Below are 57,261 nucleotides of genomic sequence, written 5' to 3' on the forward strand. Positions count from 1 at the left end.
TGCGCAGTGTTCGCCTTTTACCGGCACGTTGCCGACTTGATAAGGCGTACAGGTATTCAAGGGTTGTACCCCCAGACCGCTGCTGTAAGCCTGACCTGTTTCATAGATGCGGACCACGTCTGGCGAGATGCCTTGGCGTACAGCGTGCCGGGGGTCGATGCCTTGCTGCAGGTGGCTGCTCGGGACCTTGACCCGAGGAATCTTGACCAATTCGGCGCTGTCGAGGTTGAACTCGCTGAACACCGCATCCATGCCTCCATTTTGGTCTGCGTACTGACGCAGAAAGGGCGTGGTGGCTCCGATGGTACCGGCGACATTGCGCGTATCCACCAGACATTGCGCATCCAGGGCTTCTCCATAGCGCACCAGCAACTCCATGGCTTTTTGCACCGCCGGACCTTGATCGCCAGCGAGCATGGCTTTTTCGTCGTCGCGCAACTTCATTGCGGTTGCTCCCCGGGATGGGTGATATCCAGTGGCTTTATCAACACTGCACCGTGTTCCATGGAGGACACATTGTGGCGGTATATATCCAGCCAACCACCACCGAACTGGGGGGCCGCAGGTATCCAGCGGGCGCGTCGGGCTTGCATTTGTGTTTCGCTGATATTGGCGTCAAGGGTGTTGAGATCCAGGTCGATGTCGATGATGTCCCCGTCTTCCACCAGTGCGAGGGGGCCACCGACGGCTGCTTCAGGAGCCACCTCCGCCACGACCAGGCCTTTGCACACCAGCCCCGAGAGGTGACCGTCAGTCAGCATTGCCACGTGGTCACCCAGCCCGGCCCCGTCAATGGCGAACACTACCTTCGAGGCGCCACCGCCCATGGCGGGCCCGCCCTGTACACCTGCGCCCCGCATGACCACGACATGGCCGGGCTGAATGCGTCCATCCTGCAACGCTTGGATGGCATCGGCGGAGCGCTCGAAACAGATCGCGGGGCCCTTGAACTGGCGTGGCTTGCGCGGGTCGATGCCGTATTTGACGATGCCGGCCTGCGGGGCAATGTTGCCGCGCAGCATCACGATGGCCGGTTGCGTGGCAAAGGGAGCGTGCAACGGGCGGATCACCTCGTCGTCACTGACGGTCACCCCCTGCAGGTTTTGCGTCAGGGTTTTGCCGGTGACGGTCAGCACGTCACCGTGCAACAAAGGTTCAAGGCGCTTGAGCAGCCCACGGCCACCCCCCGCTGCTTCCATTTGCTCAATGCTGTGTTCGCCCACTGGTCGTACGCCGACCAGCACCGGTATCTTTTTTCCCAGTTCCCTGAAGAGTTGGTACACGTCCACGTCAATGCCACCTTCAGCCGCCACCGCCTGCATATGTTTGATGGTGTTGACCGAGCCTCCCGCGGCGAGAATTGTCGCAACGGCGTTGGCAAAGGCAGCAGGCGTCAGGATGTCGCGAGGTTTGAGATCTTCCTCGATCATTTCCACAATGCGCTTGCCTGCCTGATGGACGAACTCGAACATCTGCGGGCTATTTGCTGCAATAGGGGAGCTACCGGGCAAGGCCATGCCCAAGGCTTCACATACCAGATGCATGGAGTTGGCGGTGCCCATGCCCGAACAGACCCCAGGCCCTCTGATGGCGTTGCGTGCCATGCCGGCCAGTTCCTCGACGGGCAGTTTGCCGGTGACCACGTGCATGGAGCTGATGAATACATCTTCGATATCGACGTGCTGGCCATTGTATTCGCCGCTTGGCTGATACCCGCACACTACGATCAACGTCGGGATGTTCAGCCGGGCGGCGGCCATCAACTGACCGGGCACTGTTTTGTCGCAAGAGGCCAGGCAGATCATGCCGTCGAGCTGAGCGCCTTCGACCGCGACTTCGATGTCATTGGTGATGAGGTCTCGGGCGGCGAGCATATAGGCGCCTCCCGCACCGGCACCGGTGATGAAGTCACTGGGCGCGGCCGTACGAATTTCGAAGGGCAGCGCACCGGCATCGCGTATCGATTGCTTGAGGCTGGCAGCGATACCATCCAGATGACTGAAGCAAATCGCCAGGTTCGAGGACGAGTTCACGATGGCGATTTTCGGTTTTTCCAGCTCGCTCTCCTCAATGCCCAAGGCGCGCCACTGGGCGGCGCGCACAGCCCACAAGTAGGATCCGTAGGGGAAATTACTGCGTAGCTTCTTGGGCATGATTCGCTCCGTTGTTTTTATTAGATGTCGATTCGGTTAATTACCTTAACGATCTTGTACCGAGTCTAGGCTTCGACCTAGAATCCGAAAACCTTATTTTACTTATAGATAAAATCCAAAATATGGATATCAAGGACGTCGATCTCAACCTGCTGAAAGTCTTCGATGCGCTGCGCAAAAAGCAAAGCGTGACCCTGGCCGGTGATCTCATGGGGCTTAGCCAGCCAGCCATGAGCTTCGCGTTGGCCAAGTTGCGCACGCTGTTCGATGACCCATTGTTCATTCGCACTTCACGTGGCATGCAACCTACGGCCAGGGCCCTGCAGATCGCTGAGCCGGTGCAACGGATTCTGGAGATGGTCAGCAGCGAGGTGTTGCCATCCACCGGTTTCGTTGCCGAACACTCCGAGCGACAACTGGTGCTGTGCATGTCGGATATCGGCGAAATGGTGTTCCTGCCCAGGTTGATGCGAATGCTCGACAGTAAGGCGCCCCAGTTAAGAATCCGTACCCTGGCGTTGTCCTCGGAGCAGTTGGAGGAGGGGCTGGATGCCGGCGAGGTGGACGCGGCAATCGGCTATTTTCCGCGCTTGCTCAATACCTCGATCCGGCATCGTGCGTTGTATCGCCATTCGTTTGTCTGCATCGTTCGTCGTGATCATCCCACCATCGGTGACAGCATGAGCGCCGAGCAATACCAGAGCGCAATGCATGTCGCGGTCCAGCCTGACGGGCGTGGAATGAGTGGACTGGATCGTGAGCTGGCGAGCCACGGCATCACCCGTCGAGTGCGTTTCAGCCTGCCACGGTTTATGGGCGTGCCATTTCTGGTGGCCGAGTCCGACATGATCGCCACTGTACCCTTGGCAGTCGGACGCAGGTTTGCCGACATCACGGATGTGCGCCTGGTACCGCTGCCTTGGGATATTTGCGGATACGACATTCACCTTTACTGGCATACGCGGTTCCATCATGACCCGGCGAACCGCTGGTTGCGACAATCCTTCATTGAATTGCTCGATGACTTTTCTCCCGCAGACCAGATACAGATTTAATAGGTATCGGAAATAGTTAATTGACATAACTAATATGGCCGGTTAGTTTTTTGCTCACCTTCAAGTGCGCAACAAGAGAGCAGAAGCCATGGAACTCAGGGCGTGAGCAGTGCAGGGCAATATTCAGCCTTTGTCGATGTAGCGATTTTCGATGCGGTGCGCACCCCCTGGGTTGATCTTGGTGGTGCCCTGGCCCAGGTTTCGCCTATCGATCTTGGGATCAAGGTTGCTCGTGAGGTGCTGGCCCGGGCCGGCATCGATCCTATGGCCGTAGACAGCGTGCTGGCCGGCTCCATGGCCCAAGCCAGCTTTGACGCCTATTTGTTGCCGCGGCACATCGGGTTGTACAGCGGCGTGGCGCAAACGGTTCCTGCGCTGGGGGTACAGCGCATCTGCGCCACCGGCTTTGAGCTGCTGCGCCAGTCTGCTGAACAGTTGCGCGATGACGTTCAGTTAGCCTTGTGCGTGGCCAGTGAATCGATGTCACGCAATCCGATCGCCGCCTACACCCACCGGAACGGGTTTCGTCTCGGTAGCGAGGTGCAATTCAAGGATTTTCTCTGGGAAGCCCTGTACGACCCGGCCCCCGGGGTGGATATGATCGCCACCGCCGACAACCTGGCGCGACGCTATGATCTGTGTCGCGAGGCGGTGGACCGTTATGCGTGCGACAGTCATCAGCGAGCCTTGCAGGCCCAGCGCGCAGGTGCCTGGTGTGAGGAAATCGTCCCCATCGATAACCAGGTGTTCGAACTGGAAGGCTATCAGCCAAGGGGCATCAGCCTGCCGCGCGGCACCGGTATCGTCACCCAGGACAGCCATCCACGACCTACTGACTTGTCGGCTCTATCGCGCCTGCGGGCGTTACATGTGGGGGGTGTACAAACCGCCGGTAATAGCTGCGCAGTCGTCGATGGTGCGGCGGCGGCCCTGGTAGGACGAGGCTCGGCCTGCACGCGTGTGCCCCTGGCTCGCTTGCTGGCCAGCGCGGTGGTCGGTGTGGCCCCGGAGTTCATGGGCATCGGCCCGGCACCAGCGATCCGTCTGTTGCTGCAACGCAGCGGATTGAGCCTTGATGACATTGCCCGTTTTGAGATCAACGAAGCCCAGGCGGCCCAGGTACTGGCTGTCGCGCAGGAGTTGGAGCTGGATCATACGAAGCTCAACGTCCAGGGGGGCTCTTTGGCCGTCGGGCATCCACTGGCTGCTACCGGCCTGCGGTTGGTCATGACCCTGGCCAGGCAGTTGCGCCAGCACAATCTGCGCTACGGGATAGCCGCAGCATGTGTCGGTGGTGGCCAGGGCATGGCGTTGTTGATCGAGAATCCGACCTGCCACACCTGAGTTTATGCCCGCCCGCAGTGGTGGGGCGGTCTGTTTTATATCCTGACGAGGTGACTTATGTGGAGCTACCAGGCGCCTCTGCGCGATATGCAATTTGTGTTTGAGCATTGGTTGCAGGCGCCCGCCACATGGCGTCGCTGTCAGGCGTTCGATGCGCTTGATCTGCCGTTGGCGATGCAGGTGCTGGAGGAGGCGGGGCGCTTCACTCAGAACGTGCTGGCCCCGTTGAACAGCAGTGGCGATCGTCAGGGTTGCCGTTGGAGGGCAGGCCATGTCAGTACCCCGGACGGCTTTGCCAGTGCCTATCAGGCCTACGTTGACGGTGGCTGGCCAGCGCTGGCTTGTGGCGAGGCGTTGGGTGGACAGGGGTTGCCGCAATTGCTCGATGCCGCGCTGCAAGAGATGCTCTATGCCAGCAACCATGCCTGGGCCATGTACACCGGCATCGTCTACGGTGCGTACCTGTGCCTCAAGAGCCATGGTGCTCCTTGGCTGCAAGAGCGCTATCTGCCCGAGATCGTCAGTGGCCTAACCCTGCCTACCATGTGTTTGACCGAGCCCCAGGCAGGCAGCGATGTCGGCCTGCTGCGCTGTCGCGCCGAGCCTGGCGTAGATGGCAGCTATCGCCTGCATGGTAACAAGCTGTTTATCTCCGGCGGCGAGCACGACCTTACGGAAAATATCCTGCACTTGGTCTTGGCACGCTTGCCCGATGCGCCGTCGGGCAGTCGCGGCATCTCTCTGTTTCTGGTGCCCAAGCGACTGGACGATGGCCAGGCCAACGGTGTGCGCTGCGACGGTCTTGAACACAAGATGGGTATCAAGGGAAGTGCCACTTGCTCCCTGGTGTTCGATGGCGCTCAAGGCTGGTTGATCGGCGAAGCCAATCAGGGCCTGGCGGCGATGTTCGTGATGATGAATTCGGCGCGCTTGCATGTCGGCCTGCAAGGCTTGGGGCATACCGAAGTGGCGTGGCAGAACGCGAGGAAATATGCCGCCGAGCGCTTGCAGATGCGCGCACCGCTGAGACCCGAAGGGGTGCAAGCGCAGGCTGCCGACCCGCTTCACTATCATCCGGCCATGCGCCGGGTGTTGCTGGAGTTGCGCGCTGCCAGTGAAGGCATGCGAGCCATCGGCTATTGGGCCGCCCATTTGCTGGATCAGGCCGAACATGCCGTGGATCCACAGACCCGACAGCATGCCAGTCAACTGGCGCAGCTGTTGACGCCGATCATCAAGGCGTTCTTTACCGAACAGGGTTTCCGCCAAGCCAGCAGCTCCTTGCAAGTGTTCGGCGGTTACGGCTATGTCACCGAGTTCGCCATTGAGCAGACCTTACGTGACAGCCGCATTGCCATGATCTATGAGGGCAGCAACGAAATTCAGGCCAATGACCTGCTGCTGCGCAAGGTGCTGGGAGACCATGGCCAGGCGTTCGGCTTGCTGCTGGCGCAGCTGCGCGAAGAGGCGCGGCTGGGTGGCGACTGGGTTGAGTGCCAAGGGTTCGCCGCGGCCCTGGATAATCTCTGCAACTCGCTGGCGGCTGTGGTCGAGGACGTGGTCGAACGGACACGAGAAGACCGCGAATACCCCTATCGAATCGCAGGGGATTTCCTCCAGTTGTGTGGCGTAACGCTGCTGGCCTTGTCCTGGGCGCGGGCAGCACGGGTCTCCAGGGCATTGCCTGAAACGGATCCGCTACGTGCCGGCAAGTTGCAAAGCGCGGGGTTCTTTTTTGACTACCTGCCGTCCAGGCTGGCACAGCATCTGGCTGCTATCGTTGATGCTCGGGCTACCCTGGCGTTTATCTGAGGGGCGAGGGCGGGGTGTTCGCCCGAGCGCGAGTACTCAAACCCGGATAGGGTCAACCAACCGCTGCGGCCAAGACAACTCAAACAGCAGGCCCGGCTCCGCGCGCTTTGCAGACAGCATCCAGCCATGGGCCCGGGCAATTTCCTGGCAGATCGTCAGGCCAAGCCCCGCGCCATGATCACGGCGATGTGGCCCACGCCAGAAGCGCGTGAACAGGTGCGGCAATTGCTCGCGATCAACGCCGGGGCCCCAATCGCGCACCCTGAGTGCGCCCGCGCTGACGTGCATCCTGACCTCAGTACCGCGGGGGGCGTGTTGAATGGCATTTTCCAGCAGATTCTTGAGCAACGTGAAGAGCGCGCTTCGATCGGCCTGCCATTGGTCGCCTTCAGGCGTTTCGTCAACCAGAACAAGACGTACGTCGACGGCCTCGGCCATACGCTGCAGATAGCCGCAGGCTTCCCTGGCGACATCGGCTATTTCCACTGTGGCAAAACTGTAATTCTGAACCTCACTGGCTTCGGTCAGGAGCAGCAGTTGCTGGACTTGCCGTGTCATATGCGCCACATCATCGAGCAGGGCATTGTGCGCGTGACTGTCTTGCATCAGTTCGATTTGCGCGCGAATCAGCGCCAGCGGTGTTTTCAACTCGTGCGCGGCGGTTGCAAGAAACTCCTGCTGGACACGATAACCTCGCTCCAGGCGCGCAAGCGCCTGGTTGAAGCTGGTGACCAGCGGCTCGACCTCGGACGGCACGGTTTTTACCTGCAACCGCGAGTGCAGGGAGCGAGGGGAGATGGCCGCCGCTGACTCCGACACTTCACGCAAGGGTTTGAGGGTGTAGCCCAACGTGAAATAAGCGCAGGCGCCGAAGACGAACAGCAGCACCAGGCTGAACAGCGCGATCCCGGCCCCCATGAATGGCAAGGCAAATCCCCCATGGAGCAAATCCATTAGCCTTTCGCTGGCGGCAAATTGCAGATACCAGGTCTTGCCTTGGTGCTCGACAGCCGCGGTGGCGGCGTACATGACGATGCCTTCACGTTCGAACTTGAATCTCGGTTGTTGCGATGGAGGATTCGATGCGACTGAAGACCAGAACGTCGCGTCGGTGGAGGTCAGGACCACATTGCCCGTTGAATCCAGCACGCGGTGGCCGATTTCCCGCCCCAGGCTATCGAAGGTCCAGACTCGGTCACCCTCGCTGCTGTCGAAGCCGTTGGGCCGGCCAGTGGCATCGAACTGGAGCTTGCCGGCCAGTTCATGGGTGCGCTCGGCGACGTCGGTGGTCAATAAAATATCGCTCTTTGAGGTGACGAGCGCGAGCACCCCTAATGCAATCAGCAGAATACTCAACCCTACGCCGACCACGTAGGCGAGCAGCACCTTGAAGCTGATGCTATTGCGCCACGTCCTCTTGACGAAGGGCATAACCGAGACCTCTGAGGTTGATGATTCGTTGGCGGGAGCCGATGGTAAGCAGCTTGCGGCGGATCCGGTGAAGGGCCACATCCAGTGCGTTAGGCGTCACGGCTTCGCTCAAGCCCCAGCCTGCCGCTTCTATCGCGGCGCGACGCACGATTTCTCCTGGCTTTCGCAATAGCAACAGCATGATCTGCATTTCCGCCGGCGCGAGAGGAATGCTTTGGCCGGCACAACACATGATGCCGGTATCGGGTTGCAGGCTCAGGTCACCATGACTCGGCGCGAGTGGACGACAGTCCACGGGACGCCTTAGCAACGCCCGCACACGCGCGACCATCTCATCCATGGCGAATGGCTTGGGCAGATAATCATCTGCTCCAGCATCCAGGCCTGCGACACGGTCGTGCAGCGCGTCGCGCGCCGTGAGAACAAGGCAGGGCAAGCCAAGCCCGGCGTTGCGCAAGCGCTGCAACAAGACGAGCCCGTCGCCGTCCGGCAAGCCGCGATCAAGAATCAGCGCCTGGTAAGGGACCCGCCCGATAGCCGCCCAAGCGCCATCGATGCGGTTGACCACATCGACGGCGATGCCGGCGCTCGCCAGGCCTTTGCACACCAGATGCGCCAATCGCTCGTGGTCTTCGACCAGCAGAATACGACTCATCAGAAGCGGTACAGGTAGCCGAAGAGCACGCTGTTTTCAGTAGAACGGTCTACCAGCGGGCTGTCCTTGATCTCATCGGCGAGGCGGGTGGCCTTGACGTCAAGGAACACGGAATGATGGTCATCGAACATATAGTTTCCACGAACGCCAAGTTCGGTATTGAGGCCGGATTTTCCATCATAGGCCGCTCGATCAATGCGAGCTTCACTTTCGCGAACACCAAAATAATAATCAACGTACTTTTGGTCCTGCCATATCGCCGCCACTCGTGGCGTGAGGGTGAGGTGTTCACCCCATTGCCAGGATCTCTCAAGACCCAGGGTGAAGCGCTGGCCCTTGCTGTTGCCCGATACGTCCGCCAGCCACTGGGCGCTGACATCGGCCAGAGGGTTGCGCCACTGCACCTTGGCGCCCGCCCAGAAGCCCCCTTTACGATCACTCATGCCATCCAGGAAGCGGGCATCGTCGTCGTCATAACCACTGAAGTCGTATTCACCGACGATGCTCAGATCCAGTTGCTGGGAGTCGTTGAGAGTGAAACCCGGCAGCTTGATCTCGGCGGTAGGGCCGAATACTCGTACGTAGTCATTTTCAAAGTAGATCAATGGTATGGCCTGAGTTTCACGGTCGACGCCCTTGTACGGCTGCTGGCTGCTGACCGCCCCGATGCCAAGGCCCCAGGATGACGTCGACTCGGCGTTTGCCGACTCAGCGGCGAGCGCGACCATGGATGAGCACAGACCGAGCACCAAGGCTTGGGTGGTGGCAGTCAACCGGATCGCACTTGAAACGGTAGACAGGGGCGTGCAATGCATGGGGTTCTCCAGATCGATAGGATGAAAGCGACCCTATCGTCGAAAAGTTCTTCTTACTGGACACTTACCCATCAACCGACATCGATCCCTTCCTGGTAAGAGTCGCCAAGGATTCCCTATCCGATAGTGGGCACCGGTGCCCTGCAGCCCTTTGAATATGCTTGTCAGTCGATTCTGACAAGAATGTCAGCAAGCGGTCAGTTTGCGGACACCTTGATTGTCTAGACTGGTGGAGGGTAGCTACAGGCTACTTTGCAGGTCGTGTGCAAAAATTACCCAAACCTGGATCCCTGATTGCCCGGTTGTCCCGCTTCCCGAGAGGAGTTACCTGATGCGCTTGCTCATCGTCGAGGACGAAGAAAAGACGTCCTCCTATGTGCATCGTGGCCTGAGTGAGCTCGGCTACATTGTCGATGTGGCGAGTAACGGCATCGATGGGCTGCACTATGCGCTGGAAATGGACTATGACGTCGTGATACTGGATGTCATGTTGCCGGGCAAGGACGGTTACAGCGTGCTGGAGGGTTTGCGCCAGCAGAAGAAAACCCCGGTCATCATGTTGTCGGCCAGGGGGACGGTGGATGATCGCGTTCGCGGGTTGCGCGAGGGCGCTGATGACTACCTTGGCAAACCTTTTTCCTTTGCCGAACTGGTCGCCCGCGTTCAGGCATTGATCCGTCGTCGCACCGCAGACACGGCTGACCTGACCCATCTGCGCATCGACGATCTGGAGGTCGACCTGCAAGCGCGCAAGGTGACCAGGGCCGGGCTGCGGCTGGATCTGACGGCCAAGGAGTTTTGTCTGTTGAGCCTTCTGGCGCGGCACCAGGGAGAGATTCTTTCCAAGCTGATGATTGCCGAGCAGGTCTGGGACATGAATTTCGACAGTGACGCCAACGTGGTCGAGGTTGCGATCAAGCGCGTCCGGGCCAAGGTCGATGTGCCTTATTCGCGCAAACTGCTGCATACGGTCCGGGGCATGGGCTATGTACTGGAAAGTCGTGAAGCCGATGCCAGTCAAGGCAGTACCCGGTGATGAAGGGGTCGATAGCCAAGCGGCTGGCATTGATGTTTGCGCTGGCGGTCTTGCTGATCATCTCTATCAGCGCGACGCTGCTGCGCTGCTCATTGAAGACATCGCTCGAAGATCAGATGCAAAACGAGTTGATCCTGCGCCATTCCGTACTTGATCCCGTGCTCACAAAATACGATTCACCGGCATTCTGGGTCGGTTTGCGTGAAAAGCTCGATGGCCTGACGCCCACGGATCAGCGGGTGCGTTATTGGGTCCTGGTTGACGACCCTGCCTACAGCTATGGCGGAGCGATGCCGGACGGCCAGGATTGGTCGAAGCGCCCGGATGGATTTTTCAGCATGGCGATACCTGAACGGGATCGTCCCATGGTGCTGCAAGTCAAGACCATCTCTGCCATGGGTAACCGCCCGGAGTTGCGCTTTATCGTGGGGCTCGATTCAACGCCGTTCATGAAGACCCTGGACCATTTCACCAAGACGCTGATCCTGACTTCGGCGCTGGGCATCGTACTGGTCGCACTGCTGGGTTACTGGATCGCGCGTTTCGGCCTGGGGCCGGTCAGGCGCCTGAGCCGTCAGGCCAACAGCCTGCCGCCGGGTGATTCAAAGCAGCGACTGGACACCGAGGCACTGCCCGACGAGTTACAGGAACTGGCGGTGTCGTTCAACGGGGCCCTGGCTCGCCAGGAGGCCGCCTGGTGCCAGCTCGAAGGGTTCAATGCCAATGTCGCCCATGAGCTGCGAACGCCGCTGACCAACCTGATCGGGCAGACCCAGGTCGCGTTGGCCCACGGGCGTGATGTGGCTGAGCTTCAGGATCTGCTGCAATCGAATCTGGAAGAGCTTGAGCGCATGGGCACCATCGTCAATGACATGCTGTTCCTGGCGGGTGCCGAAAGCGGGCAGCGTGCGACCGAGCTCAGTGATGTCTCGCTCTACGAGGAGGCGTCCAAGACGGTGGAATACCTGGAGCCTGTCTTGCACGACAAACAGTTGGACGTGGTGATCAAAGGCGACATGCGCGTATGCATCGACCGACGCCTTTTTCACCGCTCTTTGGCCAATCTGCTGCAAAACGCGGCGCGATACGCGGTGCCGCAGAGTACCATTACTGTAAGCCTGGAACGTCTTGGCGCGCAGGCCAAGGTAAGTGTTTCCAATGCGGGTGAGCCCATTGACGAGGTGCACCTGCAGCGCTTGTTCGAGCGTTTCTATCGCGCCGATGTCGCCCGGGCGCGAAGCGACGCACACCATGGCCTGGGGCTCTCCATTGTGCGAGCTGTGGCGTCCATGCACGGTGGCCGTGTGTTCGCCCACAGCAAGGATGGCTTCAATACCTTCGGATTCTCCCTGACCAGCCAGGCAGCCCGTTAGTCGCCGTCAACCGATGGCCGGCGTGGCTCGCCGGCGTTTGACATCTTCCTGTCAGTCAGCAGTCACCTTGACGTCAGTCACCTCCCCCTAGAGTGCTACGACCATCCCGGTAAAGGACAGTCGTGGAGTCCACTATGAACATTCAAAACGTGTCGATCGCCAGTCTTCTGGCATTCATCACTCTGAGCGGTTTGCCTCTGTTCGCCGAAGAGAAGGCGGATGTGCCTGCCTACGAATATGGCATGCCGCTGGATATCGCCAGGGTCATCCGCATTGAAGAACCGGAGTCGCGGGTGTGCGAGGTCGTGCGCGCAAAGATGACCTACGTGAATACACAAGGGGTCACAGAGCGCGTCAGCTTTCTGAAGCAGTCTGAGGTGTGCGTGCTCCAGTGACCGTTCGGCAGTGCTGGTTCTTCATCCAAATAGAGAGCTCAACCATGTGCATCAGAACAGCAGCAACCGAAACGGGCCTTTCAAATAACCTGAGCCGACTGGTGAAGCTGGCTCGAACACTGACCGTTGGCGCCGTGCTGCTAAGCGCGGTCAGTATCGATGCGTCCAGTCGCGTCGCGCCGAAACCGGACTGGTCGACCCGCGACATGCCTTCCCAGGAAGGTCGAATCGTCCTGATCACCGGCGGCACGAGCGGCATGGGGTACGAGGACGCACTGGCACTGGCCCGGGCCGGCGCCGACGTCATCATTGCTGCGCGCAACCCGGAGCGTGGCGCGCAGGCCATCGCGCAAATCAAAACGTCCGTACCCGACGCCAAGGTGCAGTTCGAGGCCGTGGACCTGGCCAATCTTTCATCGGTGCGCAGCCTGGCCCAGCGTCTCAATCAGAGACTGCCGCGCCTGGATGTGTTGATCAATAATGCCGCCGTCATGGCGCCTCCTGAGCGGGGTACCTCCGCGGATGGCTTCGAGCTCCAGTTGGCGACCAACTACCTGGGGCACTTCGCACTGACCGGCCTGCTGGTGCCGTTGTTACGGCAAAGCCAGGACGCTCGCGTGGTGAGCCTTTCGAGCATCGCCGCGGCTCGCGGAACAATGAACTTCAACGACCTGCAGGCTGAGCAGCAGTACCAACCTTTGGCCGCCTACGCGCAGTCCAAGCTGGCCATCCTGCACTGGACTTTTGCCTTGCAGCAGCGCAGCGAGGCCGCAGGTTGGAACATTCGCAGCATCGCTGCGCATCCAGGCGTCGCCGTCACCGAGTTGGTCGCGCGTGGTCCGGGTCTGAACAGCGAGTTCGGCCAGCGATGGGCCAAGGATCGCGACGTATACCATTCAGCTGCCCAGGGGGCGCTGCCCACGCTGTATGCCGCCACCGCGCCTGAGGCGGTTGGCGGTGCCTACTACGGCCCCACCGGCGACGAGGAAAAACGCGGCCCATTGGGCTTCGCCAGGATGCCGCCGGCCGCCACCCATGAGGCGGATGCCGAACGGCTCTGGACCGTCTCCGAGCGACTGACCGGCGTCACCTACCGCTGATCATGCCTTGGGCACGGCAATCCGTTGCGTGCCCACTCTCTTGCCTGTTGTCGCCTTCCAGGAGTCTCCATGAGTGCGCCTTCCTACTTGCATCGACTGAGCCTTGCCGTGAACGCCCGTGACGATGAGCTGCGTCCGGCGCTGTGCGGGTTCTTGTTGTTCCTCTGCCTCTTTACCGGCTACTTCATGCTGCGCCCGATACGTGAATCGATGGGCATCGCGGCGGGCGTGGAGAATCTGCAATGGCTGTTCACTGCCACGTTCCTGGTGATGCTGGCGGCCGTTCCGTTGTTTGCCTGGGTCAGTTCCCGGGTCCCGCGCCTGCGCCTCGTTGATTGGGTGTACGGCTTCTTCGGGATCAACTTGCTGATGTTCGTTGAATTGTTCGAGTTTCAATCGGACAGCGTCTGGCTCGCCCGTACTTTCTACGTATGGATATCGGTTTATAACCTCTTCGTGGTGTCCGTGGCCTGGAGCCTGATGGCGGATGTATTCGACAGTGAACAGGCCAAGCGGCTGTTTGCCTTCATCGCTGCCGGCGCCAGCATCGGCGGTCTGCTGGGGCCGGCCCTGAGCGCGGCGCTTATTGAGGCCATTGGTGCCTCGGGCTTGATGTTTCTGGCCGCGCTGTTGCTGGGTGTCACATTTGTATTGAAGCGGGCGCTGATGGGCTGGCGCGAAAAGGGCGGGGCTGGGCGGCCTGGTGCGGCACCGACGCAAAGCCCCGGGCAGCCACTGCAGGGCAATCCGTTCAGCGGTTTGACGGCGGTGCTCAGGTCACCCTACCTGTTGGGGATCGCCGGGTTCGTCGTGCTACTGGCGACGGTCACCACCTTTCTCTACTTCGAGCAGGCGCGCCTGGTGGCCGAACATTTTCCGAGTCGTGAGGCGCAGGTCCGGGTTTTCGGCACCATTGACTTCATCGTGCAGGCTGGCGCTCTGGTGTCTCAGCTGTTCATCACCGGGCGCATTGCGCCGAAGCTGGGGGTGCGTGCGTTACTGGCGATCGTGCCGCTGCTCATGTGCATCGGGTTCGTGGGTCTTGCGCTGGCCCCCGGCTTCGCACTGCTTGCCGCCCTGATGATCGTGCGGCGAATCGGTGAATACGCGTTCGTCCGGCCGGGCAGGGAAATGCTCTTCGCACCCTTGGATGCCGAGAGCAAGTACAAGGCCAAGAACTTCATCGACACCGTGGTTTATCGCGGCGGTGATGCGCTGAGCGGTTGGGCCAAGAGCCTGCTCGACATGCTGGGGCAGGGCACTGGCCTGGCGGCTCTGATCGGCGCGGGCTGCGCGCTGCTGTGGGCCTATCTGGGATGGCAATTGGGACAGCATGCCGATAACCAGCAGCAGGCACGGGGAGTGGCCGCCAGCGCCAGCGCCGTCGAAACATAACCCGGAGTACACAAAAGGCCACGCGGCGGGAGTGCGCGGGGTGGTTCATCATCGCATGAGTCCTGCCGGTCATCGCGTTCCCGGAATGCGCTGGAGATCAAAGTTTTATTCTGAAAAGTGTGCAGGCTCAGACGAACTTTCAGCGGTGTTGAACTTAATCGATAAAAGTATATTTCGGTCAGCGAATTAATGGAGGCGAATGCTCGGAAAGAATGCCCGGCAACCCATTGGGTAACGGGCCTATATTGATAATTTTTGTCCACTTGTCAACACGATTACAGCCCTTATTATTGCCTGACTGAGTGAATCGGAAGAGGGTTTTATGGGGCAGGTATTTGAAGGTTGCGTCAAAGTGATCGTTCCTTGTGGTTCATTAGGGGCGGGCGTTCGTGAAGAAGAAATTACTTATGGACTGGTGGCCGGTGCGCAAGCAATTGCCACGGACGCCGGTTCTACCGATAGTGGAGCAGCGTATCTCGCACTTGGAAAATCGAAGAATAACCGCGGGGCGGTCAAACGCGACTTGACGATATTAATGAAGGCGCAGGCCTGGTCCGGGGTGCCGATAATTGTCGGCACGGCAGGACAGGCCGGTGGCGATCTCAACCTGGACTGGACGCGCGATATAGTCCTGGAGGTTGCAGGAGAGTTGGGCGTCACACCAAAGATTGCGCTCATATATTGTGAACAGGACAGGGATACCGTTAAGCAGCTGAACGCACAGGGGCGTATCAAACCGCTGCCGCCTCACGGTGAGCTCGATGACGCTACGGTGGACAGCTGTGAACACATTGTGGCGGCGCTGGGTGTAGAACCGTTCATTGCCGCGCTTGAAACAGGCGCCGATATCATTTTGGCGGGTCGTTCGACCGACACGGCGGTCATTGCCTGTTATCCGATCTGGAAGGGCGCGCCCTGGGGGCCGTCCTGGCATGCCGGCAAAACGGGGGAGTGCGGTGTCCAGTGCGCCGTTAACCCGACATTGGGCTCGGGAATATTGCTCAGCGTTGATGCGCAGGGTTTCGACGTTGAGCCATTAAGTAAAGACAATCAGTGCACGCCCCATAGCGTCTCTGCACACATGCTTTATGAAAATAGCGACCCGTTTCGATTGGTGGAACCCGGCGGTATCCTGAACGTCGCACAAGCGCGCTACCAGAAGCTGAACGAGCGAGCCGTTCGTGTCGTAGGGTCTGAATGGGAGACGATGCCCTACACAATGAAGCTGGAGGGCGCCGCGGCCGGTCTCTATCAGACAATCATGTTAGTGGGTATCCAGGACCCCGATGTACTCAATGATATTGATGGGTTTCATGACCGCCTGCTGGAAGCCCTGTACACCCGGACCCGTCAATCCATCCCGCCGCAGGAGTTGGGAGAGTTTCATATCTCGCTGCGAATGTATGGCTGGAACGGCGTCACCGGCGTAAAACCCCCCGTTGGAACTTTGCCTCCGCCGGAAATAGGCATGCTATTTGTCGCCACAGCAGCGACTCAAGAAATGGCAAATACGATTGCCCAAGCATGCAACCCCTACTTTTTTCACTACCCCAGCGTAATGGGCAAGGAATTGCCTTCTTACGGCTTTGCTTTCACCCCAGCTGATATACCTCGTGGTCAGATTTATGAGTTCAAGTTAAATCACGTAGTGCAATTGGAGGACCCATTTGAGTTGGTGCGTATTCAATGGATCGATCTTTCCGAGTCAACATTGGCTGTGAAGGAGTTGAGTTAATGGTTAAGTTGCGTGATGTATGCCGACATGTTCGATCCAAACAAGCCGGACCGTTCTGGATTACCTTCGATATATTTTTTGACGGGCGTGAAAACTTTGAGCGTTACTCACAAAGTGCAGCACTTTCATCGGCGCAATTCGCAAGGCTCTATGGCACCGATCCGGCACGGGTGAAACATATTCCCGTTGCTGACCTGGAAATGGTCAAGATTTCCTACCCTCGCGCTACGCCGCAAGGCGGGATGGTGGAGCGCGACATGCATGCCGGCCAGCAATACGTACGTTTACTCGACGTCATTCTGGACTGAGAACCGCACGCGTCACCTGGCAACAGGTGATGCCGTCGCCGCCATCGGCGCAGACCCAACCCTGGTGCAGAACAGAGGCAACCATGAGCAATACGACTATTGCGCTGCAACTTGCAGAGTACGCGCATAAATTCAGGCATCAGCGACTGCCCGAAGAGATCATCGCGTTGGTGCGACAGCGCTTCATTGACAGTCTGGCGTGCATATTGGGGGCCTACGGAGCGGCGCCTGTGAATGCCGCTGTGTGTTATGCGGTTGCCAATCCCGCGCAGGCGTCCAGCGTGTTCGGAACAACTGTCCAAACAACGCCAGAGATAGCGGCGTTTGCCAATGGCGTGATGGTCCGTTTCCTGGACTACAACGATGGTTATATGGGGCTGGAGCCGGGCCATCCGAGTGACAATATTCCGGCCTGCCTGGCGCTAGCAGAGGCCGAGGGGGCCACCGGGGCAGAACTCATTTCGGCCATTGTGCTGGCCTATGAGATCCAGATGCGACTGCAGGACGCGGCCAGCCTGAACAAGCGCGGCTGGGACCACGTCAATTACATAAATGTGGCGATGGCCGCGGCGGCTTCCAGTCTGATGAAGCTGGATGTGGCGCAGACCGCACAGGCAATCAATATAGCGTTGAGCGCTCATCTGGCCATGCGCCAGGTTCGCAGTGGATCCCTGTCGGACTGGAAGGGCTGCTCGGCCGCAAACGCTGCACGTAATGCGATCTTCGCTGCCCAGCTGTCGCGTCACGGCATGACCGGCCCGTCGCCGGTGTTCGAGGGGGACATGGGATTCTTTAAATTGGTCTCAGGCCCGTTCGACCTGGATACGGATCGTTTTGGTACGCCCGAGAATGGTGATTACGCTATACGGCGCTCCCTGACCAAGACCTTTCCCACCAACGGTGAGCTGCATACCGCGGTGTGGGCAGCCCTGGACATACGTGCCCGGATTGACGATCTCGATGATATCGCTTGCATCGTTATCCAAACGTCCGAGTTCAACCGTCGAGTGTTGGCTGACACCCCTGAAAAATGGTTGCCCAAAACGCGGGAGACGGCGGATCACAGCTTGCCCTACAACGTGGCCCGGGCGCTGCTCGACGGTGACATCACCATAGACTCTTATTCGCCGGAAAAAATGGCTGATCCCATGGTGGTTGCCCTGATGGGCAAGATCAGCGTGGTGGAGGATGGCGCGCTCACCGCATTGTTTCCGCGTCATCTTGCCAACCGCGTCAGCGCCACGCTGGTGTCAGGCGAAATCGTCGTAAGCGAGATGATCAGCGGGCCGGGGTCCGTCGAAACACCGATGACCGATAGCGATTTTGAACGAAAATTCAGGAGGATGGCCTCACCTCATCTTGAAGAGTCGGCGCAGGCCAAGGTGCTTGGGTATGTGGCTGAACTTCAACACCAATCCGAATTCACATCGCTGTTTGCGGCCATGGTTGCTTCTGTCTAGTCACTGGCGAGGTGGGTCGCTCTTGGCAGAGTCCCCGTGTACCGAGCGCGGGGGCGAGCGTCATGATGCTGGTTGTATTGCTCGCTGGCGTGGGCTATCCAGCCGATCAATCTTCCGACACCCGCCAGTGCGATTTCCTGCCGATGCAACCCAAGCTTTCTACCGATGAAACTCACCAGGAGAATGAATTCCGGGGGGTATGCGACGAGTTCCGAGGCGACCGAAAAAGCTTTCTGCAGCTTGGCAAATTCGGGGTCGCCCTCGAAGGCAGCGGTCAACGCTTTCATCAGATTGGTAGCACGTGGGTCACTGACTGAGTGGACATTAGGTCCGAACCCGATGATGTGCCCCTCCTGACTGTACCGTTGCAATATCGGTTGGGTGGGATCGGTAGCTGTACAGATTTCCTCGATCATCCTGCTGGCGGCTTCGTTTCTGCCATAGGCGATCTTATGACCCCTGGCGGCCGCGAGTCCCGCGATCGCTGCGTAGTAGGGGGTGGCGCCGGTCGTGGCGGCAACGCGAACGCTGTGAGTGGCGTGGTCCAGTTCATGATCGACGCTGAGGATCAGAAGACGCCTGATCAGATCGGCGTGGGCTGGCGGGGCTGCGCAGGCCTGGGTAATGAATTCGTGCAAGGGTTGTGTGCTTGGTTGGGTCGCGCCCACGACCAACGCGGCAAACCATCTCACGACATCGGCGCCGGTGCGTGCATAGCTGTCGATGGAAAGATCGAAGGCTTTGGGGTTCTCCCTTTGAACCAGCGGGAAAAGTGCAATTGCCTTCTCCGGCGCTGACATGTGCTCATAGATCTTCAGCAGTTTGACGCTATCCTTCGGCGCGCGCGGCAGCGACGGTCCGAAGGCCGATGGCACCTGCCACATCAATCCGGCGACCTCCTCGACCGTGGCGTGGTCGGCGAGCTCGACGACGTCGTGCCCCCTGTAGAAGAGGCCGTCATCGGTGATCAATGTAATGGCGCTGTCCGATGACGACGAGCGCTTTGCAGCGTGCCCCGCGGGGCTTTTCACCAAGCGCTGGATGTCTTCGGCCCAATAGCGACGCTTGGGCGTGTTGGCGATCTTGACGGACCGAATGTTCTTCCGGCTGACGTAGGCATAAAGGGTTGGAAGGCTGACCCCCAGCATTCCAGCCGCTTCTTCTGCCGAAAGGTAAAGGTCTTCTTGATCAGGCATGACGGATCCGAACAGGTTGATGGGGGTTTGTACATATTCACTAAATATACCTGCCTTGCGTCAATGTCTACCAGGATATCCATTCCGTCGTGTTTTCAAAGGGAGTCAGCAATGGACGGTCTACACAGAGGGACCGACGGATGTGGGCATTGAAAGCCGACCAGCGTCCCTGAGATATCTTTTCACGAGCACGTTTGCCCCAGTATTTGCGGGATGTTGACGAAAAAAATCAAGATTTACAGGGTTTTCTCCCCTATGTAGATTCCTCGGGAGTGGCCGGTCGTTCACATTGATTTGCTACGACATTGATAAAAAAAACAAGAAAAGGTGATAGGCATGGCTTGGTTAGGTTTCGCAATGGTCATCACGTTTATGGCGTTGATCATCAGCAAGCGACTTTCTGCTGTGACAGCGCTCATCCTCATCCCGATTGCTTTCGGGCTGGCCAGCGGCGCAGGACCGGAGTTGGGCGGCATGGTGATGGAAGGCGTCCAGCAAGTGGCGCCAACGGCATTGATGTTGATGTTTGCAATCCTGTATTTCGCAATCATGTTCGACGCGGGGCTGTTCGAGCCCGCGGTTCGCCGGATTCTGCGTTATGTGGGAAATGATCCCCTTCGTGTGGTGCTCGGCACCGCTTTGCTGTCGTCGGTCATCTCCTTCGATGGGGATGGGGCAACGACGGTGCTGATCGTGACAACGGCGTTTTTGCCGCTCTACCTTCGCCTTGGGATTAACCCGCTCATCCTTGCACTGATGCTTCTGTTGACCAATACGGTCGTTAACATCATCCCTTGGGGTGGGCCGGTAGCGCGGGCTGCCAGCGCGCTGCATCTGGATGTCAGCGAGATATTCCTGGGCCTTGTACCCGCCATGTTTGCAGGTCTGGCCTACGCGTTTATCGTGGCAGTGTGGATAGGCCGCAAAGAGCGACGCCGTTTGGGGTGGACGCCCATGGCAAAGGACACTGTGTCTGAAGAGCTGCCTCTACCCCTTATCGAATCGGCCACGCAAAACCCCAGGCTGTTCTGGGTCAACCTGGCACTCACGGCCGCGCTGATGTACGCCATGGGTACAGGACTGGCACCGTTACCCCTGGTGATGATGGTGGGGTTTTCCCTGGCGTTGCTGATCAACTATCCACGTTTGGCGGAGCAGAAAGCGAGAATCGCCGCTCATTCCGACAGTGTGTTGACGGTCATTGCCCTGATATTCGCTTCAGGGGTCTTCACTGGCATTCTATCCGGCACGGGAATGGTCGATGGGATGTCGGCGCGGATCGTGCAGATGATTCCTGATGGCGGCGGGCAGTACTTCAGCATCATTACCGCCCTTGTCGCGCTGCCGCTTAATTTCCTGCTTTCCAATGACGCGTTCTTCTTTGGGATCTTGCCGGTGCTTGGCGCGGCGGGCGCGGAATATGGCATAGACCCGATGCACATCGCCCGCGCCTCGGTGCTTGGGCAACCGGTTCACGCATTAAGTCCACTCGTTGCCGCTGTTTATCTCATCAGCGGGATTATCCAGCGGGACATGGGCGAGATGCAAAGATATTGCTTGTTGTGGGCAATCGGCAGCAGCCTCACGCTCATAGCAACCGCCATCGTTACAAGAGCAATTATTTAAAGATCCACCTGTATCCCTGCACTGCTTGTTTAAAGCAGTGCCAGCTCACGCCTGCTCATTGAAAAAATAAAAATAATAATTGAGGTGATCATGAAATCGACTAAAGCCGTCGCAATGACATATCTCGCTACGCTGTTTGCATCGGGCAGTTGTTTTTCTGCGAGTATCAGCTATCCGGATAGATTTCAGCATGAAGGCAAGTTGAATGCTTATCTTCGATCCATGTACATCAATACGCGAATATCCAACGACCTGATTGAGGACAGCTTCGGCGGGTTTTCGACCGGCTCCGAATTAGGTGGGGTAGGGGTCGGCGCGATCCTGGATTACAACTCTAACTACTGGGGCGGCGTCGTAGGCTTTGATGCATCCTTGTACGGTGTGGCAATGATCGATTCCGAGCAGGACAGCCGCGACCTGTTTGATAATGACGATGGTTCTAACGGTGGCTTTGCAAAAGTCGGGCAAAGTTACTTGAAGTTGCGCCACGTCGGCGAGGGATGGAACGCAGACTCACAAATAGGCCGAGGTCGATTTGACGCGGGCACCCTGGTCAGCAATGACACGCGACTCGTGCCGGGTTCCTATCAGGGCGCGCGTGCCCATTTCAACTTGACTGACATGGGCATCGGGCCGCTGCCCGGAACGATGGCTTTCGAAGCGGCTTATATCGATCGAAGTTCTCCGCGGGACAGGCAGGCGTTCGGAAAGCTGCTAAGCCAGTCGGGTGAGGAAATAAGCAACGTCTACACCTATGGGGTCAACTACGATCTGAAGGCCGTTGAGTTGAGCTATGCCCGTGGTGTGTCAAAGGACTTCAATGAAAATACCCGTTATGGCTTGACCCTGCAGGCACCTATCGGTGAAACGGCAGGGATCATTTTAGACACTCAGTATTATCAGTTCCAAAAAGCGGGACGACTGTGGGAGCAAGATTGGTCCGCCGGTGACGCGGCCTATGATAAAGAGGCCACGTGGTTAAACGTCAACCTTGGCTTATTGCTCGATAAGTTGCGCCTGGGTGTTTCCTTCTCCGAGACACACGCCGAGCTGAGCAATGGCAACCTGGGCTATGCCTATTTCGACCACGCGGACAACGTGGACGGGAGAATGGATGCGTGGACCCGTTCCGGCAACGATTTCAACAATCATGGTGAAAGAACCTGGCAGGTAGGGGCGGAGTACGACCTGGGCGGTATTTCGCTGCTGGGGGCGTCATTGGACGGGTTTAAAGTCATGGCGCTCTATAAGCAGGGAAACTTTGACGCCGTGAACCCGTTCAGTGGTCAGAAGACGGATGTTTGGGAAAGGCAAAACGAATACCGCGTTTATTATCGATTCGATGACAAAGAGTACGCCGGCCTTTCCGTTGGTTTGATTTATCTCGATTACAGAATCGACCAGGATTTTGTTGCGCTTGTTTCCGCCCAACCCAATAACGTTGTCAATGGCTCAGAAGCCCGGGTGTACCTGGATTATGCGTTTTGAGTGGAGTGTGCTCATGGAATACGGGTTATTTAAACTATGTCGGGAGGTGCGCGATGCCTAAAACTCGTCATCGGGTTGTCGTCACACAACGTTTTTTTGATTCGGCGACCCTTGATTTTCTCAAGCATTGCGGTTGTGAAGTCATCATCGCAGAACTTGCGCCGGGAGTTGCCGACGGAAGTTTGAGTGAGCGGCAATTGATCGACCTCCTGATTGACGCTGACGGGTGGATTTTAGGGCACGCGAATGTGACGGCCAGCCTGCTCGGTTCGCTCCCTCGGCTCAAGGTGATCTCCCGCCGTGGCGTGGGGTATGAGCGCATTGATACGGTGGCGGTGGAAGCGGCCGGAAAGGTCGCAACGATCGCCGTCGGTGGAAATGATGCAAGTGTCGCTGACCATACGATTGCGCTGATGCTCGCGGTGTGTCGCAAGCTAAAACAATGTCAGGCGGGGCTGTCTGCCAACGACTGGAGCATTCCCTTGGGCGGTGACCTGTATCGCAAAACGGTCGGAATCGTCGGATTGGGCAGAATCGGCAAAGGCGTCTTGCTGCGCCTCGCCGGGTTCGAAGTCAAACCCCTGATTTATGCCCCTCGCCCAGACAGTTCACAAAAAGCCAACGGGGGGCAGAGCTGCTTCGTAGATATGGAGACCCTGTTTCAGGAAAGTGACTTCATTACGCTTCATGCCCCCCTTAACCCGCAGACCCGGGGAATGATTGACAGCCGCGCTTTAAAGTCGATGAAAGCTGGCGCCGTGCTGATCAATACCGCCCGAGGTGGCCTGGTGCGCGACGCGGATCTGTTGAAAGCCCTGCAACAGGAAGACATCGCCGGGGCAGGACTCGATGTGTTCGAAAGCGAGTCCGACCCTTCACTGTCGGCAGTGACAGAGCAGCTCATCAAACTTCCCAACGTGGTCGTGACCCCCCATGCCGGCGCCTCTACGGTGGAAGGCTTGAATCGCACCAATTTAATTGCAGCCCAGTGTGTGGTGGCGGTCCTGGAAGGGCGGAGCCCGCCTGGGCACTGTGTCATCGCAGACGGCCGTCGACATACCGTTGCAAAGGAAAATACATGAACGTCAAGATCAAGGTGCTTACGCCAACGGGTGCAATCGGCACCGGATTCCCGAGAGATGCGTTTGAGAAGGCGCTTCTGGAATGTCCCGATGTGATTGCAATGGATGCGGGGTCCACCGACTCGGGTCCGCACTATCTCGGTACTGGCACGACGAAGTCTTCTGCTTCGATATTGCGCGCAGAGCTTCGGGTCTTCATGCAGGCCCGGGAAAAGCTGGGGATCCCGCTCATCATTGGCAGCTGCGGAACCTGTGGTTCCGACGCGGGTGTCGATTTGATGCGCGGGCTCTGTGAGGAGGTCGCGGCAGAGCTGGGGCAGACCGTACGTATCGCGGGCATCTACAGCGAGCAGCCAGCAAGTTCTGTGAAAACAGCACTTTTGGAGAAGCGGATCAAACCGCTGCAGCTTGATTTTATTGATGATGCCTTGGTGGATCGCTGTTCTCGAATAGTCGCGCTCATGGGCGTGGAACCCTTCATTCATGCGCTCCAGGAAGGCGCGGACATCATCCTGGCCGGTCGCTCCACGGACACCGCCGTCATGGCGTCGCTCCCGATCATGCGAGGGGGACATCCAGGGGTCGCCTGGCACGCCGGGAAGATTCTAGAATGTGGCGCATCCTGTACCACCACACCCGCCCAGGCCGTGGTCATGGCAACCATTGACGAAACGGGATTCACCATCGAGGCGATTGGTGAGGGTGCCCGGCTTACGCCACGATCGGTGATGGCTCACATGCTCTATGAGAACAGCAATCCCTACGTGCTCGTCGAGCCGGGTGGTGTGCTGGATGTCGAGGGGGCTGTGTACACCGCGATCGACGAGCGAACGGTGCGGGTAGAAGGCTCGATCTGGAAACCCAGTGAAGACTACACCGTCAAGCTGGAAGGTGCGGCGCCTTGCGGGTTTCAATCGGTTGTCATGAGTATTGTCCGGGACACCGAGTACCTTGAGCGCTTCGATGAATGGCTCGCCTGTCTCGATTCGGTGATGCGCCAGCGAATAGAAAAACATCTGAATATCGGATCGGGCGACTACGACCTGCAGTTTCGCGCGATTGGCAAGAACGCGGCGTTGGGGGATTTTGAATCGCGATCCGCCACCCCAGTGGAAATAGGCGTCATGGCCCTGGCGACTTCCGCAACTGCCGAACGCACGAAAGACATCGTCGCTTTGCTCAATCCTTACCTGTTGCACTTCCCGTTGCCAGGTGACAAAGACCTGCCCACCCATGCGTTTCCATTCTCTCCAGCCTCGATGGACCGGGGAGTGGTTTATGAGTTCGTGCTCAGCCATGTGATGGTCGTGGCGAATCCGTTGGCACCTTTTCGATTTGACATGAAAACCATTGAGGCGGCGTGAGATGAATACCATGGAAGCACTCGGCTACGAAATCCGCTCCAAGAACGCCGGCCCCTTTTCTTTGACCATTGATGTGTTTTGTCAGGACTCGGATGTTTTTGCCCAGCTGGCGGGCGAACCGAAACTGCAAGCGCCGGCCATTGCTCAGCTCTTTCGCCGGACCGTCGAGTCGATCAGCGTGTTTCGGATCGATGCATTGAATGTGATCAAGATCAGCCTGCCGCGTCCCGTGGTGCAGGGGGCTCTGCAGGATCGTGATATGCACGGCGCGCAATGGGCCTTCATGGTGAGGGACGCGATCCTGGAATCCGAACAATGACCAGCGCCAGCCATTCATCAAGGCAGGCTCTTAATGGCGCCGTTGTTCAACGTGGCGGCAGACAACCGATAATCAGAGGTGGCGATGTCCAGGCTCGGTGAGAAGTGCGACAACCCGAAAGTGGGCGGTGAGGGGACAGACGTGGTGCTCGTCGATCCTAACGAGGTTCATCCAGACCTGGTCAGCGTCGCGGCGACGTTACGCGAGCTGGGTCTGCTTCCTGTCGTCGAAGGAGAGATTCAGAAGGTTCGCGCGCAGTTGCAACGAATCAGCGCATGGGCGTCGCGACCCAGTGTGCCTTTGTCCTGCGAGCGCATGTTGGAGTTTTCGGTCAATTGTCGGGTTGTTCCGTGCAAGCTGTATTGGCCGGAAGACGATGAGACGCCCTTGCTGCTGTTCTATTGTCACGGCGGCGGGTTTCGACACGGAGCACTCGCCGATTGGGACGCTCCTCTGCGCCAGTTGGTGCGTGACAGCGGCTTGGCGGTGTTGTCCATCGGCTATGCCCTCTCGCCGGAATACCGTTTTCCAGTGGCGTTTAACGAGGTGGTGTCGATAGTCAGCAGGGTCATCAACCTGGGGACAATCACTCATTGTCCTGTGCGGGGGTATGCCCTGGGTGGGGACTCGGCGGGCGCCAATCTGGCCCTGGGCGCCGCCCTTGCGCTGCGCGACGCTGGAATGGATGCGGTGCGACAGCTGATGCTGTACTACGGCTCCTATTCCCGAGGCGTTTCTTCCGATTCGTGGCAGAGACTCGGTGGGTATGGCGGGCAAAACTTGTCTGCCAAAACGATGAGCGCTTATTGGGCGAGCTACCTGGCCGAGGATGAAGATGACTGGCGGGTGCAGCCGATCACCGCTGATCTGGCTGGGCTCCCGCCTGTGCGCTTGATCGTCGGAAAACTTGATCCGTTGTACGACGAAAACTGTGAGCTGGCGGATAAGTTGCACGCTGCCGGTGTGGCGACGCACCTGGAAGTCCTTGCGAACATGACCCACGGGTTCCTGCGATTCAATGAAGTTGCACCTGTCGTACGGGATGTGATTTTCACCCAAGCCACTGCGTTGCGTCAGGCACTGGCGTAGTGCGCCGTCCGGCCAGTCATCCTGATCCTGAACACTGACTCTCGTGGCCTCCAGACCATTGTGCTGGGGCCTTCTTCATCATGAGGCGAACGCTAAATGCTGATTCTTCGAACCCTTGCTTCTTCACTTGTGACGCGGATCTGTCTTGGGAGCATCATGACCCTTGCGTTCAGCGCAATGGCTGCCGGTGAACTTCCGGTCGGGCGTGCCGCAGGTGATATGGAGCTTTCTGCGTTTTATCGCTGGCAGGACCCAATGCCCACTGTTCCCGGTGTTTTGCTGAGGAGCGAAACGCTCAAACCGCAGGAGCGGGTGCCAGCCGCAGCGCAAACCATACGCATGCTCTACAGTTCCACGGACCAGCGTTGGCACTCAGGCCAGGTGCCTGTCAGCGGCACGCTGTTCATGCCGAGCGGTCCTGCTCCGTCTGAAGGTTGGCCGCTCTTGGCCTGGGCCCACGGTACGCTGGGGATCGCCGACATATGCGCGCCCTCGTGGACCGGGTTCAGAGCGCGTGACGCTGCGTACATCAATCGTTGGCTGGAGCGCGGATTCGCCGTCGTGGCCACTGATTATCAAGGCCTGGGGGGGCCAGGGCCTCACCCTTATACGGTCTGGCAGGCCGAAGGCAGCTCTGTCCTGGATGCGGTCCGTGCTGCCCGCGCACTCAAGCCCGGTGTGATTGCCAACCGCACGATCCTGGCGGGGCAGTCCCAGGGGGGCGGCGCCGCTCTGGGCGCGTCGATACTCGCCGCCAGCTATGCACCTGAACTCAATATTCTCGGTGCGGTTATCACAGCGCCCAATAGCACATTCCCCGACGGGCCCATCGCGCTTGAGGCGCGCCATTCCAATACGATCTTCCTGTCGTTGGCCACTGGCGGGTTACGCGACAACGCGCCCCGAATAGACGACCTACTGACGCCTGAAGGGCTGCAGCTTCTCGACGTTGCCCGGCAAAGCTGTACGCGGGAAATTGCCCTCAAGTCGCGGGAGCTGAAAATCGGTTCGTTTTCGCAGTTGCTGACCATCAGTGCGCAAGCGTTGAGCGCACTGCGCACGCCCACGACCGATATGCCCCAGGCAACGATCGCTTTTCCATTGCTGATTGCCACCGGCCAGGCCGATGAGACCATCACCCCGGTACGACAGTACGCGGTGGCGGCGGCGCTGTGCGCGGCTGGAAACCAGGTCACCTGGCAAACCTATGAAGGATTGGGGCATGACGGGGTGATGCATGGCTCGTTGAATGAAGCGTTTGCTTTTGCACGCGCCCAACTCGAGGGGCAGGGCTATGATTCGAACTGCGCCACGATTCAGCGGCCTGGGGCGCCGGGTGAAAGGAATCCGAGCGCTCCATTCAACGATGATTGAACACGGGTGAATTCGTTGCTCATTTAACCGCCGTGCTTATCGACTGTCAGCCGATGCCGGTCGATAAGCGTCGCGCAGGCGTCAGAATTCACGCCCCCATAGGCGGTCCAGTGAGTGACGACCTGCCCCCTTGAAGGCGATGTAAGTGAACAGAAAGCCCATCAACACCGGGTATTCGATGCCACGGTCTATCCAGGGCCAGTTCGGGCCAAGGATGTAAGCGATCGCCGCCATCTGTATGGCCATCGCCACCGCCAACGGCCGGGTGGCCAATCCTAGCGCCAGCAGCAACCCACCCAAACCTTCAAGCCAGGCGACGAACAGGCCCAATAGCGCGGGGAATGGCAGGTGCAGGACGTTTGCGATCAAGTGAATCGAACCCGCCATGGGATCCGCCATCGAGCCGTGTGAAGTTCCCAACAGCTTGGGCAAGCCATGGGTCACCATGATGATCCCCAGGCATAACCGGAGCATTGCATAGGCGAGAGGCTCGCCCCATTGATAAAAAATACCCAGGGCCGGGACGACCAGCTTCGAGGGCTGTTCAGCATTGGGAGCGTGAGATGTCGGTTTCATCTGAATGATGTCCTGGAGTCGTTTATCAAAAGGTTGACGAGGACAGTGTGGTGTCTTCCTGCCGATGGATAAATCGACGGGGCTGCCATGACCATTCACCTCCCATAAACAATCGGCCCACGCTGGACCTTGCACCGTCGTGAAAGTGATACTGATTGCTTCGATGGGGTGGATTAGTCAGGCATCGCGGGTAAGACTGTTCATCTCTCACCAATAAAAGGGCGTCACACGATGGATAAATTCGATGCCTTGCAACTGTTCATTCGCATCATCGAGCAAGGCAGTTTTACTCGTGCCGCCAACGGTCTGAATATCCCGCGGGCCACAGCTACGCTGGCCATCAAGGAGCTGGAGCGGCAGCTCGGTGCGCGTCTGCTCGAGCGTACAACCCGGCGGGTGCGGCCGACACTCGACGGTCAGGCCTTCTATGAGCGATGCAAGGCTGTGCTCGCAGATCTGGAGGACGCCGAGTCTTCACTCAGCACGGTCGTGGCGAATCCGCGCGGCACTTTGCGTCTGGATTTGCACGGGACCCATGCGACTCGGATCATCCTGCCGAACATCCAGGATTTTCATCGGCGCTATCCCCAAATCAACCTGGTCATCAGCTGCGGCGACCGGCTGGTGGATCTGGTGAGCGAAGGCGTCGATTGCGTGGTCCGTGCCGGTAATCCGCGTGATTCTTCGCTGGTGGCCAAGCGGCTGGCGTTGATGCCTGAAGTGGTCTGTGCCAGCCCCGGCTATCTGGCCGAACACGGCACGCCTATGTTTCCACAGCAGCTTGCTGAACATCAGGCCGTGGGCTTTTTTGCCAGCAATCACGACATACGTTACCCGTTCACCTTTGTCATTGACGGCCAAGTGGTCGAGCTGGAGCCGGGGGGCTGGATTTCAGTGAATGACGCCGAGTCTTACTGCTGCTGTGCGTTGAACGGCTGTGGACTGATCCAGGTGCCGCGCTTTCGCGTGGAGCAATACCTGGCGTCAGGGGAGTTGGTCGAGGTCCTCGGTGGCTGGCCCAGTCCCGGACTCCCGATTTCGGTGTTGTATCCCTATCACCGCCAGCTCTCTCCACGACTCAAGGTGTTTGTCGAGTGGGTGAGCGCCCTGTATGCCGAACGCTTTGGCCCGCTGACCTGAAGGCCTTCGCTTCATGTACTGCTCGATGGACGCAACGGCAGTTCGCGCAAGCGTTGACCCGTCAGGGCGAAGACCGCGTTGGCCACGGCCGCAGCGATGGGGGGCGTCGCGGGTTCGCCCACACCGCCAGGGCTCTCGGTGCTGGGCAGTACATGCGCCTCGATCTGCGGCATTTCGTTGATGCGCAGCACCCGGTAATCGTGAAAGTTGGACTGTTGGATACGACCCTCCTTGATGCTCATCTGCCCGAACAGCGCTGCGCTGAGGCCGAAGACAATAGCGCTTTCCATCTGTGCCTTGATGTTGTCAGGGTTGACCGGGATGCCGCAGTCGATCGCGCACACCACGCGATGAACGCGGATATTCCCACCTTTGATGGAAACCTCCACCGCTTGAGCACAGTAGCTGCCAAATGATTGATGCACGGCGAGGCCGTGGCCGCGTCCCGGTGCTGGCGTGCGCCCCCAACCGAAGCGTTCGGCGGCAAGGTTCAACACGCCCAGGTGCCGTGGGTCCGATTCAAGCAGCAGGCGGCGATACGCCAGTGGGTCCTGTCCGGCGGCGTGTGCCAGTTCATCCACCGCGCTCTCCATGACGAACGCGTTGTGGCTGTGCCCAACGGAGCGCCAATACCACACCGGAATGTTCGACCGAGGGGCGTGCGCTTCGACCCGATAGGCCGGGCTGCGCATGATGTAGGGCGAGTCGCTCATGCCTTCGACAGACGTCGGGTGAATGCCCGACGCATCCGGAAATATCGATTGCCCCGCCGTGGTTTGCGACCAGGCCACCGGTCGCCCGTCCGCCCCCAAGGCAACGCGCAGGTGTTGGGCGAAGGCTGCCCGGTAGTAACCACCCTGCATATCATCCTCGCGGCTCCAGAGGGTTTTCACCGGCACATTCACAGCCTTGGCGACTTCCACCGCTTCGGCGATGAAATCCTGCAGGGCACGCCTGCCAAAACCGCCGCCCAGGAAGGTGGTGTGAATACGGATTTGCTCAGGGGCAAGACCGGTGATCTTTGCCGCGGTTCGTTGATTGAACGTTTGCATCTGGCTGCCGACCCAGATGTCGCAGCCATCGTCGCTGAGCTTCACGGTGCAGTTGAGTGGCTCCATTGTGGCGTGCGCGAGGTAGGGCACGCTGTACGCCATCTCGACTACCTTGCGGGCAGACTTCAGGGCTTGCTCCACCTCGCCGCGTTGCGTGACGACTTCACCCGGTGTGTGGGTCAGGGCGGTTAAATCCTGGCGTTGCTGGTCGCTGTCGAGGATGACGGTGCCGCTTGCAGCCTCCCATTGCACTTGCAGCGCATCGCGCCCGCGCTTGGCCGCCCAGTAGTGATCAGCGACGACCGCAATGCCGCTGGGGACCTGAACCACATGGCGTACGCCGGGCAGGGCCTTGGCCTGGGTCGCATCGAAGGCGCGGACGCTGCCGCCGAGCATCGGCGCCCGTGCAACCACGGCGCAGAGCAATCCTTCGAACTGGATGTCGATGCCATACTTCGCGCGACCGCTGATCTTTTCTGGCGAGTCCAGCCGTAGGGCGCCCTTGCCGATGAGCGTCCAGGCTGCCGGATCTTTCAGGGGCAGCGTCGCCGGATCCGGCGACGGCAGCGTGGCGGCCTGTTCGGCCAGTTCGCCATAGCGCAGACGGGTGTTGCCGGCGATGACCTCTCCATGTTCTGTGCGCAATGCGCTGGGGGCCTGGCCAAGACGAATGGCCGCTGCCTGGATCAACAGCGCCCGCGCCATTGCGCCCGCCCGGCGATAACGCTCGAACTCATCACGAATGCTGGAAGAGCCGACCGTGCCCTGAAACCCACGCCGCAGACTGGCATAGACGGCGGCGGCCGGCGCATGCTCGACCTTGAGTGTGCTCCAGTCCGCGTCCAGTTCTTCGGCGATGAGCAGGGTCAGGGTGGTCCAGACCCCCTGACCCATCTCGGAATGGGCCAGGAAAATGGTGATGCTGTCATCCGCGGCTATGCGCAGAAATGCATTGGGCGCGAATTCGGCGGACTCCAGGTCTTGCGCCATCAGGCGTCTGCCAGCGGGCACCGTGAAACCGACAATCAGGCCAGTGCCGAGCACGGTGCCGGACTTAAGAAAACTGCGACGAGAAGAGACAATCATGGCATTCATTGCAGAGCACTCCCTGGCTGAAAGGTGGCTGAGAGGATGGGGTCAGGCTTTGCTCAGTTCGGCGGCCCGGTGGATTGCCAAACGAATGCGCTGGTACGTACCGCAACGACATAGATTGCCGGCCATGGCCTGATCGATGTCGGCGTCGGTGGGGGCAGGGTTGCTGGTCAGCAATGCAGCGGCGGCCATGATCTGACCGGACTGGCAATAGCCGCACTGGACCACATCCAGTTCGGTCCAGGCACGCTGAACCGGATGGCTGATATCGGCTGACAGCCCTTCGATAGTGGTGATTTTTTTACCGGCCAGGGCACCGACCGGCGTGATGCAACTGCGCTGGGGCGAGCCGTCGATATGCACGGTGCAGGCGCCACATAGGCCCATACCGCAACCGAACTTGGTGCCGGTCATGTTCATGAGGTCTCGAATGACCCATAACAGCGGCATATCGGCGGGCGCATCCACCTCCAGTTCGCGTTCATTGACCTGTAGCTTCATCGTTGACTCCCAGTCTGCGAAGAGAAGATCCGTGGCGACATTGAAGACACCGATGGCGACGGATACCGGCGCGCTCAAACCGGATCGATGATCGGCAATCACTCACCGGCTTTGTCGCCAATGGGGATCGAGAGGGAGCTTACAAGGCAGCTGCTCCGGCTATAAAGCCAGCAGATTTGAATGGTCTGTGCAGGGCGCAATAACAATATCGGCCGATTCTGGAGGGGGCGGTGAGGCGCTCGACTATCGGCGCGGTAGCCTCGGCCCGAGGCTACCGGCTTGGTATCTATTGAGCTTTTGCATAGCGTCGGTCGGACTTGCCGGCCTTGAGAATTGCCCCTGGCACCGGGTGACCGACCAGCGTTGGCAGGGTGGCCGCCGCCGCCAGCAGTTTGTCCAGGTCGACACCGGTGTCCAGGCCCATGCGTTGGAACATGTGCACCAGATCCTCGCTGCAAATATTACCGCTGGCGCCAGGCGCATAGGGGCAGCCGCCCAGCCCTCCGAGCGAGGCATCGAAACGATCAATACCGGCGTCCAGTGCCGCCAGGGCATTGGCCAGTCCCATGCCTCGGGTGTTGTGAAAGTGTAGGGTAAACGGGGTCTGCGGCCAGCGCGCCAGGGCTTCACGGCAGATGCGCGCGACCTGCGCCGGATCGGCCATGCCAGTGGTGTCACACAAGGTCACGCCCTGCACGCCAATGTCCAGCAAGCGTTGGATCAGCCCGTGGACCCGCGCTTCGGCGACCTGGCCCTCGAACGGGCAGCCGAAGGCGGTCGACAACGAGGCATTGATGAACACGCCGCTACCCTGGCTGACGGCAATGATCTGGCGGAACTGCTCGAGCGATTGTTCGGCAGTCATGCGTAGGTTGGCCACGCCGTGGCTGTCGCTGGCCGACATCACCAGGTTGATCTCGTCAACCTCGCAGGCCAATGCCCGCTCACAGCCCTTCACATTGGGCACCAGCACGCTGTATTCCACCCCTGGCACGCGACGGATGCCGCGCATCACCGCTTCGGCATCGCGCAGGCTGGGAATCGCCTTGGGCGAGGTGAAGGAGGTGACTTCGATCTTCGCCAGGCCGGTTTGTGCCAGGCGATCGATCAGGGCGATCTTGTCTTCGCTGGGGATGAACTGGGCTTCGCTCTGGAAGCCGTCGCGGGTGACGACTTCCTGGATGTACAGGCGTTTGCTCATGGGGCGGTTCTCCGGGTAACGGTGAGGAGCGCAAGCTGTTTTGCAGGCGCGTCCTTGTTCAGATGATGCCGCGCTCGCGCAGGCCGCGGACCTGTTCGCCGCTCAGGCCCAGACCGGCCAGCAGGTCGTCGGTGTGCTCGCCCAATTGCGGGCCGCCAGCGCCGAGACGCCCTGGGGTGCGGCTGAGTTTGGGCAGTACACCCGGCACTTTCAGCGCGCCGGCGCTGGTCTGCACGGTCTCGATCATCTGGCGCGCGAGGTAGTGTGGGTCCTTGACGATATCGGCGGCGGTGTAGGGAAAGCCGGCCGGCACCAACGCCTGATTCAGTGCTTCCAGGACCTGGTCCCGGTCGCGTTGCCGGGTCCACTCGGCGATGGCCGCATCGATGCGCTCGGCGTGTTCGCCGCGTCCATCGTTATGCGCCAGGCGCGGGTCCTCGGCCAGATCCGGGCGGCCGATCAGGTGCATCAATCGTTTGTAGATACTGTCGCCATTGCCGGCAATCAGTACAAAATGCCCGTCGTTGCAGGGGTAGGAGTTGGACGGCGTGATACCCGGCAGGGCGCTGCCGGCGGGCTCGCGAATGTATCCGCAGGCGTCGTACTCCGGCACCAGGCTTTCCATCATCGCAAACACCGATTCGTACAGCGCCACGTCAATGAACTGGCCCATGCCGCTGTTCTGGCGCTCCTGCAAAGCGAGAAGCACGCCGATGACCCCATACAGGGAAGACAACGAATCGCCCAGGCTGATGCCGACCCGTACCGGTGCCTGACCCGGATAACCGGTGAGGTGACGCAGGCCGCCCATGGCCTCGCCGATGACACCGAAGCCGGGGCGGTCGCGATAGGGACCGGTCTGCCCGTAGCCGGAGATGCGCAGCATGATCAGGCGCGGGTTGATCTTCGACAGCGTGTCCCAGCCCAGTCCCCAACTTTCCAGGGTGCCGGGGCGAAAGTTCTCGACCAGTACATCGGCTTCGGCCACCAGCCGGCGAACAATCTCCTGACCTTCCGCTGCTTTCAGGTTGAGGGTCAACGACTGCTTGTTGCGTGACTGCACATGCCACCAGAGCGAGGTGCCGTCCTTGAGCTTGCGCCACTTGCGCAGCGGGTCACCAACACCCGGCGGCTCGATCTTGATCACCTGGGCACCAAACTCACCGAGCATCTTGCTGGCGAACGGGCCGGCGATCAGTTGGCCCATCTCCAGGACCTTCAGGCCTTGCAGCGCCATGCTGCTTGCGTGTTGTTCTGTCATGTCTGCACCTTTGGGTCGTGCGCTGTTCTTTGTCAGGCAGGATGGCTCAGGCCCATGGACTGAACAATTGATCAATGACCAAGCCAGGCTTCGTATCCTGCGAAGTACCACCTGTGAGAACCTTGAAACTGTTCTTCATCGTGCTGCACGTCGTGATACACGACTGACAGGAGGCCGCGCCTATGCGTCGTATCGATTTCGTCACCCTCAAGCTGTTTGTCGCCATCGCCGATGAGCGCAGCCTGACCAAGGCCGCCGAGCGCGAGCACCTGGCCCTGGCGGCGGTGAGCAAACGGGTCAGCGACCTGGAAAACCAGCTGGGAATCGCCTTGCTCTACCGCCAGCCCAAGGGCGTCGAACTGACGCCGGCCGGGCATGCGCTGCTGCATCACGCGCGCAATATGATGGACAACCTTGCGCAGATGAATGCCGACCTCAGCGAGTTCAGCGAGGGGGTCAAGGGGCATGTGCGCATTCATGCCAACACCTCGGCGGTGATCGAATTCTTGCCCGAGGACCTCAGTGCTTTTACCCGGTTGCACCCGCAGGTCAAAATCGATCTGGAAGAGCGGGTCAGCAGCGAAGCCATCCGTGCGGTGCACGAAGGGCTTACCGATATCGGCATCTTCGCCGGCCATGTGCCCGCCGACGAGCTGCAGGTGTTCAACTACCGCCACGATCGGTTGGTGCTGGTCACTCCACGCGCGCATCCGCTGGCCGAACGCAGCCGCATCAGCCTGCACGAAGCGGTCAGCTACGACTTCATCGGGTTGCAGCAGGACGCCTCGTTGCACGGCCTGTTGCAACAGGCAGCGCGTCATTTGGGCACGCCATTGCGCCTGCGTATCCAGGTGCGCAGCTTCGAAGCCATTTGCCGGATGATCCACACCGGCATGGGGATCGGCATCCTGCCGGAGCTTGCCGTGCGGACCTATCTGCCGGCGCTCGATGTGCAGGTCATTGCGCTGGACGATCCCTGGGCGCGTCGCGAGTTGAAGATTGCCGTGCGCAGCCTGGAAGCGCTGTCGATGACGGCACGCCAGATGCTCGAACACCTGATGAGCAGCGAACAACGGGAGGCTTCCATGGTCGAGCCTTCGTGAAAGCCGAAGGCAGCATTGTTCAAATATGAATTTCAGTGGCGTAGGGACGGGGGGTAGAGTCCAAACGGACTGAGGGGGATACGTCCCCAACGCTCGAACAAAAACAATAGGAGCTCACCATGAAGTATCCATCCGTGCGTCGTGGCCTGACCGGGGTGCTTGCCAGCTTTGCCCTGGTCGGTGCGTTGTCTGTCCAGGCCGCCGAGCCGATGCTGATCAAGTTCTCCCACATCACCGCCGACAGCACGCCCAAGGGGCAGGGCGCCCTGATGTTCAAGAAGTTGGTGGAGGAGCGCCTGCCGGGTAAAGTCGAAGTGCAGGTCTACTCCAATTCGTCGTTGTACGGCGATGGCAAGGAGATGGAAGCGTTGCTGCTGGGTGAGGTGCAGATGTTGGCGCCGGCACCCTCGAAACTGGAGCAGTACACCAAGCAATTGCAGTTGTTCGACTTGATGTTCCTGTTCGACGACGTGGCGGCAGCGCAGCGCTTTCAACAGTCGGACAAAGGCAAGGCGCTGCTCAGGTCAATGGAAGGCAAGGGCATCACCGGGCTGGCCTACTGGCTCAACGGTATGCGCCAGTTGACCGCGAACAAGCCGCTGGTCAAGCCAAGTGATGCCCGCGGGCAGAAGTTCCGCGTGCAGCCCTCTGACCTGCAGGCCGCGCAATACAGCGCATTGCGCGCAGTGCCGCGCAAGATGGCGTTCGCCGAGATCTACCAGGGCCTGCAGACGGGGGTGGTGAATGCTCAGGACAACCCCTGGTCGAACATCTATTCCCAGAAATACTATGAAGTGCAGAAGTACATGACCGAGTCCAACCATGCCATCGGCAACTACCTGCTGATCGCCAACACCAAATTCTGGAATGGTTTGCCGGCAGATGTACGCGATGAGCTGGAGCAGATCATCGATGAGGTCACTGTCGAAGTGAACAAGCAGGCCGAGGTGCTCAATCAGAAGGCCAAGCAGGGCATCATCGATTCGGGCAAGAGCGAGATCATCAGCCTGACCCCACAGCAACGTGATGCCTGGCGCAACGCCGTGCGTCCTGCCTGGAAAGCCTTCGAAACGCAGATCGGTACCGAACTGATCGAAGCGGCCCAGGCGGCCAACCAATCCAACTGAAGTTCCCCAGCCACGGTCGCCCGTTCGGGGTGGCCGAAGGCGTCTCTCGAAGTTTGCCTTGCTGCTGGTTCTGATCGTGATCACTGACATCCCGGCCATCTCCCTGGGGCTGCCGAACGGGTTGGGCATAAGCTGACGGGGGGCGGATCAGTAGATGCTATTCTTCGCAAAAAAGTGGAGCAGGCCGGGCAGTCATGACACCAGAAAACACATTTCGTGTTCAAACGCCTCTGCCGGAGGACCTTCGGGTCTTCCTGACCGTCATTCGCAAATCCAGCTTTGCCGGTGCCGCGGATGAGCTTGGGCTCTCGCCGGCCTTCGTGAGCAAACGGATTCGCGTGCTCGAGCAGACATTGCGCACGCGGCTTTTGCATCGCACCACTCGACGCATTGCGCTGACTGAAGCGGGAGAAAAAACCCAGCGCTGGGCGATTCGCTTTCTCGACGACATGGATGATTTCGTTGGTGAGCTCACCGAGATTCGCCAAGCCCCTCGTGGCCTGCTGCACATTTGCAGCAGCTTCGGTTTTGGGCGCAATCATGTTGCCCCTGCGATTGCAGAGTTGTCATCGATCTACCCGGAACTGGAGGTGCGGCTGGATGTGTTCGACCGCGTGGTAGACATCGTTGCCGAAGGCTTTGATCTGGAGATCCGCGTGGGTGACGACTTGCCGGGCCATCACATCAGCCGCAAGCTGCTCAGTAACCACCGAGTGCTCTGTGCCACACCGGATTACCTGGAGCGGCGAGGGGTCCCGATCACTCTCAAGGATCTTGCTCATCATGATTGTCTGGTCCTGAAGGAGCGGAACAATCCATTCGGTGTGTGGCATTTGAATCAGGCCAACCGCGATGAGGTTGTACGGGTCAGCAGCAGATTGTCATCCAACAGCGGAGAAATCGTACTGCAATGGGCCTTGGCTGGGCGCGGGGTGCTTCTGCGGTCGTTGTGGGATGTTCAGCCACTGTTGGATCAAGGCAAGCTGGTCCGCGTGCTGCCCGATTACACCCAAAGCGCGAACGTCTGGGCGGTGTATCCGACCAGACTGGCGGATTCGGCCAAACTTCGCGTGTGTGTGGAGTTTCTGGAGAGCTATTTGAAAAGGCTGCGGCTACCGGAGACGGCCCGCGCCTGACGGCAGTTCTGTCCGATCCCGCAGGCCCGCAGGCCCGCAGGCCCGCAGGATGCAGGCTCTTGTTCGCTCGAGGCTCAGGCAAGCCAGGGGTTCAAACGATGGTGCAGTGCCTCGAAGTCGCGGATTCGTGACGTGTGCTCAAGCGTTGTACCAATCGCATCGAGACCTTCCAGCAGCCCTTTTTTACGTAAGGGGTCCATCTCGAACCCAATCATCTTTCCGCTCTGAAGGTGAATCTGCTGGGCATGCAGATCGATCGTGATCTGCGAGTTTTCAGGTGACCCAACGAGATGGCTGATCTCCTGCTGTTCTGACTCCTTCAACTGAATGAGCAGAACACCATTGCGCTGGCAGTTGTCGTAGAAAATACCAGCGAAACTCGTGCCGATCAGTGCGCGTATACCCAATTGCTTCAGCCCCCAGACCGCGTGCTCGCGGCTGGAACCACAACCGAAATTAGGTCCGGTGATCAGGAAACTGGCGTGATCCCAAGGGGCCTGATTGAGAATGAACGCCGGATTGGGGACGCCATCGGCCAGGAAACGCAAGTCAAAGAAGACCCCGCGGTCCAGCCCATTGCGATCGATGCCCTTGAGGAACTGCTTGGGCATGATGACGTCGGTGTCCACATTCGCGGCGGGCAGCGGTGCGGCGATACCGCGAACGATGGTGAATGGCTGCATTTCAGCTCTCCATGGACAGTTGACGAACGTCGGTGAGGTGGCCGCAAATCGCTGCGGCGGCGACCATCGCCGGGCTCATGAGGTGAGTTCTAGCTCCGGCGCCCTGACGGCCCTCGAAATTTCGGTTGGTACTGGAGGCACAGCGATCACCCGGCGACAGCACATCATCATTCATCGCCAGGCACATCGAGCAGCCGGACTGGCGCCATTCGAAACCGGCATCCTTGAAGATCTGCGCCAGCCCCTCCGCTTGCGCCTGATCACGTACCCGTGTGGAGCCCGGTACGATCATCGCGCGCACGCTCGCCGCTACTTTGCGACCCCGAACGATGCGCGCGACATCGCGCAGATCCTCGATGCGTGCGTTGGTACAGGAGCCGATAAAGGCGTGACTGATCGGCACCCCGGCCAGTCGGGTTCCCGGCTCAAGGCCCATGTAGCGCAGTGCACGCTGCAGGTCCTGCCTGCGGATCAGGTCGCTCTCCAGGCGCGGATCCGGTACGCACTCACCAATCGGCGCGGCCTGGTCAGGGCTGGTTCCCCAAGTCACCATCGGCTCCAACGCGCTGGCATCGAGTTCGACTTCCTTGTCGAAATGCGCTCCAGGGTCGGAATAAAGCGTCTTCCATTTCTCGACAGCCTGCTCCCATAGCGCCCCTTTCGGGGCTCGCGGTTTGTCTTTGAGGTAGGCGTACACCTTCTCGTCCGGCGCCATGAAAGCCCCACGGGCACCGGCCTCTACGGCCATGTTGCAGATGGTCATGCGCGCTTCGACGCTGAGGGACTCAATGGTGGGGCCGGAGAATTCGATGGCGTAGCCCGTCGCACCGGACGCACCGATGTCGCGGATCAAGGCCATGATGATGTCTTTGGAGGTGACGCCTGCGCCCATCCGTCCGTGCACATTCACGCGCAGGGTCTTCAGACGTTTATAGACCAACGTCTGTGTGGCGAGCAGGTGTTCAATTTCCGAGGTGCCGATACCAAAACCAAAGGCGCCCAGCGCGCCATAGGTCGTTGTGTGGCTATCACCTGCGGCCACGACCATCCCGGGAAGAATGAAGCCTTGCTCAGGGGCAACCACGTGCTCAATGCCTTGTCGCTTGTCCAGGACATCGAACAACTCGATTCCGAAGTCTCGACAGTTTTGCTCGAAGTAAGAAACCTGAAGCGCGCCACCCGCATCCGGCATGGCCGCGACGCGATCAGGCGCGGTCGGGTTGACGTGATCGACCACGCACAACGTCGATGACGGGCGCCATACCGTTCTGTTCGCCTCTCTCAAGCCGCTGAAGGCCTGGGGGCTGGTGTATTCGTTGGCAACCTGGCGGTCGATGTAGAGCAATACATGGCCATGGTCGTCCAGCGTACAGACGGTGTGGGCATCTATATGCTTCTGGTAGAGCGTTCTGGGGCCTTTCATGACGGTTCTCGCGAGTGATCGGAAGGCGCGCCGGGAGGGCCTCACGATGCGCCGCGCTCAATGAGCAGTCATGCCAGCATAGGGAATGCGATTGCAGGTTCAATGGCTGAAAAGTCAATCATCGATTCACGATTCGTGTTTAATCCGCGCAGCGGTCAGCGATTCGGATAGCGCCCGGCCCACCGCGGTTGCTATCCGGTGCTGACAGGAAAAGACCGGCCCGGTCCCTTCAGTCCAGATCCTCAGCCCGATGCCGCTCCGGCACTTGGCTCGCTTCATCACCCCACGTGCGGTTCACTCGTTGCCCCCGGATCACTGCCGGTCGATTGGCGATCTCCTCGGCCCAGCGTTGCACATGGGTATATTCGTGGGCAGCCAGGAACTCGGCAGCCGAGTACACGTTGTCGCGCACCAATTGACCATACCAGGGCCAGACCGCGATATCGGCGATGGTGTAGCTGTCTGCGGCCAGGTATTGGCTTTCGCCAAGACGGCGATTCAGGACGTCGAGCTGGCGTTTGGTTTCCATCGTGAAACGATTGATGGGGTACTCAAGTTTATCGGGCGCGTAAGCGTAGAAATGACCGAAGCCTCCGCCCAGATAGGGGGCTGCGCCCATTTGCCAGAACAGCCAGTTCAGGGTTTCGGTGCGCCCGGCCGGATCGGTGGGCAGGAAGGCGCCGAATTTTTCCGCCAGGTACAGCAGGATCGAACCGGACTCGAAAACCCGGATCGCCGGCTCCACGCTGCGATCGAGCAACGCCGGGATCTTGGAGTTCGGGTTGATCTGGACAAAGCCACTGGAGAACTGGTCGCCCTCGTTGATGCGAATCAGCCAGGCGTCATATTCGGCGCCGGTGTGCCCCAGCGCCAACAGCTCCTCCAGCAGGATGGTCACCTTCACGCCATTGGGCGTGGCCAGTGAATAGAGCTGCAGCGGATGTTCGCCCACTGGCAATACTTTTTCATGGGTCGGCCCGGCGGTAGGGCGGTTGATGTTGGCGAACTGGCCGCCAGACGGGGCGTTGTATTTCCAGACTCTGGGCGGTACATAGGGCGCTTTGCTCATGGGAGGGGCCTCATTGCCGACTTGCAGTGACCGCGTGAACCGCGAAAAAAAGCTCTGACCCAAGCCTGCCATAGGAGGGTCAGCGTCAGCAAATCACCCCGCCTGCACGTACTGCATTAGGCTTACCCGCTAACGCTCTTCAGTCATGATCCGATCCACTTCGCCTGAAGCCTTGAGCTTCGCGAAAGCCTGTTGAGCCCGGGTGACGATTTCGTCTGGGGTGCTCAGGCTAAACGCCATGTGAACGCGGTGGGGTTGTTCATCCAGGGAAAAGACCTCCTCCAGAGTGGTGAAATCCACTTGGGCATCTTTGCTCATCAGGCGCGCAGTGTTCTCGGGCATCGGCAGCAACTGAATCTGCTGATTCAACAGTTTCTGAAAGTTATCGTGGTTGTCCGCCGATACCACCAGCCGGGTAAAGCCTTTCTGCTGCAGGTAAACCTGCTTGGCGTCATTGCGCACCACGCCTATGGTGTACTGCTTGGCGTCTTCAAGGTTGTCAACGGCGATGCCGTCACGCCCACGCAGCTTGTAAAGCTTGGTCGTCGCCCGATGGATTTCACCCACCCACTTGAACATCTGCTCACGGGCTGGGGTGCGATCGAGCGGGAAGATCATCACATTGGGTTCATGCAGCGCTTTTTCGTAAGCGCGTGCCCATGGGTACAGCAACATGCGGTAATCGCTGATCCCTGCGCCTCTCAAGGTTTCGTCGGCTATTCGAGTGCCCGGGCCGACGAGCGCGCCTTCACGCAGGTAGGCGTATAACGAGTCTTCGGTCACGACTTCGATCGCCTCGGCGTGACTTTTCACGCTGATCAGGGCCAGGAGCAAGCAGGAGCAGAGCTTCAGACGATAGTGCATACAGACCTCGCAGCACACGGTGGTTTTATAAAGCGACGCAATTGCGCCCCTGGCGTTTGGCCCGGTACAACGCCTGGTCGGCGCGTTGCAGCAGTTGATCGAAGTGGTCCATGGTTTTGGTGTCCAGCTCGGCGACACCGATGCTCAGGGTGACAAAGGGCGAAACCGCTGAGCCGCCATGGGGCAGTGCAAGTTCAGCCAGGCTTTCACGAAACCGCTGGGCTGCCTCGCATGCCTGACTGGCGTTGATATTGGGCAATACCACGACAAACTCCTCACCCCCCAGGCGAGCAGTCAGTTCGCCGGAGCGGCCGAAGACACTGCGCAGGGTCCCGGCGATCTGTTTCAAGCACTCGTCCCCCTTGATATGGCCGTAGGTGTCGTTGTAGATCTTGAAGAAATCCACATCGCACATCAGCACGGCCAGCGGGGTGTTGTGGCGGATCGCACGGCGGAATTCGACATCCTTCAGTTCATCGAAGTAACGACGGTTGGCCAAGCCCGTCAAGGCATCGTGACGCGACAGCGCTTCGAGGGCCTGGTTGGCGGCCTTGAGTTCCGAAGTGCGCGCCTCGACCAGTTCGGCCAACTGGTCGCGGCTGGCTGCAAGGGCCAATTCGTCCGAGTGCTGGCGCTCCAGATGGGCGTGGAGGTTGTCTTGCAGTGCATTGACTTTGGATTCGAGCAGGCTCAACTCGTCCTGGCGCCGGACCGAACGTTGCAGCTTGAGGTGGAAGTTGAGTGTTTGTGGTGAGAGTTTCCCCAGATGCCGGGCGATATGGACAACGTGCACGGTCACCAGGCGGTTGAACATGGTCATGACCAGGCCGGCCAGCAGCAACGACTGGATCACCTGCGTGATGACGATGCTGCGGGCTTCGTCCCAGAGGCGTTCCCAAAGCAGGTTGTTATCGCCCTCGATGGTCAGTTCACCGACCTTTTCGTTGGCGCCGATGTAGGGCTGCGCGACGAGCTGGCGATGCAGCACCGGCGCCACGCTGGATGCATTGCTGGCATATCGATTGAACTCGATGATTTCTGGCGCCTGTCCGGGTCGCAGGATATTGAGTGCCACGCGTCCCACCGGCGCCGCATTCGCAACGCTGGTGATCTGCTTGTCCAACGACTCACGGTCCATTTCCCAAATGGCATGGGCCAAGGTGTTCTGGAACACCTGGTCGATCAGGACCAGCTCGGAATTCATCTGCGCCAGATTGTTTTCCCAGGCCTGCCAGGTACGCAGCGTGACCATCGCCAAGGTAAAGCACAGGCAGAACACCAGCGTGGCCAAAACCAGACGCCGTCCCAGTGAGCTGAATGTCCTGGTTTTTGGCGGATGGATGGGGACAGTCCGAAAATCGTCGGCCATGTCATAACCACTTGCGCATGATGGCGTCGTAAACGCCATTACGGCGGATGGTCTCCAGGCCTGAGCGGAATTTCTCGACCGTCGCGGCCGGCGTCTTGCGACTGAACGCCATGCTCAAGCCGTCCTGACTGCTCAATTCGGGAAGCGGCAGCGAGCGGATCAACACTTTATCCGGGTCTTCACCATTCTGGCGGGTCAGGTACAGCGCGTTGAGCTCGTTGGAAATCCATAGCTCCACGTGATCGACCTTGAGCTTGCGGTAGTTGTGTTCGTACTTGTTGCTCGACTGCAGGTCTTTACCAATGCGGAACCCCTTCGACACCAGGTATTGCTCACCCACGTCCTGATTGACGGTGGCAATCTGGTGACCGTGCGCATCGTCCAGCGAGTTGAGTTTTACCGGGCGCTCAGCCAGCGAATACATGTACCACTGGGTTGGGGCGATGGCCCCGACCCACTGGAAAAGTGATTCACGCGCAGGCGTTCGAACGATTGAATAGATCAACACGTTACTTTCATTGAGCGCCAGTTCGTAGGCCCGCGCCCAAGGCATGGGCTGGATGGACGCCTCTACGCCGACCTCCTTGAGCACCGCCTGGACCACCTCGGTGCTCATACCGGTCACTCGCCCGTTCTGCGTCATGTTATAGGGCGGCAGTTCTTCCGTGACGATGCGCAGCGCAGTCTCTGCGGCGGCGTTTGGCACGGCTGTGCTTGCAGCCAGGAACACCAGGACGCAGCTCATCAGCAGACGGTTAAACGGCAAAATCATCGAGAGTTACCCTATGCAACCAGCAGTGCCGGCGCGGCCTGGGGGCCGTTGACTTAATGTGTTATCGGCTGGGCCTATACGCGCTTGAGTGTCATCCGTCGAAACCGGGGGGCATTGAACCTGGGGCGGTCGGGCCAGACCCTGTGAAAAACTTGAGTGTGGCCTCTCTTGTTCCAGCTGTCGATTCGGCGACATTTAATGAACCCGGGTTTGTTCGGCCGTGTCAGTCGTTTGTCAGGAACGACAAATGATGGAGCCGCTGATGCGACCACTGTATTTCACCAGCCTGTCCTTCGCCGCGTTGCTGTGCGCGGCTTGCTCAAGCCAACCGCCCGCGACCTGGGGCTACATGGATGCCAAGGAACGGGCCAATCTGCCGCCCGACCAGGCATATCCCGAGTTGTTCGAAGCCGTGCAGAACAACCAACTGTTCACCGACCAGAAGCATTTCGTCGACGCACTGCCCACCCGCGACCCCTCGAAAATCCGTGCCGAATACCTGGCTCGTCGCGACAACAGCGACTTCGATCTCGAAACCTTCGTGAAGGACAACTTCATCGAGTCCGGCGCAGCGCAAAGCCCGGCACCGAAACCGGGCGCGCCCATACAAGAGCACATCGACAGCCTTTGGCCCGTGTTAAGCCGTACCTATCGCCAAGTGCCGCCCTACAGCAGCCTGTTGCCCTTGCCACAACCCTATGTCGTTCCAGGCGGACGCTTTCGCGAGATGTACTACTGGGACTCCTACTTCACCATGCTCGGGCTTGAACAAAGCGGTGATCAGGCCCAGGTGCGCCAGATGACCGATAACTTTGCCTATATGATCGACACGTACGGGCACATTCCCAATGGCAATCGCACCTACTACCTGAGCCGCTCACAACCGCCATTCTTCGCTTACATGGTGCAGTTGCAGGCGCACATCGAAGGTGACCAGGCGTTTGGGCGTTACCTTCCACAACTGCAGAAGGAATACGCCTATTGGATGCAGGGCGCCGAGGGGCTCAAACCGGGTGCCGCCGCGCAACACGTGGTCAAGCTCGTCGATGGCAGCGTGCTCAATCGCTATTGGGATGCCCGTTCGACGCCGCGACAGGAGTCCTGGCTGCAAGATGTCAAAACCGCTGAACAGGCCTCGAACAGATCCAGGCAAGAGGTCTGGCGTGATCTGCGTGCCGGGGCGGAGAGCGGTTGGGACTTCAGTTCGCGCTGGCTCGGCGACGGCCAGAACCTGGCAACCATACGCACCACATCCATTGTGCCCGTGGACCTGAACAGCCTGCTCTATCACCTGGAGCGCACCATCGCCAAGGCGTGTGAAACCGTGCAAAACACGCCATGCGTCCAGGCCTATGGTCAGCGCGCGGACCGGCGGCAGCGTGCCATTGAGCAACATTTGTGGAATGCCGATGCAGGGTTTTACGTGGACTACGACTGGCAGCAGCGCCGTCAACGCCCGCAACTGACAGCCGCCACGCTGTTTCCTCTTTACACCGGCCTTGCCTCCGCGGACCACGCCAATCGCACGGTCGAGGCAGTCCGTGATGGTCTGCTGCGCCCTGGCGGCATTGCCACCACGCAGGTCAGCAATGGCCAGCAGTGGGACGAACCCAACGGTTGGGCACCGCTGCAGTGGGTGGCGGTTGAGGGGCTGGATCGCTATGGGCACACCGCGCTGGCGCAGCAGATTGGCACTCGCTTCCTGCAACAGGTACACAATCTTTACCGCAAGGAAGACAAGCTGGTAGAGAAGTACGACGTATCCGGGCGAGGAGATGGCGGGGGAGGTGGCGAATATGAGTTGCAGGACGGTTTCGGCTGGACGAATGGCGTGACGCTGAAACTGTTGAGCAAATATGGCGAACATTCCTCCGCAACGACTGTGGGTGAATGAGCAGGCGCTAAGAGCAAGGGGCACCTGGGCAGGATTTATCAGTTCCTGCCCAGGTGCCCGGCACTGTTATCCGAGAATGGCGTTGAAGAGCAACAGGGTGAGCAGGGAGGTGAACCAGCCGATCGTGGTCGGAATCGACCAGGTCAGCATCTGATGCTTGGCGTTGGTGACCCCGAGCATGCGGTTGACTACCCAGAAATAGCTGTCGTTGAAGTAGCCAAAGACCATCGAGCCAATGGCCGCCGCCTGGGCGGCGAAGACCATGTTAACGTCGGGAATCGAGGCCAGGATCGGTGCCGAAATCGAGGCGCCGGTGATCATTGCCACGGTGCCGCTGCCCTGGATCAGGCGCACCAGGGACGCGATCACGAAGGGGATCAACACCGCCGGCAGCGGCAAGGTGGCGACCCATTCGCCCATGTACTGACCCGCACCGCTGTCGCGCAACACGGCACCCAATGCACCACCGGCACCGGTGACCAGCAGGATGATGCCGGCGCTTTCCACGCCTTTCTCCATGTGCGCGATGACTTCCTCACGCGGGCGCCGCGGTACCAGTCCATACAGTGCCGCCACCACCCCGAGGCCGACAGCGATGACCGGGTTGCCGACGAAAGCGATGGTCTGACCGAACAGGCTCTGGGTCAGGGTGCTGTCGCCGTTGAGTTTGCCGAGGGCGACGACCAGGGTGTTGGCGAAGATCAGCAGGATAGGCAGCACGATCGGCAGCATCGACAGCCACAGCGGCGGCAGTTCGGCCTCGCGGGCATCGACGCGTTCGAGCACTTCACGATAGGCGGTGGCGGGTTCGACCGGTGTCTGGCCGCTTTGCGCGATCATCGCCTCGATGCGTGGGCCCATGAAGCGGGCGTAGGCCACCAGCACGAAGGTGCCGGGAATGGTGAATACCACGCCCCAGAAAATCATCAACCCCACGTCGATATTGAAAATCCCGGCAATCCCCAGTGGCCCTGGCGTCGGTGGAACCGCATGGTGGGTCAGCATCAGGCCGCTGGCCAGGGCAATACCCAGGGTCAGCATCGATTTGCCGCTGTTGCGCGCCAGTGCCCGGACCAACGGGTTGAGGATGACGAACGCCGAGTCGCAGAAGATCGGCACCGAGACGATGTAGCCGGTCACCATCATCGCCCACTCTTCGCGTTTGTTGCCCAGCCAGCGCACGAAGGTATAGGCCATCCGCTCGGCGGCGCCGGAGACTTCCAGCAGGCGGCCCATCATCACACCGAAACCGATGACCAGGCCGATGGTCGACAGCGTGGCACCGAAGCCGGTGGTGATGGATTTAACCAGCGCGTCGGGCGCCATGCCGCCCCCCAGGCCGGCGATCGAAGCGGCGATGATCAGCGCCAGCAGGGCGTGGATGCGGGTCTTGAGAACCAGCACGATGAGTATGACGATGGCCAGGACCAGGCTCACCATCAGCTGTGGGCCGGCGATAGAAGTTGCGTCCATTGGGTAATCACTCTTGTTGTTATTGGATGGAACGACGGCACCACACGGCGCCGCCTGGGTCAGTGATTCATGCTGAGCTGGTGCGCCCTTACCACGCAGTCGAAGTCGGCATCACCGCGAAAGCCCAATTGCAGCGGCCGCTGGATGTCGAAGTCGCCGGGCCAGCTGCAGACGATGCGCTGGATCCGCTCGTCCGGCTCAAAGCTGACCCGCGCGCGCGCCGCCTCGCCACCGACACGGGCGAGACTGTCGAGCATTTCGCTGACCCGCACGCTGATGCCGGGCAGGTTGAGGGTCCGCCGCAGGCCAAGCGCCTGGCCGTCCAGGCGCGCGGCATGGACCAGGTTGTCGACCACGGTCTGCGGCGAAGACAGCCACATGCGGGTATCCAGTGGTACCGGACAGTTGCTCGCTTCGCCGGCCAGGGGCTCGCGCAGGATGCCGCTGGCAAATGACGAGGCCGCAGCGTTGGGTTTGCCGGGGCGAACGGAAATGGTCGGCAGGCGACACACCCGGCCATCGATGAAGCCCTTGCGCGAGTAGTCATTGATCAGCAGTTCGGCCATGGCCTTCTGCGCGCCATAAGACGATTGCGGCAGCGGTGCGAGTTCTTCGGGCACCTGCTCGGGCATCGGCCCACCGAATACCGCCAGTGAGCTGGCGAACACGAAACGCGGTGCCTGGGCCTGTTGGCGGCAGGCTTCGAGCAGGGCGCGGGTCGCATCGAAATTGACCCGCATGCCAAGGTCGAAGTCGGCTTCGGCCTGGCCACTGACGATCGCGGCCAAGTGATAGACCAGGGAGGTTTCTGGGCCGATCAGCGATTTGATAAAGGCCGGGTCGCAGATGTCGCCTGTGTGCGACACCACCCGAGGGTCATTGATGGGGCAGGGCGCCAGGTCGACCGAGACGAGGCTGGCACCGGGGGGCAGCAAGTCACTCGCGGTGGGCGCCAGCAGCGCTTCGATCAGACGGGCGCCGAGAAAGCCAGCGCCGCCAGTTACCAGGATCTTCATGTATTGCACTCCGCTTAAGGAGAATATTCGGGGCAGGGTGCCGAACGCCCCGTATTCTTGTTATTTGACGAACCAGGTGACAAGCAGTTGTCATGTTGTATGATGAATTTAACGTGGACGCAACCGTTGCGTGTTTTCTTCTTGCCCACAGCGGGTGGCAAGGCAGCGCGACGATTGCCGGGAGAATCTGAGTGGACAGTCTGAACGACGTTACCCCCAAGCTGGCCGAACGGCTGGCCAAACGCCTGAGTGCAGCGGTCCATGACGGCCAGTTGGCCGCCGGGAACCGCCTGCCCACTGAGCAGGCATTGTGCGAGCAGTACGGTGTCAGCCGCACGGTGGTGCGCGAAGCGATTTCGATGCTCAAGCGCGAAGGCATGCTCACTTCGCGCCAGGGCAGCGGCACCTTCGTCGTGCCCAATCCCAGTGTCGCGCTGCGCCTGTCTCCACCCCAGGGCAACTTCGAGGCGGTGGTGGAGATCCTCGAATTGCGCAGCGCGCTGGAGATCAAGGCCGCCGAACTGGCTGCAGCGCGGCGCACCAATGCGCAATTGCGGGCGATGCAAAACGCCTTGGCCGAGCTTGACGAAGCGGTCGAGCGGGGTGAAGACGGCGTGCGCGAAGACCTCGCCTTCCACCGTTCGGTGGTGGCCGCCACCGGTAACCAGCACTTTCTCGAAACCATCGATTTTCTGCATCAGCTGCTGCAACAGGCGATCAGAGTGACCCGTCGCAACGAGGCGCGTAACGCCCAGTACATGTGTCAGGTCGATCAGGAGCACCACGCGCTGCTCGCCGCTATCGCCGCAGGTGACAGTGAGGCGGCACGTACCGCGGCCTCCTCGCATCTGCGCAACGCCGAAGTCCGCCTGCGCGAAGCGCGAAGCGAGGCCGACGCGTCCGGATAACAACCACAAGAGGATTCACCCGTGACAGCAATATCCAGTATTGGTGTGGTCGGCCTGGGCTCCATGGGCCTGGGCATGGCGCGCGCGCTTTTGCGCGCTGGTCTGCCCGTATGGGGCTACGACATCCGCGAGGACGTGCGCCAGGCCTTCATCGCCGAAGGTGGCCAGCCGGTCAGTGCCCTGAGTGACAGCGCCGCGCTCAGCGACCTGCTGTTCATCGTGGTGGTCAATGCCGCGCAAACCGAGCAATTGCTGTTCGGCGAGCAGGGTATTGCCGCGCGGTTGCGTCCGGGTTCCGTGGTCATTGCCTGTGCAACCATCTCGGCGGCGGCTGCGCGGCGCATCAGTGGGCGCTTGGCCGAGCATCAAGTGCTGATGCTCGATGCGCCGATTTCAGGCGGGGCGGTGCGCGCCGAAGCGGGCGAGTTGACCATCATGGCCTCGGGGCCGGAGGCCGCCTTCGAACGGGCGCAAACGGCACTTGCCGCCGTCGCCGCCAAGGTCTACCGGCTGGGTGAAGAGGCCGGGCAAGGTTCGCAGATCAAGCTGGTCAACCAGTTGCTCGCCGGGGTCCACATTGCCGCGGCGGCCGAAGCCATGGCCTATGGCATTCGTCAGGGCTGCGATCCCGAGGCGCTCTACGAGGTGATCAGTCACAGCGCCGGTAATTCCTGGATGTTCGAAAACCGCGTGCCGCATTTGCTGGCGGGTGATTATCGACCGCGCTCGGCGGTGGATATTTTCGTCAAGGATCTGGGCCTGGTGCTCGACAGCGCCCAGGAGGCGGTCTTCCCGCTGCCGCTGACCGCCAGCGCCCACCAGATGTTCAAGCAAGCGTCGGCTTCCGGGCTGGGGCGCGAGGATGATATCGCCGTGGTGAAGATATTCCCCGGTATCAACCTGCCTGCCGCCGCCAACGAGGAGATTTGACCATGCCCCTGATCGGATGCATCGCCGATGACTTCACCGGAGCGACCGACCTTGCCAGCATGCTCGTGCGCGGCGGTGCTCGCACTGTGCAGACCATTGGTGTCCCGCACGGACCCTTGGCGGTGGGTGAAGCCGACGCCCTGGTGGTGGCACTCAAATCGCGCAACCTGGCGCCCGATGAAGCCGTCGCTCAGTCGCTGCAGGCGCTGGAGTGGTTGCGCCAGCAGGGCTGCCGACAGTTCTACTTCAAGTATTGCTCGACGTTCGACTCCACCGCTGAGGGCAACATCGGCCCGGTCAGCGATGCACTGCTCCAAGCCCTGGGCAGCGACTTCACCGTGGCCTGTCCGGCCTTTCCGGAAAACCGCCGCAGCGTGTTCAACGGTTACCTGTTCGCCAATGACGTGCTGCTCAACGAAAGCGGGATGCAGGACCATCCACTCACGCCCATGCGCGACGCCAACCTGCTGCGCGTGTTGCAGCCGCAGACACGCCACCCGGTCGGCCTGATCGACTACCGGACCCTGCGCGCCGGCGTCGAGGCGACCCGTCAGCGGATCGCCGCGTTGCGCGCCGAGGGCGTGGGCATCGCTATCAGCGACGCTATCGATAATGAAGATTTGCAGGTGCTCGGCGCCGCCTGTGCCGATCTGCCGTTGGTCACGGCCGGCTCGGGGCTGGCGCTGGGCATGGCCCAGGATTGGCAGGCCAGAGGGCTGTTGCAGGCCAACGGCGAAGCCAGCCGGCTGGGGGCAGGGTGGGGGCGCCAGGCGATTCTCAGCGGTAGCTGTTCGCGAGCGACCCTCGGCCAGATCGAGCAGGCGGCAGCGGTCTATCCTGCCTTTCGTCTTGAGGCCGCCGAGCTGATGGCCCGCGGTGATGCACTGGTGGCCGAGGCCTTGGCCTGGGCTGCCGGCCACCAGGGTCCGGTGCTGATCTATGCCAGCAGTCCGGCCGACGAGGTACGCCGGGTGCAACAACAGTTCGGTGCGCAGCAGGTCGGTGAACGCATTGAATCGGCCCTGGCGGCGATTGCCCGTGCGCTGGTCGAACAGCAGGGCGTGGGCCAATTGCTGGTGGCCGGTGGCGAAACCTCCGGCGCAGTGGTCGGCGCGCTGGGTATCGAAGGTTTGCGCATCGGGCCGAGCATCGACCCCGGCGTGCCCTGGACCCAGACGCTCGGCCAATCCGGTCGGCCGCTGACGCTGGCGCTCAAGTCCGGTAACTTCGGTAGCGCCGATTTCATGATCAAGGCCTGGGAGATGCTGGCATGACAGAAAGCCAATTGCGCGAAGAGATCGTCGAGATCGGCCGTTCCCTCTACCTGCGTGGGCTCAGCCCTGGCTCCTCCGGGAATATCAGCGTGCGTCTGGACGATGGCTGGCTGCTGACACCGACCAACGCCTGTCTCGGTCGCCTGGACCCGGCCGACATCGCCAAGCTCGACTGGCAAGGTAACCACCTGGCTGGCAAACCCGCCTCCAAGGAAGCATTCCTGCACCGTGCCGTCTATGAAGGCCGTGAAGATTCCGGTGCCATCGTGCACTTGCATTGCACGCACTCGGCGGCGGTCTCGTGCCTGGATTGCCTGGACGCGACGTCTTGTCTGCCACCGCTGACACCCTATTTCGTCATGCGCGTGGGCCGCTTGCCGCTGATTCCGTACCACCGGCCCGGTGATCCGCGGCTGGGTGAGGCGATTCGCGGGCTGGTCGGACAGCACAGTTCGGTGTTGCTGGCCAATCACGGGCCGGTCGTTTCGGGCAAGAGCCTGGAGGCGGCCACCTATGCCATCGAAGAACTCGAAGAAACCGCCAAGCTCTACCTGTTGCTGCGCCAGCAGCCGGTACGGGCCCTGGACGACGAACAAATCGAAGAACTGCGCCAGACCTTCGGCGCCCAATGGTGACTGCAATGCCACGTTTCGCTGCCAACCTCAGCATGATGTTCAACGACGCACCTTTCCTGGATCGCTTCGGCCGTGCCGCCAAGGCCGGCTTCAAGGGCGTGGAATACCTGTTCCCTTATGAGTTCGCACCGGCCGAACTGGCCGGGCGTTTGGCCGAGCACGGGCTTAGCCAAGTGCTGTTCAACCTGCCACCGGGGGATTTTGCCGCAGGCGAGCGCGGCATCGCAGCGATACCGGGGCGCGAGGCGGAATTTCGTGAAAGTGTCGACCGGGCCATCGAATACGCCCACGCCCTGGGCTGCCCCAAACTGCACGCAATGGCCGGACTGGTGAGTGACGAGAGCCAGCGTCCGCGCATGCGCGAGGTCTATCTGGAGAACCTGCGTTACGCCGCACGACGTTTGGCCGAGCACCAACTGACACTGTTGATCGAGCCGATCAACACCCGCTCGATTCCGGGTTACTTCATCAATCGCCAGACCGAGGGCCATGCAATTCTGGCCGAACTGGGCGAGCCGAATCTGCGTGTGCAACTGGACCTGTTCCATGCACAAATCATGGAAGGCGATCTGATTGCCGGTTTCCAGCGCTTCCAGGCCGGTGTCGGGCATATCCAGATTGCCGGCGTGCCGGATCGGCACGAACCGGACCTGGGAGAAGTGAACTACCCGTACCTGTTCAAACTGCTCGACGAGGCCGGCTACGATGGCTGGATCGGCTGCGAGTACAACCCACGCGGCCTGACCGAGGATGGCCTGGGCTGGTTTGCGCCCTGGCGTTGAGCTGAGATGGAGTAGGGCGCCCAAGAGGGGCGTGAGGGCATGCGATGAATACAAACCCTCTCGCCCCAGACGCCGGATAAGTCCCCTACGTACTCAGCAGAACGGCCTGGTCATCATTGACCGGCAAGGCAATATCGGGCTCGCCGGGTGTCAGGATGACCTTGCGACAATCTTCCTGTTTTTTGTCGAATAGCTTGTAGCCCTCGGCGGCCTGTTCCAGGGACAAGCGATGGCTGATGATGACTTCAGGGCTAAGGCGACCGGTCTCGATATGGCCAAGCAGCTCGGGAAGATACCGCTGCACGTGGGTCTGGCCCATTTTGAAGGTCAGGCCTTTGTCGAATGCGTCGCCGAACAGGAAGCCGTGGATGAAACCGGCATACACGCCCGGTACGCTTACGACCCCACCGCGCCTGACCGCCGCAATGCATTGGCGTAACGCCTTGCCGCTGCTGCCTTCGAGTTTAAGCGTAGCCAGCACTGTTTCGGTGGTGCTGCCTTTGGCTTCAAAACCCACGGCATCCACCACGCCGTCCACGCCCCGCATGCCCTTGGTCTGGCGAATGATCGTGTCCGCCGGGTCGTCGTCTTCATCAAAATTGATGGGAATAACGCCATAGGTTTTCTGTGCATAGGCCAGACGATAGGGGTGATGATCGACCATGAAGATCTGGTCGGCGCCCAACATCCGCGCGCAGGCGGCGCTCAGTAAACCGACCGGCCCGGCGCCATAGATGGCAATACTCGAGCCGTTGCCGATCCCGGCGTTGGTCACCGCTTGAAAGGCGGTTGGCAAGATGTCCGAGAGGAACAGCACCTTCTCGTCCGAGAGGGTTCCCGGCACTTTGAAAGGCCCGGTGTTGGCCTTTGGTACCCTTACATACTCAGCTTGTCCGCCAGGGATACCGCCGTACAAATGACTGAAACCGAACAGAGCTGCCCCGGGCGGGATTGCCTTCTTGTTCAGAATCGCGCCACGACCCGTGTTGGTCGTTTCGCAAGCGGCGAACAAATCCATCTGACAGAAGAAACAGCTGCCGCAGGCGATAACGAAAGGCACCACCACTCGATCGCCGGGTTGAACGGCGGTCACCGCTGAACCGGCCTCTTCAACGATTCCCATGAACTCATGGCCGAAGATGTCGCCATGTTCGACAGCGGGAATTTTTCCGCGATAAAGGTGCAGATCGGAACCACAAATCGCCGTTGCCGTGACACGCAGAATGATGTCGTCACTGTCCTCCAGGACCGGGTCGGGGACCGTGTCGACTTTCACACTGTGTGCACCGTGGTAAGTGAGTGCTCTCATGACTTCCTGCCTCTGGGTCGCGTGGTGATATAGGGCAGAGGCGGGAGGCTGGATGGAAGTTCAGAGCATTAGCGCGGGCACGTGACTGGCGGTCATCATCTACTCATGCACCGTCACCCGATTGCGCCCGGTTTTTTTGGACGTATACAACGCCTGGTCGGCCCGGGCGATCAGTTCGGCGTGGCCGGTCGAGGGCTGGCTCAGGTCTGCCACTCCAAGGCTGATGGTGAAACGGATGCTCTGGTCGTTGTACAGCACCTGCAGTTCTTCGACGGCCTTGCGCAGGCGCTCGGCGAACATCCGGGCACCGGTCTGGTCGGTGTCCGACAGCACCACGCCAAACTCCTCGCCGCCATAACGCCCGGCCACGTCGGAGTCGCGTACGTGTTCGTGCAGAAGCCTGGCGACCTGCTCGATGACCTTGTCCCCGGCCTGGTGGCCATAGGTGTCGTTGACCCGTTTGAAGTGGTCGATATCGAGCATCACCAGGCTCAAGGCATTGCCATAGCGCTGATGCCGCGCATAGGCAGCTTTCAGGTTCGCCTCCCAATGACCGCGGTTGTACAGCCCGGTCAGTCGATCGGTACTGGAGAGCTGCTGCAATTGCGCATTGGCGGCCTGTAGTTGATGCCGGTTGGTGGCGACGTCGGTGACGTCATAGATCACCAGGCAGATGTGACTGATCGTGTTGTCGGGCGAGCGCAGCGGTAACAGCGTGGTGTTCTGGTACATGAACTCTTCCTGGCCGGTGATCGGCTGGTAGCTCTTGAACCGCACCAGATAGGGACGCTGCTCCCAGACAGTGAACGCTGGGGTGCCCAGGGCAGCGACGCTTTCTACCTTGCGGCTGAACCACTGGCGATCGATTTCCGGGAACAGGCTGAAAAAATGCTGGTCGTGGGCGTCCTTTGGCTGCACCCCGGAGCGGTTCTCCATGAACGTGTTCCAGACCTGCACGCGGTAGTCGCGGTCCAGCACCACCACACCGACATCGATGCTCTGAACAATGGCCAGCAACCAGTGAAACTCGTTCAGATCAATGGAATCAGGCATGGCTCAGGTCATCAGGTAGGTGAGTTTTTGGGTCAGCCGCTCGATCGAGTCTTCGGTGAACAGTAACAATAGATCGAAACGAATATCGTGCCCTTCCAGGCTGTAGCTGATTTCCACCGCCAGGGTCTTTTTCCAGTGCTTGCGGTTGACTTGAATCAGCTCCTCGATGGCCGCGTGCTGGCCGAGAATCTGCGGATGCCCCTGAGAAAACACCACGTCGATCTGTTCGGCAATGCTGCTCAGGCAAGCGCCGATCAGAACACTGGAGAGGTCCAGCAGCATTTCCAGGTCCGAATAGTCGCTGCTTTGGCGTTGCATCAGTTGCGCTATGTCAGCAATTTCCGACTCGTGAAATATCAGCAGGGCTTCGCCGGCAATCCCGCTGCCAATAAAGCCCTGGCAGATGGCGGTGAGTTGTTCAGAGCTACCGGCATCGTTCAGCGCCATGTGCAGCTCACCCACCTCAAGGATGTTCACGTTCGGTACCGGTAACTGCACAAACACACCCAGCACCTTGGCGATCAGGGCGGCGGCCTGGCCGATGGCAACGTTGACCGTCTCGCGAAACGCATCGTGAAAACTGATGGCCGTGTTCGTTGCCGGACGATTTTGCGGCGGCGTCTGGCCGGGTTTCGTCAGCAGGCCCAACTGGCTGAGCGTCTGGCGCAGTTCGTTTTCGTCGAAAGGTTTTTTCAGGAATGCCAATGCGCCCAGCTCAAGCACGCGGCGTACCGCCTGTTCCTGTACGTCACCGGAGATCACGATGACTTGCGTCTTCAAGCCTTCGGTGCGCAAGGCGCTCAACACCTGGTAACCATCCATCTCCGGCATGGTCAGGTCCAGCAGCACCACCTGGCCCAGCCCCTGGCGTATGGCGTCCATGGCCTGGCGACCATTGCTGGCCTCGGTGACCGAGACCGGCCAGTCCGCCGGCAGCGCCCGTAGCACCTGCTTACGAGCCATGTTGGAGTCGTCACATACCACCAAGGGAATCACTGACACTGGGGCGCCCATTTGAATTGAACGGCAGCCGAGGCCTTCAGGCAGGCCACGCATTGCATTGAACTAAAAACTGGACCAATAAGTCAGGCTAGTCAAATGCACTTCATCCATTTCGGGAGTCTGTCCAATGCGCAACTACACGGTGAATTACCTGTTCAACGACGCGCCTCGCACTCACGCGTTCGAGCTCAAGCAGCTTCAACTGCCCGTCCATGAAGCCGCGATGCACCTGCTCCAGCTGCATTTTGGAGATGCAGAGAACGGCCTGATCATGCCCACCGCGGATGCGACGCCTGCGCAGATCCTGGAGCAGGCCGAGCGGGTAGGGCTGACGCAAATCAGGGTTGTCGATCAGCACATAATTGATTAATTAAAATAACCAGTTGTTCTGGTTTTTTGATCGTGAACCGTGTTTTACCGCCCATGAAAAACACCCACTACGGGTTTCCTTCTTTGCTGGTCTGAACCGGATATTATCGGTACTTCCGTTTGTTTATAGGGCTTATAGCCTCGCGTCTGGATATTTGTAAATTAAGAAACCTAGTGGTTTCCTTTCTGTTGTTTTTTGGCATACTCACCCAGCGAGTCGACATAGATGTCTGCTCGAAATGGTATTTAGTGCTGTCTAATAACAATATAACCAGCAGGAACCCACGCCATGCACAGTCCCGATCACCACGCTACGCCAGTCGGCGCCGAACAACTCACTGCCACCCTCGCGCGGATGAAACAGGCCCACTTGGTTGACGGACCGGCCAGCCTGGAGCTGCGCCGCGACCGCCTCGATCGGGCCATTGCGCTACTGCTGGACAATCGTGACGCCATCGTCGCAGCGGTGTCGGCGGACTTCGGCAATCGTAGCCGCGAGCAGACGCTGCTTTCCGATATCGGCGGTTCGGTGGCAAGCCTCAAGCATTGCCGTGAGCATCTGGCCGAGTGGATGCAAGCGCAATCGCATCCGTCACCCTTCCCCGGCAGCGAGGCGCGGGTCGAGTACCAGCCGTTGGGCGT

Annotated in this window: 52 protein-coding genes (1 of these 52 only partly in view); 30 read left to right on the forward strand and 22 right to left on the reverse strand. The window is 59.9% G+C overall.

The window, feature by feature from the left end; genetic code table 11:
* Both GSM73_RS26525 and GSM73_RS08095 read right to left on the reverse strand, forming a co-directional pair.
* The coding region (locus tag GSM73_RS26525; protein WP_218575651.1) for an aconitase X at positions 1–444 on the reverse strand (444 nt) is incomplete at its 3' end.
* Positions 441–2,153: a dihydroxy-acid dehydratase gene (locus GSM73_RS08095; RefSeq protein WP_047225579.1), complete on the reverse strand. Its 1,713-nt coding sequence runs from the start codon at positions 2,151–2,153 to the stop codon at positions 441–443. The genes GSM73_RS08095 and GSM73_RS26525, both read right to left, overlap by 4 nt.
* 122 nt (positions 2,154–2,275) lie before the next feature.
* On the opposite strand from GSM73_RS08095, the gene GSM73_RS08100 reads away from it, so the two are divergent.
* The 3 genes from GSM73_RS08100 (at position 2,276) to GSM73_RS08110 (ending at position 6,364) form a co-directional block, all read left to right on the forward strand.
* Complete coding sequence (locus GSM73_RS08100) at positions 2,276–3,208, forward strand: LysR family transcriptional regulator (protein ID WP_047225580.1); 933 nt, start codon at positions 2,276–2,278, stop codon at positions 3,206–3,208.
* Between the two features lie 102 nt (positions 3,209–3,310).
* Entirely contained in the window at positions 3,311–4,552 is a 1,242-nt protein-coding gene (locus GSM73_RS08105) for a thiolase family protein (RefSeq protein ID WP_076384201.1), read from the forward strand.
* A gap of 57 nt (positions 4,553–4,609) precedes the next feature.
* Positions 4,610–6,364 carry an acyl-CoA dehydrogenase gene (locus GSM73_RS08110; RefSeq protein WP_160892120.1) on the forward strand — a complete coding sequence of 585 codons (1,755 nt, stop codon included), beginning with the start codon at positions 4,610–4,612 and terminating at the stop codon, positions 6,362–6,364.
* Between the two features lie 36 nt (positions 6,365–6,400).
* Here GSM73_RS08110 and GSM73_RS08115 read toward each other — a convergent pair whose 3' ends face one another.
* Genes GSM73_RS08115 through GSM73_RS08125 form a run of 3 tightly spaced genes read right to left on the reverse strand, consistent with a single transcriptional unit; the run spans position 6,401 to position 9,265 of the window.
* Positions 6,401–7,795 carry a HAMP domain-containing sensor histidine kinase gene (locus tag GSM73_RS08115; protein ID WP_160892122.1) on the reverse strand — a complete coding sequence of 465 codons (1,395 nt, stop codon included), beginning with the start codon at positions 7,793–7,795 and terminating at the stop codon, positions 6,401–6,403.
* A complete protein-coding gene (locus GSM73_RS08120; RefSeq protein ID WP_047225584.1) occupies positions 7,764–8,450 on the reverse strand; it encodes a response regulator transcription factor in 687 nt (228 codons plus the stop codon). The genes GSM73_RS08115 and GSM73_RS08120 overlap by 32 nt, the downstream gene beginning before the upstream one ends.
* Positions 8,450–9,265 (reverse strand): MipA/OmpV family protein, encoded by an 816-nt coding sequence (locus GSM73_RS08125; RefSeq protein ID WP_160892124.1) that lies wholly within the window; start codon positions 9,263–9,265, stop codon positions 8,450–8,452. Before GSM73_RS08125 ends, GSM73_RS08120 begins: the two co-directional genes overlap by 1 nt.
* A 331-nt stretch (positions 9,266–9,596) precedes the next feature.
* On the opposite strand from GSM73_RS08125, the gene GSM73_RS08130 reads away from it, so the two are divergent.
* From GSM73_RS08130 to GSM73_RS08165, 8 genes are all read left to right on the forward strand, one after another.
* Positions 9,597–10,301, forward strand: coding sequence for a heavy metal response regulator transcription factor (locus tag GSM73_RS08130; RefSeq protein ID WP_047225586.1), 705 nt, complete (start codon positions 9,597–9,599; stop codon positions 10,299–10,301).
* A complete protein-coding gene (locus GSM73_RS08135; protein WP_047225587.1) occupies positions 10,301–11,674 on the forward strand; it encodes a heavy metal sensor histidine kinase in 1,374 nt (457 codons plus the stop codon). Before GSM73_RS08130 ends, GSM73_RS08135 begins: the two co-directional genes overlap by 1 nt.
* Before the next feature lie 134 nt (positions 11,675–11,808).
* Complete coding sequence (locus GSM73_RS08140) at positions 11,809–12,069, forward strand: DUF2790 domain-containing protein (RefSeq protein ID WP_083714399.1); 261 nt, start codon at positions 11,809–11,811, stop codon at positions 12,067–12,069.
* A gap of 44 nt (positions 12,070–12,113) precedes the next feature.
* Positions 12,114–13,169, forward strand: a complete 1,056-nt coding sequence (locus tag GSM73_RS08145; protein ID WP_047225589.1) for an oxidoreductase — start codon at positions 12,114–12,116, stop codon at positions 13,167–13,169.
* A gap of 69 nt (positions 13,170–13,238) precedes the next feature.
* Positions 13,239–14,564: an NTP/NDP exchange transporter gene (locus GSM73_RS08150; protein ID WP_107322820.1), complete on the forward strand. Its 1,326-nt coding sequence runs from the start codon at positions 13,239–13,241 to the stop codon at positions 14,562–14,564.
* A 322-nt stretch (positions 14,565–14,886) separates the two neighbouring features.
* The gene (locus GSM73_RS08155) at positions 14,887–16,299 is read left to right on the forward strand and encodes an acyclic terpene utilization AtuA family protein (protein WP_139049837.1); all 1,413 of its coding nucleotides are present in this window, start codon (positions 14,887–14,889) and stop codon (positions 16,297–16,299) included.
* Positions 16,299–16,607 carry a DUF4387 domain-containing protein gene (locus GSM73_RS08160; protein ID WP_047225592.1) on the forward strand — a complete coding sequence of 103 codons (309 nt, stop codon included), beginning with the start codon at positions 16,299–16,301 and terminating at the stop codon, positions 16,605–16,607. The genes GSM73_RS08155 and GSM73_RS08160 overlap by 1 nt, the downstream gene beginning before the upstream one ends.
* 83 nt (positions 16,608–16,690) lie before the next feature.
* On the forward strand, positions 16,691–18,067 hold the full coding sequence (locus GSM73_RS08165) for an MmgE/PrpD family protein (protein ID WP_178129668.1): 1,377 nt from the start codon (positions 16,691–16,693) through the stop codon (positions 18,065–18,067).
* Here the strand turns inward: GSM73_RS08165 and GSM73_RS08170 are convergent.
* The gene (locus GSM73_RS08170) at positions 18,064–19,263 is read right to left on the reverse strand and encodes a citrate synthase (protein ID WP_076384217.1); all 1,200 of its coding nucleotides are present in this window, start codon (positions 19,261–19,263) and stop codon (positions 18,064–18,066) included. The genes GSM73_RS08165 and GSM73_RS08170 overlap by 4 nt on opposite strands.
* A 336-nt stretch (positions 19,264–19,599) precedes the next feature.
* On the opposite strand from GSM73_RS08170, the gene GSM73_RS08175 reads away from it, so the two are divergent.
* From GSM73_RS08175 to GSM73_RS08205, 7 genes are all read left to right on the forward strand, one after another.
* Positions 19,600–20,889: a CitMHS family transporter gene (locus tag GSM73_RS08175; RefSeq protein ID WP_047225594.1), complete on the forward strand. Its 1,290-nt coding sequence runs from the start codon at positions 19,600–19,602 to the stop codon at positions 20,887–20,889.
* 90 nt (positions 20,890–20,979) lie between these two features.
* Positions 20,980–22,377 (forward strand): OprD family outer membrane porin, encoded by a 1,398-nt coding sequence (locus GSM73_RS08180; RefSeq protein ID WP_047225595.1) that lies wholly within the window; start codon positions 20,980–20,982, stop codon positions 22,375–22,377.
* A gap of 53 nt (positions 22,378–22,430) precedes the next feature.
* A complete protein-coding gene (locus GSM73_RS08185; protein WP_160892126.1) occupies positions 22,431–23,459 on the forward strand; it encodes a phosphoglycerate dehydrogenase in 1,029 nt (342 codons plus the stop codon).
* Entirely contained in the window at positions 23,456–24,823 is a 1,368-nt protein-coding gene (locus GSM73_RS08190; RefSeq protein WP_160892128.1) for an acyclic terpene utilization AtuA family protein, read from the forward strand. The genes GSM73_RS08185 and GSM73_RS08190 overlap by 4 nt, the downstream gene beginning before the upstream one ends.
* A gap of 1 nt (position 24,824) precedes the next feature.
* On the forward strand, positions 24,825–25,142 hold the full coding sequence (locus GSM73_RS08195; RefSeq protein ID WP_047225598.1) for a DUF4387 family protein: 318 nt from the start codon (positions 24,825–24,827) through the stop codon (positions 25,140–25,142).
* Between the two features lie 84 nt (positions 25,143–25,226).
* Positions 25,227–26,231 (forward strand): alpha/beta hydrolase fold domain-containing protein, encoded by a 1,005-nt coding sequence (locus GSM73_RS08200; RefSeq protein WP_047225599.1) that lies wholly within the window; start codon positions 25,227–25,229, stop codon positions 26,229–26,231.
* Positions 26,232–26,387: 156 nt separating this feature from the next.
* A complete protein-coding gene (locus tag GSM73_RS08205) occupies positions 26,388–27,605 on the forward strand; it encodes an alpha/beta fold hydrolase (protein WP_047225861.1) in 1,218 nt (405 codons plus the stop codon).
* An 81-nt stretch (positions 27,606–27,686) separates the two neighbouring features.
* On the opposite strand, the gene GSM73_RS08210 is transcribed toward GSM73_RS08205, so the two are convergent.
* A complete protein-coding gene (locus GSM73_RS08210; RefSeq protein WP_047225600.1) occupies positions 27,687–28,181 on the reverse strand; it encodes a DoxX family protein in 495 nt (164 codons plus the stop codon).
* A gap of 231 nt (positions 28,182–28,412) precedes the next feature.
* Between GSM73_RS08210 and GSM73_RS08215 the strand changes: the two genes are divergently transcribed.
* On the forward strand, positions 28,413–29,321 hold the full coding sequence (locus GSM73_RS08215) for a LysR family transcriptional regulator (protein ID WP_107322817.1): 909 nt from the start codon (positions 28,413–28,415) through the stop codon (positions 29,319–29,321).
* 11 nt (positions 29,322–29,332) lie between these two features.
* Here the strand turns inward: GSM73_RS08215 and GSM73_RS08220 are convergent, their stop codons facing one another.
* The 4 genes from GSM73_RS08220 to GSM73_RS08235 form a co-directional block, all read right to left on the reverse strand.
* Positions 29,333–31,468: a xanthine dehydrogenase family protein molybdopterin-binding subunit gene (locus GSM73_RS08220; RefSeq protein ID WP_160892130.1), complete on the reverse strand. Its 2,136-nt coding sequence runs from the start codon at positions 31,466–31,468 to the stop codon at positions 29,333–29,335.
* A gap of 42 nt (positions 31,469–31,510) precedes the next feature.
* Positions 31,511–31,966, reverse strand: a complete 456-nt coding sequence (locus GSM73_RS08225) for a (2Fe-2S)-binding protein (RefSeq protein ID WP_047225603.1) — start codon at positions 31,964–31,966, stop codon at positions 31,511–31,513.
* Positions 31,967–32,252: 286 nt separating this feature from the next.
* Positions 32,253–33,167 (reverse strand): hydroxymethylglutaryl-CoA lyase, encoded by a 915-nt coding sequence (locus tag GSM73_RS08230; RefSeq protein WP_076384231.1) that lies wholly within the window; start codon positions 33,165–33,167, stop codon positions 32,253–32,255.
* Between the two features lie 58 nt (positions 33,168–33,225).
* On the reverse strand, positions 33,226–34,428 hold the full coding sequence (locus tag GSM73_RS08235) for a CaiB/BaiF CoA-transferase family protein (RefSeq protein WP_139049846.1): 1,203 nt from the start codon (positions 34,426–34,428) through the stop codon (positions 33,226–33,228).
* A 182-nt stretch (positions 34,429–34,610) separates the two neighbouring features.
* Between GSM73_RS08235 and GSM73_RS08240 the strand changes: the two genes are divergently transcribed.
* From GSM73_RS08240 to GSM73_RS08250, 3 genes are all read left to right on the forward strand, one after another.
* Positions 34,611–35,531, forward strand: coding sequence for a LysR family transcriptional regulator (locus GSM73_RS08240; protein WP_160892132.1), 921 nt, complete (start codon positions 34,611–34,613; stop codon positions 35,529–35,531).
* Positions 35,532–35,650: 119 nt separating this feature from the next.
* Complete coding sequence (locus GSM73_RS08245) at positions 35,651–36,658, forward strand: TRAP transporter substrate-binding protein (RefSeq protein ID WP_160892134.1); 1,008 nt, start codon at positions 35,651–35,653, stop codon at positions 36,656–36,658.
* 194 nt (positions 36,659–36,852) lie between these two features.
* Positions 36,853–37,794, forward strand: a complete 942-nt coding sequence (locus GSM73_RS08250; protein ID WP_047225608.1) for a LysR substrate-binding domain-containing protein — start codon at positions 36,853–36,855, stop codon at positions 37,792–37,794.
* A gap of 74 nt (positions 37,795–37,868) precedes the next feature.
* Here GSM73_RS08250 and leuD read toward each other — a convergent pair whose 3' ends face one another.
* The 6 genes from leuD to GSM73_RS08280 form a co-directional block, all read right to left on the reverse strand.
* The gene (gene leuD / locus GSM73_RS08255) at positions 37,869–38,477 is read right to left on the reverse strand and encodes a 3-isopropylmalate dehydratase small subunit (protein WP_160892136.1); all 609 of its coding nucleotides are present in this window, start codon (positions 38,475–38,477) and stop codon (positions 37,869–37,871) included.
* Between the two features lies 1 nt (position 38,478).
* Complete coding sequence (gene leuC, locus GSM73_RS08260; protein WP_047225610.1) at positions 38,479–39,900, reverse strand: 3-isopropylmalate dehydratase large subunit; 1,422 nt, start codon at positions 39,898–39,900, stop codon at positions 38,479–38,481.
* Positions 39,901–40,129: 229 nt separating this feature from the next.
* Positions 40,130–40,969 carry a glutathione-dependent disulfide-bond oxidoreductase gene (yghU, locus tag GSM73_RS08265; RefSeq protein ID WP_160892138.1) on the reverse strand — a complete coding sequence of 280 codons (840 nt, stop codon included), beginning with the start codon at positions 40,967–40,969 and terminating at the stop codon, positions 40,130–40,132.
* A gap of 129 nt (positions 40,970–41,098) precedes the next feature.
* Positions 41,099–41,833 carry an ABC transporter substrate-binding protein gene (locus GSM73_RS08270; RefSeq protein ID WP_107322814.1) on the reverse strand — a complete coding sequence of 245 codons (735 nt, stop codon included), beginning with the start codon at positions 41,831–41,833 and terminating at the stop codon, positions 41,099–41,101.
* Between the two features lie 25 nt (positions 41,834–41,858).
* Complete coding sequence (locus GSM73_RS08275; RefSeq protein WP_160892140.1) at positions 41,859–43,202, reverse strand: diguanylate cyclase; 1,344 nt, start codon at positions 43,200–43,202, stop codon at positions 41,859–41,861.
* Position 43,203: 1 nt separating this feature from the next.
* Positions 43,204–43,974, reverse strand: coding sequence for an ABC transporter substrate-binding protein (locus GSM73_RS08280; protein WP_047225614.1), 771 nt, complete (start codon positions 43,972–43,974; stop codon positions 43,204–43,206).
* Positions 43,975–44,236: 262 nt separating this feature from the next.
* Between GSM73_RS08280 and treA the strand changes: the two genes are divergently transcribed.
* A complete protein-coding gene (treA, locus tag GSM73_RS08285; RefSeq protein ID WP_160892142.1) occupies positions 44,237–45,868 on the forward strand; it encodes an alpha,alpha-trehalase TreA in 1,632 nt (543 codons plus the stop codon).
* Between the two features lie 66 nt (positions 45,869–45,934).
* Here treA and GSM73_RS08290 read toward each other — a convergent pair whose 3' ends face one another.
* Entirely contained in the window at positions 45,935–47,341 is a 1,407-nt protein-coding gene (locus GSM73_RS08290) for a GntP family permease (protein ID WP_160892144.1), read from the reverse strand.
* A gap of 59 nt (positions 47,342–47,400) precedes the next feature.
* On the reverse strand, positions 47,401–48,357 hold the full coding sequence (gene denD / locus GSM73_RS08295) for a D-erythronate dehydrogenase (protein ID WP_160892146.1): 957 nt from the start codon (positions 48,355–48,357) through the stop codon (positions 47,401–47,403).
* A gap of 191 nt (positions 48,358–48,548) precedes the next feature.
* On the opposite strand from denD, the gene GSM73_RS08300 reads away from it, so the two are divergent.
* The 5 genes from GSM73_RS08300 to otnI are packed head-to-tail and all read left to right on the forward strand — an operon-like array spanning position 48,549 to position 52,886.
* Positions 48,549–49,265: a FadR/GntR family transcriptional regulator gene (locus GSM73_RS08300; RefSeq protein ID WP_230682588.1), complete on the forward strand. Its 717-nt coding sequence runs from the start codon at positions 48,549–48,551 to the stop codon at positions 49,263–49,265.
* 21 nt (positions 49,266–49,286) lie between these two features.
* Positions 49,287–50,195: an L-threonate dehydrogenase gene (gene ltnD, locus GSM73_RS08305; protein ID WP_076384245.1), complete on the forward strand. Its 909-nt coding sequence runs from the start codon at positions 49,287–49,289 to the stop codon at positions 50,193–50,195.
* A gap of 2 nt (positions 50,196–50,197) precedes the next feature.
* Entirely contained in the window at positions 50,198–51,469 is a 1,272-nt protein-coding gene (gene otnK / locus GSM73_RS08310) for a 3-oxo-tetronate kinase (RefSeq protein WP_160892148.1), read from the forward strand.
* A complete protein-coding gene (otnC, locus tag GSM73_RS08315; RefSeq protein ID WP_047225618.1) occupies positions 51,466–52,104 on the forward strand; it encodes a 3-oxo-tetronate 4-phosphate decarboxylase in 639 nt (212 codons plus the stop codon). The genes otnK and otnC overlap by 4 nt, the downstream gene beginning before the upstream one ends.
* A gap of 5 nt (positions 52,105–52,109) precedes the next feature.
* Complete coding sequence (gene otnI, locus GSM73_RS08320) at positions 52,110–52,886, forward strand: 2-oxo-tetronate isomerase (RefSeq protein WP_107322809.1); 777 nt, start codon at positions 52,110–52,112, stop codon at positions 52,884–52,886.
* 85 nt (positions 52,887–52,971) lie between these two features.
* Here the strand turns inward: otnI and GSM73_RS08325 are convergent, their stop codons facing one another.
* The 3 genes from GSM73_RS08325 to GSM73_RS08335 form a co-directional block, all read right to left on the reverse strand.
* Positions 52,972–54,195: a zinc-dependent alcohol dehydrogenase gene (locus GSM73_RS08325; protein ID WP_076384253.1), complete on the reverse strand. Its 1,224-nt coding sequence runs from the start codon at positions 54,193–54,195 to the stop codon at positions 52,972–52,974.
* Between the two features lie 99 nt (positions 54,196–54,294).
* On the reverse strand, positions 54,295–55,248 hold the full coding sequence (locus GSM73_RS08330; protein WP_107322807.1) for a sensor domain-containing diguanylate cyclase: 954 nt from the start codon (positions 55,246–55,248) through the stop codon (positions 54,295–54,297).
* 3 nt (positions 55,249–55,251) lie between these two features.
* Positions 55,252–56,262: a response regulator gene (locus tag GSM73_RS08335; RefSeq protein ID WP_107323296.1), complete on the reverse strand. Its 1,011-nt coding sequence runs from the start codon at positions 56,260–56,262 to the stop codon at positions 55,252–55,254.
* Positions 56,263–56,377: 115 nt separating this feature from the next.
* Here GSM73_RS08335 and GSM73_RS08340 point away from each other — a divergent pair, with 115 nt between their 5' ends.
* Together GSM73_RS08340 and GSM73_RS08345 are read left to right on the forward strand one after the other, a co-directional pair.
* Positions 56,378–56,620: a hypothetical protein gene (locus tag GSM73_RS08340; RefSeq protein ID WP_107322806.1), complete on the forward strand. Its 243-nt coding sequence runs from the start codon at positions 56,378–56,380 to the stop codon at positions 56,618–56,620.
* Positions 56,621–56,908: 288 nt separating this feature from the next.
* Positions 56,909–57,261, forward strand: partial view of a coniferyl aldehyde dehydrogenase gene (locus GSM73_RS08345; RefSeq protein WP_160892150.1) — the beginning only. It continues 1,090 nt past the right edge of the window; only the first 353 of its 1,443 coding nucleotides appear in the window; its start codon is at positions 56,909–56,911; its stop codon lies beyond the right edge, outside the window.

This window comes from Pseudomonas sp. PICF6 (genome assembly GCF_009831705.1).
In the GTDB taxonomy this organism is placed as follows: domain Bacteria; phylum Pseudomonadota; class Gammaproteobacteria; order Pseudomonadales; family Pseudomonadaceae; genus Aquipseudomonas; species Aquipseudomonas rhizophila.

Coding starts and splice junctions, on each gene's coding strand:
- GSM73_RS08095 (WP_047225579.1), bottom strand. CDS start 2,153: ATGCCCAAGAAGCTACGCAGTAATTTCCCCTACGGATCCTACTTGTGG.
- GSM73_RS08100 (WP_047225580.1), top strand. CDS start 2,276: ATGGATATCAAGGACGTCGATCTCAACCTGCTGAAAGTCTTCGATGCG.
- GSM73_RS08110 (WP_160892120.1), top strand. CDS start 4,610: ATGTGGAGCTACCAGGCGCCTCTGCGCGATATGCAATTTGTGTTTGAG.
- GSM73_RS08115 (WP_160892122.1), bottom strand. CDS start 7,795: ATGCCCTTCGTCAAGAGGACGTGGCGCAATAGCATCAGCTTCAAGGTG.
- GSM73_RS08120 (WP_047225584.1), bottom strand. CDS start 8,450: ATGAGTCGTATTCTGCTGGTCGAAGACCACGAGCGATTGGCGCATCTG.
- GSM73_RS08125 (WP_160892124.1), bottom strand. CDS start 9,265: ATGCATTGCACGCCCCTGTCTACCGTTTCAAGTGCGATCCGGTTGACT.
- GSM73_RS08130 (WP_047225586.1), top strand. CDS start 9,597: ATGCGCTTGCTCATCGTCGAGGACGAAGAAAAGACGTCCTCCTATGTG.
- GSM73_RS08135 (WP_047225587.1), top strand. CDS start 10,301: ATGAAGGGGTCGATAGCCAAGCGGCTGGCATTGATGTTTGCGCTGGCG.
- GSM73_RS08140 (WP_083714399.1), top strand. CDS start 11,809: ATGAACATTCAAAACGTGTCGATCGCCAGTCTTCTGGCATTCATCACT.
- GSM73_RS08145 (WP_047225589.1), top strand. CDS start 12,114: ATGTGCATCAGAACAGCAGCAACCGAAACGGGCCTTTCAAATAACCTG.
- GSM73_RS08150 (WP_107322820.1), top strand. CDS start 13,239: ATGAGTGCGCCTTCCTACTTGCATCGACTGAGCCTTGCCGTGAACGCC.
- GSM73_RS08155 (WP_139049837.1), top strand. CDS start 14,887: ATGGGGCAGGTATTTGAAGGTTGCGTCAAAGTGATCGTTCCTTGTGGT.
- GSM73_RS08160 (WP_047225592.1), top strand. CDS start 16,299: ATGGTTAAGTTGCGTGATGTATGCCGACATGTTCGATCCAAACAAGCC.
- GSM73_RS08165 (WP_178129668.1), top strand. CDS start 16,691: ATGAGCAATACGACTATTGCGCTGCAACTTGCAGAGTACGCGCATAAA.
- GSM73_RS08170 (WP_076384217.1), bottom strand. CDS start 19,263: ATGCCTGATCAAGAAGACCTTTACCTTTCGGCAGAAGAAGCGGCTGGA.
- GSM73_RS08175 (WP_047225594.1), top strand. CDS start 19,600: ATGGCTTGGTTAGGTTTCGCAATGGTCATCACGTTTATGGCGTTGATC.
- GSM73_RS08180 (WP_047225595.1), top strand. CDS start 20,980: ATGAAATCGACTAAAGCCGTCGCAATGACATATCTCGCTACGCTGTTT.
- GSM73_RS08185 (WP_160892126.1), top strand. CDS start 22,431: ATGCCTAAAACTCGTCATCGGGTTGTCGTCACACAACGTTTTTTTGAT.
- GSM73_RS08190 (WP_160892128.1), top strand. CDS start 23,456: ATGAACGTCAAGATCAAGGTGCTTACGCCAACGGGTGCAATCGGCACC.
- GSM73_RS08195 (WP_047225598.1), top strand. CDS start 24,825: ATGAATACCATGGAAGCACTCGGCTACGAAATCCGCTCCAAGAACGCC.
- GSM73_RS08200 (WP_047225599.1), top strand. CDS start 25,227: ATGTCCAGGCTCGGTGAGAAGTGCGACAACCCGAAAGTGGGCGGTGAG.
- GSM73_RS08205 (WP_047225861.1), top strand. CDS start 26,388: ATGACCCTTGCGTTCAGCGCAATGGCTGCCGGTGAACTTCCGGTCGGG.
- GSM73_RS08210 (WP_047225600.1), bottom strand. CDS start 28,181: ATGAAACCGACATCTCACGCTCCCAATGCTGAACAGCCCTCGAAGCTG.
- GSM73_RS08215 (WP_107322817.1), top strand. CDS start 28,413: ATGGATAAATTCGATGCCTTGCAACTGTTCATTCGCATCATCGAGCAA.
- GSM73_RS08220 (WP_160892130.1), bottom strand. CDS start 31,468: ATGAATGCCATGATTGTCTCTTCTCGTCGCAGTTTTCTTAAGTCCGGC.
- GSM73_RS08225 (WP_047225603.1), bottom strand. CDS start 31,966: ATGAAGCTACAGGTCAATGAACGCGAACTGGAGGTGGATGCGCCCGCC.
- GSM73_RS08230 (WP_076384231.1), bottom strand. CDS start 33,167: ATGAGCAAACGCCTGTACATCCAGGAAGTCGTCACCCGCGACGGCTTC.
- GSM73_RS08235 (WP_139049846.1), bottom strand. CDS start 34,428: ATGACAGAACAACACGCAAGCAGCATGGCGCTGCAAGGCCTGAAGGTC.
- GSM73_RS08240 (WP_160892132.1), top strand. CDS start 34,611: ATGCGTCGTATCGATTTCGTCACCCTCAAGCTGTTTGTCGCCATCGCC.
- GSM73_RS08245 (WP_160892134.1), top strand. CDS start 35,651: ATGAAGTATCCATCCGTGCGTCGTGGCCTGACCGGGGTGCTTGCCAGC.
- GSM73_RS08250 (WP_047225608.1), top strand. CDS start 36,853: ATGACACCAGAAAACACATTTCGTGTTCAAACGCCTCTGCCGGAGGAC.
- leuD (WP_160892136.1), bottom strand. CDS start 38,477: ATGCAGCCATTCACCATCGTTCGCGGTATCGCCGCACCGCTGCCCGCC.
- leuC (WP_047225610.1), bottom strand. CDS start 39,900: ATGAAAGGCCCCAGAACGCTCTACCAGAAGCATATAGATGCCCACACC.
- yghU (WP_160892138.1), bottom strand. CDS start 40,969: ATGAGCAAAGCGCCCTATGTACCGCCCAGAGTCTGGAAATACAACGCC.
- GSM73_RS08270 (WP_107322814.1), bottom strand. CDS start 41,833: ATGCACTATCGTCTGAAGCTCTGCTCCTGCTTGCTCCTGGCCCTGATC.
- GSM73_RS08275 (WP_160892140.1), bottom strand. CDS start 43,202: ATGGCCGACGATTTTCGGACTGTCCCCATCCATCCGCCAAAAACCAGG.
- GSM73_RS08280 (WP_047225614.1), bottom strand. CDS start 43,974: ATGATTTTGCCGTTTAACCGTCTGCTGATGAGCTGCGTCCTGGTGTTC.
- treA (WP_160892142.1), top strand. CDS start 44,237: ATGCGACCACTGTATTTCACCAGCCTGTCCTTCGCCGCGTTGCTGTGC.
- GSM73_RS08290 (WP_160892144.1), bottom strand. CDS start 47,341: ATGGACGCAACTTCTATCGCCGGCCCACAGCTGATGGTGAGCCTGGTC.
- denD (WP_160892146.1), bottom strand. CDS start 48,357: ATGAAGATCCTGGTAACTGGCGGCGCTGGCTTTCTCGGCGCCCGTCTG.
- otnK (WP_160892148.1), top strand. CDS start 50,198: ATGCCCCTGATCGGATGCATCGCCGATGACTTCACCGGAGCGACCGAC.
- otnC (WP_047225618.1), top strand. CDS start 51,466: ATGACAGAAAGCCAATTGCGCGAAGAGATCGTCGAGATCGGCCGTTCC.
- otnI (WP_107322809.1), top strand. CDS start 52,110: ATGCCACGTTTCGCTGCCAACCTCAGCATGATGTTCAACGACGCACCT.
- GSM73_RS08325 (WP_076384253.1), bottom strand. CDS start 54,195: ATGAGAGCACTCACTTACCACGGTGCACACAGTGTGAAAGTCGACACG.
- GSM73_RS08330 (WP_107322807.1), bottom strand. CDS start 55,248: ATGCCTGATTCCATTGATCTGAACGAGTTTCACTGGTTGCTGGCCATT.
- GSM73_RS08335 (WP_107323296.1), bottom strand. CDS start 56,262: ATGGGCGCCCCAGTGTCAGTGATTCCCTTGGTGGTATGTGACGACTCC.
- GSM73_RS08340 (WP_107322806.1), top strand. CDS start 56,378: ATGCGCAACTACACGGTGAATTACCTGTTCAACGACGCGCCTCGCACT.